The sequence below is a fragment of the Coleofasciculus sp. E2-BRE-01 genome (assembly GCF_040221695.1).
Taxonomy (GTDB): domain Bacteria; phylum Cyanobacteriota; class Cyanobacteriia; order Cyanobacteriales; family Coleofasciculaceae; genus Coleofasciculus.
Map to the genome: position 1 here is coordinate 173014 of NZ_JAVKEA010000200.1, position 55384 is coordinate 228397.

Consider the following 55384-nt stretch of genomic DNA (forward strand, 5'->3'; position numbering starts at 1 on the left):
ATTCCATTTCATCTTGGTAATCAACGGTGGTACAGGATCTGCCACTTCGCCATACCCCAATGCCCATTTCCCCGGAAAATTAAAGCGATACAGAAACTCAGCCAGAAAGATAAAGCTGGGTAAATCAATCGTCGCAGTGCCCGTACCATGAGCAGAAAACAGAACAATATAAGCATCATCAGGCGCCTTGGTCAAAATCTCCCCGATCGCCCGATCCATTTCCTGATACACTGCCAGCAGTGGGTCATGGGAGACACGGGATCTTAGAGATTCATACAACGGATGATCCGCTTGACTCAAGTGCCAAAACAGATGACCCCCAGAATGCGGGTCATTGAATACCGTCAAAAATAAATCCCAGTTTTCCCGTTCTAGCAAATCCTGGCAAATCGCCGATCGCCGTTCAATGCCAGTCTTTAATCGTTCCTCAACCTGAAACGCTTGTTTTAAGTCCAGACATACAGCATAGTCATTATGTAATGCTGGACTCGCACCGTGCTTATCTACCAGTTCTTGGTAAAGGGATTCCGGAAGCGAACCCGTCTCCACTTGGGGCGAATGCGCTCCCCAAGCCGCCACCTGTACCCCATTAATCTGATCCGTCAGCCGAACTTGAGGCACATCAAATGCCGCAACTCGATACTCCTCACCCAAGGCGTAAAAAGCGGGATACTCTTTAAAATCATACGCCGCACGGGTTTCAAAGTTGTATGTCCCTTCCCGCAACCCCATGTGCGCCCAAAACCCGGTTTTCTGGGGTGGATTCCCTGTGGCAAAGGTCGTCCAAGCCGTTTCCACATTCGAGTCCCGGAAATTTTCCAGACGCCCATAGATTCCTTGTTGCCGCAGACGGCTAATATTTTCCAGATACCCTTGCGCCATCCACTTTTCCAGTAGGGAGGGTTCAGCCGCATCTAGCCCGATGGCGATAACCGGATTTTTGCCCTCTACCATACAATCAGCCTCGGTTTAGTTTGTCGTACTTTGTTTTAATTTAGCAGAAAATACGGGTTCAGTAAATATACGATTGAGATCAAGTCTGGCTAGACAATGCGTCTATCGTCGGTTTTTCACGGCGTCTGTTGGCGACAGACAAAGTGAAGATGGAGAGGACAGAATCGCTTCCTCTTTTCCGCTTCTATCCTTTAGGCAACTATCTCAGTAATTATCTGATACATCCGTTCTCCCCATTTATCCCAATTCAAACGCTGATCATATTCTCGGCGAGACGAGTGAACTAATTGCTGATATGTACTGGGGTCTGAGATAGTCTGGGCGATTAAATCAGCATACTCTTCCCCTGACGCCGATCGCGATAACATATAGCCGTTGTTACCATTCTTAACAATCGTCGGTATGCCGCCCACTTCAGTCGTCAGTACAGGCAAACCAAAGGCGTTAGCCTCACAAATCACAATTGGTGAACATTCCGCACGAGTTGGGAAAATGAAAAAATGCGAGTCTAAAAATAGCTGATTGAGTTGCTGACGCTGCTGGGGTACATTTTTATTCAAATAGGGAATCACCGTCAGCTTTTCATGTTGAATCGGGGGTATAGTCCCCACCACAACTAACTCCGCATCGACTCCCATTCCCAGTAAAGCTACTAGCGTGTCAAAGGCAATTGTCCCCCCTTTTCTTTGCCAATCTTTGCCCACGAATAGAAGACGACAAGGTGAAGATAATTTTTCCCCGATAACATCCTCAGCCAATGGCGGATCGTCTAAATTCGCGCCAAAGGGAACAACTTCGACGTTTTCAGCATCCGCTTGATAATCATCAATCGCTGAATTGGCTGCCCATTCCGAAGAATAGATGACTTTTTTAGATTTCAATATAGCTGCTTTTTCTTGATTGTCTTTCCAGTTTATTTCTTCAGCGTCCAAAGCCAAAGGGTAATATTTTTTATATAAACGAAATGTCACGTCTGACAAATAAATTATCGGTTTATTGCTATAAAAAAAACTTAACTCTTCTGAAGCCACAGGCGCGACAATAACATCGCAGGGTGTCTTAAGAAGTTGTTTTTGTACCTGATAAGCAAATTTTGTATACTCAACGATATAATCTTGAGAGCCTAGTTTTAAAGAAGTCTTTTGGGGATAAAAGTAATGCCTGAGCTTGCGCCAAGGTGAAGGCATCTCGGCATTGCCCAGATTAAAAACTTGCAACGGTTGACTGATTAAGGATTGATGCATTGAATAAAGCGTTCCGGAAAACGCATTCCTATCTAGGTAATTTTGACGCGATAAAAATCCAACTCGCGGTTTTGGCATGGCAAGCGTACCTCAGTGTTATTGGCTCAAGGGTTAATCCAGTGATATTTTCGCACAGCTTTAAGAAAACTAAAAATTCCGGTGTCAGGTTCAGTTGACACGGATGACAGAGGTCAAAGTGCGCTCACCGATATGTGCCCAAGTTTTAGTCAGTGATGCGAGTGCTTATGGCGAAGACAGCGCAACTACGAACCTAGATTCACCATCCCAAAAAATACAAAGCTTAAATTTCTTCCTGGCTTCCCTGATCCTTGAGAGTCCCAACCAAGTGTTTCTTTTGATGCAAAGAACGCCTTGGTATCGATGAGCGAATACTTCTGCTGTTTCTAGTCTCGACCTCATTCAGCATCAACCCTGCTAGACCCCCATGAACTACCGTATACACTGGATTCGGCTGAGCATTCAAAAGACCATCCATCACGTACAGTGTTAAGACCACAGCTAGCACAGCTGACGGTGCGACTTTAGGGTTAGACCAGGAATGAGCCGGATAACGCAGACAAAAACAGGCAGGGGGAAGTAACCGAGCTGCCATGATACTGATGAGTCCAATAGAACCATTGGTACCAAAGGTGATAATCCAGAAACTATCTGTAATCGAGACATCCACCAGCTCACCTGCCCAGTTATAGTCATAGACACGACTTCTTCCCCATCCCCCCCAACCAAAAATCGGTCGCTGTCTGGCTTTATCCCCAAGCAACTCCTCGTTATCTAGTCTAAACTCCAATGATTCAGCTCGCTCTTGGGTTGTAACATCGGCTAAAAAGGAAACCAGTTGGTTCTTCATATCCCCCGTAAAGTTCCCCGTTGCTCCCAAAAAAAGGTAAGAAGAGATACTCACAACCAGCAATAATAACGGAAAGGTTGTGCGAAACCAGCGAGTGAGGAACAAAATGGCAACCCCAAAGAACAAATAAATGTAAGCACCTGTAGATTTAACTAAGACAAAGGTGATCAGTAACACCGCCACCAGCCAACTCATTGGGATACCCCAGAGTTTTTTAAGTAACCCACTTCGCCACAGCCAAATCCCAATCAGTGTCGCTGCCATCATCCACATCCCCAAGGTTAAGCCGTGTCTCATGAAGACTATGGGTCTATATCCACCGTAGCGGATTGTCATCAGAAAATTGGTGGGGGCAAAACCGTAAACCATGGCATGTAGTTGGGGACTCATGCGAATTTCATACAAGCATAGAGGCACATAAATCAATCCACCCAAGAAGATGCCAATTGCCAACTTCTGCAAACCAGCCCAATTATTCAGATATATCCGACCAATAAAATAAGGTATTCCCCACTGTACAATTTGACCAAACGAGGCTGAGAGTCCATCGTAAAGACCCAGATTATTACTGAGGGATGAGGCTAATGGGGAAAAACACCAAATCAACATGGGTACATCCAACCAGCCGAATTTAAAGCTCTGGAAGCGTCCCACATCGTATATTAACGTTGCCAGCAAGATGCCATAGCACGTTGCCGACATTTTGGTATAGTCAGGTAAACCGGGAAGGGGATAACTGGCTTGGGGAAGGAATTGCCATGCCAAAATGAAGCTGATCACAACTGCCCACTGGGCAGGGAATCGCTTAAATAAGTAGAGGACGGCTGGAATCCAGCCAAACATAACTAGGGGAACTAGAGGACTCATCAGGTTTGGGTATATTCCCTAAATTACGGCTTTTTACTGAGCGCATTCTTGACATCAATTAAAATTGGCGGCAGCAATTTCTTGAAGATTGTTTGTGCTGTTGTTTGAGTTTGCTTCTTCTTTAATTGTTCGGCGACATCAGCCTGAAATTGGGTGGTATGAGAATCAGAAATCTCTTCTGCTGGGCGTCCATTACTGTAGTAATAAAGGGCTAGGGATTTGCGCGTCCGGTCTTCTGGGCAATTCAACGGATGAGGATGTCCATGATAGGAAAAGTCCGTGGTGTTAAAAATAACACAGCGATTAAATAGGGGCAGAATCTGTTTTTCACAACGAGTCGCATCCCGGTTCCAAAGTTCTAGATGACCACCGTACTCGTCTTGCCAGTCTTTATTCAGATATAATAAAAGATTTAATCGCCGATCCAGGTTCAGTCGGGTATGACGATTAAAATCAACGTGAACCTTGAGATATCCCCCTGTTTCAATTTGATGAAGACCACCGCCGACAAAATGAGGGTCAGGGATGATCCCGGCAATCCCGGTCAGCTTCTCTAAAAAACTAATAAACGTAGAAGAATTCAATTGATAGAGAAGAATACGAGTCATCTCCCCCATTTGTAATTCCGTTTTTGAGGCTAGTTTTTTAGACCCTGCTCCATCAAACCTTTGCCAATCAATTTTCTTCGGATCAGGAAATTCACTCAATATACTATTGAGGACAGATTCTGGTAAAAAGTCATCGATAACAATGTGAGGAAAGGGTTGAGCTTGCTGATAGGTATCCTGATACTTAGTTGCTAACTCATCTAAATAGTCTGGATCAAAACAAAACTTTAAGGGGATATCCCGATGATTTTTCGGTGGATGGTTTTCGGTTTGTGTCATAATAAAGTCTCTTTTGTTTGTCAGCTAAAATAGGTGTTGATTGCTCTACTGAAGCCATTGGCTCAGGTCTTTATGAATCAGATCCTGAAGTTTGAGAATATCGGGTGTATAACTCTGGGTTAACTCCCAGCGTAATTTTGGGTCAAGTTGAGGCTTAAAGCTATTTTTAGCTGTAATCGCTTGCCATAGCTTTTTCCTAACGCCAGCCGGGATTATCCGCTTTGCTAGCAGTTTAGCTGGGTTTTGCTGGTTCGTCAATTCATGAATAAGCGGATTTTTCGCAAAAAAGCGTTCATTGTGCTTAGTTTTGACATCCGGTTGGAAATCCGGATCGACTCCTAGATAACTATACATATCTCGAATTATATCGAGAGGGTTAGCCTTTAAGTCATCAAATAAGTAGGTACGGACTTGTGACTCTCCAAATAAAGCCTGAAAACGTTTGATCTGTTCGGCGTAAAACCCTTGTTGTTTATAATGCCAACTGGGTCCCCAATTAGATTGTATCCGCTCACGTTCCTGAATCAGGGCATCGGAGAAACTCAGTGGCTCGTGACCCAGCCATTTGGTATGAAGATAATGGGAAAAAGCTCGCTCCGCTGGTTGCCTGAGAATTACGATCAGTTTGACTTTGGGGAAACGTTTGTAGATTCTCAGAGGAACCTCTTTATTATAAAGATAACTCGGTGTAGCTTCTCCCACAGCTATCTCATCTTTCGCGGACTCGAACAAAGCTCTATAGTCCCCAAATGTTTTGATAGACTTTTCGTATATTATCTGATCGTGGGGGTGAGAAAAACGCCTTGTTTCTCCATCCCACTGAAAAAACTTGGTTTCTTTGATGGGACTCATGTAAACTTGTGGATGCTGTTTTAAATAGTTATATACTGAAGTCGTACCCGCCTTGACTGCACCAATTACCATAAAGTTAATTAATTCCATGGTTTATAATCACAATTTATCAATATTTCTATTACCTAATGAGTTATACCATTTAGCTGTAAACTTTTTACCTTGACCAATGGGATAAGTCACGGTTGATAAACTCAGCTAATCTCTGATTTTGATCTCTAAACCGTTCCAAAAGCATCTGACGAGTTTCTGGAAGCATCGGCGGTGGCAGATAAGACTGTTTTTTGCCCCACTCGCCATAATAGGGTAATCCCTTTAAAACCTGATAAGCTGCATCGCGCATCCCTTGGGGGAATAATGCTGCAGTACGCTTAACCCCAGGAATTGCCTTGAGAGGAGCCGTCAGTTTTGACCGAACAAATCCTTCAGCCGCTTCCCGTGCTTGGTTTGCCACAACTGGAGTGTCCTGAATTAAATCTATGCTGTTGTCAACACCAATAAAGCAACAAACCTTATCGAGAATATCTCTTGGATTCTGAATTAAATCCTCCATTAATAGTAAAAGTAACGAGTCTCTGGTAAAATAATTAAGATACAGTTCAATATGCTGCATATAGTCGCCGCTTTCTACCAAATAGGAACGTTCTTTAATTGCAGATTCAAAGGTTGTACGAGGTTTTTGCTCACGGCATTTGATTTCATGGACATGGTGTGAATAAGCTCGATCCACTGGATGCCGCATGATATAAATTAACTTTACATCTGGGAGCGCCTGAGCGATTCGTTCAGCAGCGTGAGGAAATTTTGGCAACCTGGTGTAGGTTGTTGAAGCCTCGCCGCCCAGTTGGTGGGATTCAGCTTGATCAAAGAGTGAACCGTACCACGTCATTCCGTGCTCATAGATAGCATCAATCGCAAAGAAATCGGGTTCTTTGGGGATACTCATATAAACTTGTGGATGCCGAACTAAGTATCTATAGAGTGTTGTCGTTCCCGACTTTGCCGCTCCAATAATCAGAAAGCTGGGTTTTGTCATGGCATAGATTTTTTGGATATTTCCTTTATTATCGATTAATCGTCCTTCAATTGTCCACCTGGGAAAAGTCACCCCGTTTATGTCGTTCTATCGCTTTGTATAGTGCCGCCTCGAACAATTCAGTTGCTTCATCCCAAGTATAGTTGCTCGCCTTGGCATAAGCCGCATCGGACATGGCTTGCCATTCTGCATCAGAGAGACTACAGACTTTCACAATTGCCCCCGCCATATCTTCGGGATCTTCTGGTTGAACCAGTATCCCAGCACAATCACTGAGTAGTTCTGGCGCTGCACCCGCCGGAGTGCCGATAACGGGTGTGCGACAAGCCATGGCTTCTAAAATTGGCAGACCAAACCCTTCTGAACGACTACCGAACAGCCAAGCATCGCACCGACCATACATATCTTTTAGGGTATGTTGTAACGGTTGATGGACATACTCGCTACCGAGGGGTAAGGGGAACTCGGACGATGGTACGGAATGACCAAAAGCAACCAGGCGCAGATTGGGGATTTTTTGGGCAGCTAAGGAGAATGCCTTTAGACTGATATCGCATCCTTTCCAATAAACCGGAGAGTACACCATACCAACCGTTGGAATAGGCTGTTTACCACGAGGGGGTGTAGAAAACTGTTGTGTATCGACACTATTGGGGACTAAGGAGATATTCCCATCGCCATACTGAGTTTTCATTAGTTCAACCAACCACTTCGAGATGGCGATTTTATGCATAGGGAGTGAATAGGTGGCGTCCACTCTCCCCTTAGGCAAGTAATCAAATACCTCGTGATGTTGAATAAAGTAGACTTTTACGCCTTTGGCTGTAGATAGAGTCGCTATCCACTCAGCCGTTTCCCACCAAGTTGCTACGATTACATCAGCATCAGGCACATCTGACTCTGTAACTGGACCTAGGTGATCAAGTACCACATGAGGGACATCCAACTGATCGAAATATGATAACTGACGCTTTGGCACAGATATCCAGTCCTCACCTTTGAGAAGAGATTTCACCCGCCTCAATAAACTGGGTTGAGCTTTAGCGGTAGAGACAACCAACACCTCATGACCCCGCCTTTTCAACTGATCAGCGTAGATGGCAATGACGCGCATTCCACCTGCCAGACTAAAATAATCCGCAGTAACGAATGTAATTTTCATACATATACAAACCCACGTTTTTAAATGTTTTTACAGAAAATTACTACAGCTAAGACTCCAGCCAAGGGGACAAATCTCGATGAATTAAGTCTTGCAGTTTGATTATATCATCCCGATAGTCTTCAATCAGTTGTTTTCGTAGCTCTGGCGAAAGTTTCGGCTTGATCATATTTTTGGCTTGGAGATTAGTTTTAAGGCGATCACGCATACGTTTAGGAACGAAAGGCTTCAAAATCGTTTTCATGGGATTGGCTTGGGTGATCAACTTATGGAATCTCTTATTTTTGGGAATTTTGGATACATTAGATTTATTCTGAAGATTAGGGATAAATGAATCATCCACATTCAAAAAACTAAATATATCTTGTACTAAATTTAGGGGGTTTTCTTGCAAGTCTTCGTATAGATAAACTCGGATTTTATCTCCAGGAAACGCTGCAAAGAAACGTTGAAGTTGAACATAATAAAATCCCCTATGTTTATAGTGGAAAAGAGGACTCCAATTATTTTGTATCCGCCATTCCTCTTCTTCAAGCACCTGCAAGAAAGTAGAATTATAGGGTTCAAGTTCGCGCTGAACCCAATTGATAAAGTGCGAATAGGCTCTATCTACGGGGTGGCGAAGTATGGCAATTAATTTGGCTTCAGGTATATAATATTTGATACGTTCAACAGCTTTCGGGATATAGATGTATAATGGACTTGCCTCTCCTATCGCTTTTTCTTGAGAAACCTCTGTAAAGAGCTGACGATAGGTGTCAATGTCCCTGATTCCCTCAATCCGAGTTAGACCCCCTGATCCACGCCATTCAAACGTCTGGTTTTCCTGGTATCCAGGATACAGCTTTTCCCCTTCCAGGACAAAAAACTTGGGTTCTTTGACAGGACTCATGTAAATTTGTGGATGTTGTTTTAAATAATTAAAGAGCGAAGTCGTTCCAGATTTCATTGCGCCTATAATCAAAAAGTTAGGCATCGTCATAAGGTAGACCTCAATAGGTGATGTTGGTTGAAATTTTTGAAATTATAAATAAAATCCCCTTTTAGTTAACCGAATTAAAACCTCAACTAATCATTACGATATCTATAAGGTTTTTTGTATTACTTAGACCAATGAGATAAGTCTCGATTCAGAAACTCAGCTAGTCTTTGATTCGGTTGGCAAAATTTTTCCAATAACATCTGGCGCGTTTCTGGACGCATTGGTTGGGGTAAGTATTGTTTTTCGACCTGAGCATTATAATATGGCAATCTCTTGAGTAAATGATAAACTTGATCGCGTGTTCCTTGCGGTAACAACTTAGCAGTACGATAAATTCCTGGAATTTTCTTCAGGGGAGCCGTAATTCGTGACCGTAGGAACCAATTAGTATGGGTACGGGTTTGGTTGGCGGCAATGGGGTTATCCCTGATCACATCAAATTCATCATCAATTTCCAGGAATTTAAAGACTCTTTTTATTGAATCTGCTGGACTTTGAATTAAATCCTCCATGAGTAAAAATAGAAACGCTTCTCTAGGAAAGAATTGAAGATACTGTTCAATCTGCTGTATATAGTCACTGCCATCTAAATAAAGTCCAGGGCATTTAGGCAGGTGAGAATCAACAATCTTGGGATCAGGAACAGGGGGAGGCACAACTTGCATGACATCTGGCATGACATCTGGATTAATACTTTCTTCAAATGTTTTGATGATTTTTAATTGCCGCCGAGTATTTTGAGCATTTTTGATCAGTTGTACGTAGTAGGAATAGGCTCGATCTACGGGATGCCGCATCACATAGATCAACTTGACATGGGGTAACCATCGAGCAATCCTTGCCGCCGTTTCAGGGAAGTGGGGCCACAGAGTATAAATTGTTGATGCCTCGCCGCAGATTTGGTGGGGTTCAGCTTGGCTAAACAGGGAAGCATACCACTCAATTCCTTTAGCATAGCGATCATCTCTTGCAAAGAATTCAGGTTCTTTAGGAGTACTCATGTAAACCTGTGGATGCCGACATAAGTATTGGTACAGAGTTGTCGTTCCCGATTTAGCAGCACCAATAATGAGGAAATAGGGTAGTTTCATTAAGCAAACCCCTTTATTAGGCTTAGAGATTAACAACCTTTGAGCGAACTGTCTGACTTGGAAAAATTGCCATTTGATTTATCAGTTGGAACGTGTGATTCAGAATCTAATTTCATTAATGTTTCTTTAGCTCCCAAGTATCAATAAGTTTGACTAAATATTTATTCAAAAGCATAATTTGGATCAACCTATTTTTCCTTCCATTTATAAAATATTCTCTCTACCCCAGTTACAACCTTGCCATCAAATCGCACGAGACTCAGCCTTTTCAGGTTCCCAAAACCACTTCCTGATAACTCCCCGACTTAACCACTCTTCCCTTCTCCAACATATAGATGCGATCGCAGTTCTCAACGGTAGACAGTCGATGAGCAATAACAATTAGGGTTTTCGTCCCCGCCAGAGCATTAATCGCCGATGTTACCCGACTCTCTGTCTCATTATCCAATGCTGCCGTTGCTTCGTCCAGTACCAAAATTTCCCGTTCATGATAAATCGCCCTAGCAATCCCAATCCGTTGGCGTTGTCCCCCCGATAAACGCACCCCCCGTTCACCAACCCCCGTCTTTATCCCATCGGGTAACTGCTCAATCAATTCCTCAAGCTGCGCGGCTTGAATTGCCTTATACAACCGTCCCTGATCAATCTGGTTATCCGGAACACCAAAAGCAATATTCCGTTCGATTGTATCATCAGTCAGAAAAATAGACTGGGGAATATACCCAACCAGATTTTGCCAAGAGCGCAGATTCTCATAGATCGATACACCATCGACTTGAATATCTCCACTCTCTAGCTCCAAAAGTCCTAATATCACATCCACTAACGTCGTCTTTCCCGCTCCTGATTTACCAATTAAGGCAATCGATTCCCCTTTCTTAATCTTAAAAGAAATCTGGTCAAGCGAGAGTTCTGAAGCCGCCGGATAACGATAGGTTACATCAATCAGCTCGATTTGATTCGTAAAACTCAACAGGCTCCTATCTTTATTTTCCCGCTTAACTGGCTCTTTCGCTGTTGAACCGTTTAAACTCTCTAAACGATTGTGGACTTCTCGTTTCTCTATCTCCTTAAGATCCAAATAGAGCATATCCAGCGCATGGCTAGACGTTCGCATTTTCGCCATTGCACTAATAAACTGACTGGATGCTGGAATTAATCGCACTGCAGCCACAGCAAAAACTCCCATCACAGCGGTCAAATCTTGCCCACTCTCCGTAAAGAAAATATTGAACAAAGAAACAAAGAGGACGACAAATACAATTAAACAGGTTTTAATAAAAATGTTCGGTAATATATTTGAGGCTTGAGATAAAGTAGCCGCCCTAGCATATTTGCGAACTTGCTCATCCATTTTATTCTCGAAATAGGATTCACAGCCAATTACCCGAGTCTCTTTCAATCCACCTAAACCGTGATTGACCGTGCGAATCATTTCTCGCTGAGTTTCCGATTGGGTTCTTCCCCACTGTTTAAATCGATATCCAAATTTATTAAACAACAGAACGGTCGGTACTAAAATTACCAGAATCATCACCAACAGCAGGGGACTGCTATAAGCCATTAACCCCATTAAAACTCCGATAACAATACCGTTCGTTGCAAAAAGGAGTAAGGATAATAAACATGCATTAGTAAACACATTTGTTTCTGTAATAATATTTTTTATGATGCTCGCTGTATTTTGTTTTAAATAAAATGTATAAGGTGCTGTCAAATAAGCTTTAAGTAATCGGGCTATCAGTCGGCTCTTTTGCTGATGAGTGTATCGGTAGATATACGTTTGAGCAAGAAAATATAACAGCGCTTGAACACAAAAAATTGCAATAATAACAAATCCGACGATAGGAATGAATTGCTGAGGTGATTCAAATCCTGACTTTCGATAAACCCAGTCCAATACAGCAATACTTTTAATCGATTCTGGGTTAGACGCTAAGCTGATGAATGGTCCAACTAAGCCAATACCAAAGGCTTCAAGAATTGAGGTGAAGATAAATACCAATAAGAGGAAGATCAGACTTTTCCGGCTGCCCGTGAGAACGTATAAAACTTTGGAAAGATAGTCAATCATCTGGATAAATATTTTTTAGATTAGAGCCTATTTACATGAATTGCCCGGGATTGGGAAGGGCGCACGTCTGTGCGCCCCTACGGATGACCTTTTTTGATAAACGGGATTTTCTTTGATCGGCAATACACATAGAATGCTGAAGGTGGGTTGGGTTATGACCACACTGTTAGCTTTATGGTGGAAGGCTGTAGCTAAATTCACTGACAGTCGGGTAGGGTAGCCAATTTATCCTATACTCTCCTAATTTTAGAGGATAAATAGCTCAACTGTTAACCTTGTCGGGGAAACACTTTTTGTCACAGAGGGTTGAGGAGAGGGCGACCCGAACCCATTCAGTAGCTGGAGTTGTTAATTAGTGCAAGCGGGTCGCCCCTACCTTACTTTTCACAGTATGTGGTGCAACGAAGGGAGGTAAGTTTTGACCCTTCGCTTCCCTCGATGACATGACGCCTCTCGTGTGTAGGGGCGGGTTTCACGACTATCTTTTCGGTTCCATCCAGATGTGACTAAACCCGCCCCGAATCAGGGTTCTAGACTTTGTGAAAAGTCAGGTCGCCCCTACAGGTTCACCCCAGTTTTTGGGCGACTAAGGTTATCAAACCAATTCGATTTGCGAGTCATCGCCAATCATAAACCGCAACGCCTTCGGACGCCGTGGTGCTACACTCAACTGCGCCCGCTGTCCAATCACACTATCCACGATCCGCTGCTGTACCCCAATCACCTTCGCCCCCTCTAAAATAACACTATGCTCTAAATCGGTATCAACCAGCGTAACCTGGTCAGCTACACTACTATAAGGACCAATAAAACAATTTTCCAGATGACAATTGCTGCCAATGGTCACGGGTCCCCGAATCGTAGAGTTGACGACCTTTGAACCCGAACCTATCTTGACCCGCCCAATCACTTGGCTATTTTGATCAACCTCACCCTGAACAGCGGTTTCTAACAGGGTATCCAAAATAACCCGATTGGCTTCTAATAGGTCATCTTTTTTCCCAGTATCCAGCCACCAGCCCTGTAACTGAAAGGACTCCACTTTTTTCGGTTGGTCAATCAGATATTGAATCGCATCGGTAATTTCCAGTTCCCCTCTAGCCGAGGGTTGAATATTCGCGATCGCATGGTGAACTGTGTTAGAAAATAGATAAATCCCCACCAGTGCCAGATTCGAGGGTGGAACCTTGGGCTTTTCCAGCAACTGCAAGACTCGCCCCTCTTCATCCACCTTAGCCACCCCAAACGCGGTTGGGTTAGGGACGGTACACAGCAGGATTAAGGCATCTAGCTGTCGTTCGTGAAAGCGTTCGACAAATAGACTCAAGTCACTTTGCACCAGGTTATCACCCAGATACATTAAAAAGGGCGAATCACCTAGAAACGGCTGAGCAATCTTAACCGCATGTGCCAACCCTGCCGGCTGATCTTGCCGGATATAAGTAATCTTAGCCCCAAAGCGATCGCCTGCTCCGGTTTTGCTCTTAACTTCTTCTCCGGTTTCTGGACTAATAATAATTCCGATATCGGTAATCCCTGCTGCGACAATTGCCTCAATCCCGTACCATAAAATTGGTTTATTGGCAACGGGAACGAGTTGTTTTGCCCCTGTATAAGTTAGGGGTCGTAGGCGCGTCCCTTTACCGCCGGAAAGAATCAGTGCTTTCATTATGAGTTGCTGAGATTGGCTGGAGTATAGCTGGGAACTAAATCATTCCCCGACACCCGCCAAGAACTCAAGTTCTTGGCTTATAGCTTAAGTCGTCTCAAGACGACTATACTTTTTATCCAGTCAGCTTTAGCTGACTTTAGCTTTTGGTTCCTTGGGTTTAAACCCAAGGCTGTTTAATGCTTCTGATCATAAAGTTGTTTCAGCATTCGCCGCAACCCGGTGCGCCAATGGGAAGGATGATTCCCTAATACAGCCGATATCTTCTGAGTAGAGAGAACGGAATAAGCTGGACGCGCTGCTGGTGTCGGATATTCAGCCGTGGTAATTGGCACAACCTGCTTTACCTGCAACGGGAAGCCAATTTGTAGAGCTTCCTCAAATATAGCCACAGCAAAATCATACCAACTAATCGCGCCGCTATTGGTAAAGTGATAGATACCCGTCAGAGTATCTGATTTGAGAGATTGAGCCAACTGCGCGATCGCACTTGCCAAGTCTCTCGTCCACGTTGGTGTTCCCACTTGATCCACCACTACTCGCAGCTGATCCTGTTCCGCCCCTAGTCTGAGCATGGTTTTGACAAAATTGCCTTTCCCTTGCGCCCCATAAACCCAAGCGGTTCTGAGAATCAGGGCGCGATCGCACTGTTTTAGCACGCCCTCTTCTCCCAATAACTTTGATTGACCATAGGCATTGACCGGATTTGGAATCTCGTCTTCAGTATAAGGTGTATTTTTTTTACCGTCGAAGATATAATCGGTGGAAACGTGAATTAACGCCGCCCCCAACTGCTGCGCGGCTTCTGCCATAATAGTAGGAGCTTTACCATTAATGGCATTTGCCAGTTCAGTTTCGGTTTCCGCTTTATCCACGGCGGTATAAGCAGCGGCATTAACAATCAGATCGGGTTTAAATTCACCAATAACCTGGCGAATTTCATCCAGTTGAGTTAAATCTAACTTGTGACGGTCAACTCCCATCACCTCTCCCAGGGGGGCTAGGGTTTGTTGCAGTTCACTCCCCAGTTGTCCAGCCGTACCTGTGAGTAAAATTCGCGTCATGGATAAACTTCCGCCGTTTTCAAGGGTTGTCCGGCTTGGTCTTTTGCCGATAGGATAGGCTCTGTGGTCAAATTCCAATCAATGCCTAATTCGGGATCATTCCACAGCAATGTCCGTTCATGCTGCGGTGCATAATAATCCGTAGTTTTATATAAAACCTCAGCCACCTCGGAAACCACCAAAAAGCCGTGGGCAAATCCTGGCGGAACCCAAACCTGATGCTTATTTTCCGTACTCAATAGACAGCTTACCCATTGCCCAAACGTGGGAGAACTTTGGCGAATATCCACCGCCACATCTAATACTGTCCCCACGATAGCCCGTACCAATTTCCCCTGAGGTTGCTGAATTTGATAATGTAGCCCCCGGAGAACGTTTTTGACGGAACGGGAATGATTATCTTGGACAAAGGTAGCGCCGATATTCGCTTTCTCTGTAAACGCTTTCTGGTTGTAGCTTTCCAAGAAAAAACCACGCTCATCCCCAAAGACGCGAGGTTCTATAATGACAACATCTGGAATTTTAGTCGAAATAATTTTCATTTAGCCTTCTGGAGCTATATATCTTTGCCGAAAAGGAGTCGTGCCGGAATTGGTATCACACCTCTAGAATAGAAGTTAACTGAGTCAATTGAAAAGCTACTGAAGTTAAGAAGTATGACCCGCATTGGGGTAGTCACCATTGGCAGAAATGAAGGGGAACGACTAATTCGCTGTCTCAAATCCGCGATCGCACTCCTTCCCCAAGATACACCCATTATATACGTGGACTCTGGTTCCACCGATGGCAGCGTAGAAGCGGCTAAATCCCTGGGTGTTCAGGTGATCAACCTGGATATGTCACTCCCGTTTACCATGGCGCGGGGACGCAACACGGGATTTAGATACCTCATCGAACAGTTCCCCGATATCCAATATGTCCAGTTTATCGACGGCGACTGCGAACTCATCCCCGGCTGGATTGAACAAGCCATCGAAACCCTAGATAATGATGATAAATTAGCGATCGCCTGTGGACGACGGCGGGAACGATTCCCGGATGCCTCAATCTATAATCGCCTCGCTGATATGGAATGGAACACCCCTGTGGGTGAAGCCAAAGCCTGTGGTGGGGATGCCTTAATCCGCATTGATGCCATTCGAGAGGTGAACGGCTACAACGAAACCCTCATCGGCGGGGAAGAACCAGAAATGTGTATCCGCCTGCGTCAACGGGGCTGGAAAATTGTCCGCATTGATGCCGATATGACGTATCATGATGCGGCAATGCTCAAGTTTAGTCAATGGTGGAAACGCTCTATCAGAGGCGGTTGGGCAATGGCAGAAGGTGCGGCGATGCACGGCAAACCCCCTGAACGGTATATGATTCGGGAAAATTTGAGCGGTTGGTTGTGGGGATTTGTTCTACCTGTGACGGCTCTAAGTTTGGCTTGGGTTACATCGGGTCTGAGTCTATTATTATTTTTGGGATACCCGGTTTTGATGTGGCGAGTGTATCGGTATCGCTGCAGTTATGGTGATTTGCCGTCCCACGCCGGATTGTATGCTCTGTTTTGTGTATTATACAAGTTGCCACAAGTCATTGGGCAGATGAAATACTGGCTGAGCCGATGGCGGGGTCAGCAGGCAACACTGATTGAATATAAAACATCGGTATAATATCCTCCTGTTTCCTTTAAAAGGGGAAAGTTAGGGTTGATATGCTCTCTCTCAGATAGTCTGGGGGTGAGTGACGTTTATAGGCTAAAGCCCTACGAACACAAACCTACTGAAATAACTCGGCTAATTTTGACGCTTCTTTCGTTGCGTCATGCTGTTTCGCTACTCGTTCCGCCCCCGCCTTACCCATCTGTTCCAGCTTGTCTACCGGAAGCTGTAAGACAGTACGCATTACCTCCGTCAAAGCGGTAACTGATCCGGCGGGTACTAACCAACCACACACTCCGGGTTCAACCAGTTCGGGTATGCCTGCTACATAAGTGCTAATCACGGGACGAGAAAGAGCCAACGCCTCCATAATTACCACAGGCAAGCCTTCGGCAAAACTAGGGAGTACCACCGCCCGCGCTGCTAAAATCTGCTTCTGCACCTGATCATTACTCAGCCATCCGGTAATCTCAACCTTATCTTCTAACCCTAGCTGTGTGATCCTGTTTTCAATTTCAGGTCGTAGTTCCCCATCCCCAACCAGTACAATTTTAAAGGACAAGCCCTCTGCCGCTAACAAACCGGCTGCTTCTATTAACAGTAGATGTCCCTTCTGTTCGCTTAACCGCCCAATGCACACTAAATGCGGACAGTCTGGTACAGGGATAGGAGACTGACGCAAAAACTTTTCATCCACCCCACAATGAACGATATGAATTTTCGACCATTGTTCTGAAGGACACCAGCGATACAGTTGACTTTTGCCAAAGCTGCTAACGGCTACAACAAAAGCTGCCCGCCTAATTTTTTCAGCTAAGGAGATTGCTCCTACTTTATCAAATTCTTCCGGTCCGTGTACTGTAAAGCTATAGGGAGGTCCGCCCAAGACGTGACACAACATTGGCACAGTGGTAGAGTTGGTGCCAAAGTGAGCGTGGACATGGGCAATTTCCGCCTGAGAAAACCACCTGAGCAACACACAAGCTTCCGCCAGATAAACGAGATGACGTAAAACTCCCCGTTCTGATTTGAACCCCACCTGAATGGCTAGCCTTAATGCACTCAGAAACCGCATCGGTTGGGTTATGGCGACCCGGAGTAAGCCCAATAGTAAGCCCACTATACCAATATCTAATACAATCCGGGTCTTTTCCAGCTCTAACTTGTCCCCTTCGTCAACTAACTCAGACTCACAGGAACGGATAGCGAATCGAGCAACGGGAATCCCACAGACTTCTACTCCCAGAATTTCTCGTCGGATAAAGCTGTGACTAACTTTGGGATATTGATTAACTAAATAGGCAACTGTCATTGGTTATTAGTCATTGGTCATTTGTCCTTCGTCCTTCGCCATTTAAGCTGTTCGGCATTTAAACCTTAATGTCGATAATGGCGAAATCCTTGCCGTAGTGCGAGCATCTTGCTCGCTACATTGAGCATCTTGCTCGCTACCCATTCGCAATTTAAATGCATGACAGCTTATTAAGGGCGGGTGCAAGTTGTTGATTTATCGGTGGGAAAGGGCGGGTTTTGTTGTTCCGTTATCGGTAAATAGCGGAATTTAGTCCCTAAACCCGCCCCTACAAATGCTTGACCCTAGACGTTCCACCGGAAGACGTTCCACCGGAACGTCTCTACAACACAATCACGAAACGGAAACCGGGGTTTTTTCCCAACTATTATCCTGGGGCGCGGGCGGTAACCCCATAAACCCCGATCGCGCTTTGATATGATTGGCGATAATCCCTAGTGTGGGCAAGCCAAAGGCATCTAACTGAGTGATGGTTTGCTTGACTAAGGAATTCTTGGTTTTCTTAATTGCCGTCACCAGCAACAACCCATCCGTGTGCCTTGCCAGATAACTGATATCCATACAACTGGGAAATTCTGGCGTATCATAAACCACCAAATCAAATTTAGTCTGAAACTCCGCCATGAGCTCCTGCATCTGGGCTGAGGCAAACCGCCGTGTCAGATGAGGGCGGGGTTGACCTGCGGTTAGTACAAACAGATTATCAGAAATCGGCGATCGCTGGATAAAGTCATGGGGCATCAAATTATCTGCCAGCAAGTCACTTAACCCTTTGGCGTTCGATAAATTCAACTGCTGATGCATCTGAGGATACATCAAATTCGCATCCACCAACAGCACCCGTTGACCCATTTGGGCTGCGGTTTGGGCTAAGTGTAACGCCACCGTGGATTTCCCATCTCCCAACGCCGCCGATGTCACACTCAGGGAACGAATCGGGCGGTCTGAAAACAGAAACCGGATGCTGGTATAAATAGAATCAAAGGCTTCCAGAAATGTCGCATCCGGATAACTCTGATCCCCAGTTTCTGTATCCTGCTTCGGATTCTGATTTTGATAAGCCGGAACTTCACCCAATACGGGCAAATCCGTCGCATCCTTGAGGTCTTCTGTCGTATAAAAAATATCTCTAATTTTTTCCTGGAGAACGCCTAACCCTAGACCTAAGACGACTCCCCCCATCACTCCCATCAACAGCAGTTTGTCGGAGGATTCCGCCATATTTATCGGATTCCCGTATTGATCTCGTGCGATTTCCGGTTCCGATAGAATTTCCCAAGGCAGTTTATTTCCTGCTTCCTCAACTTGGAATGTTTCCCGCTGAGTTAACAGTTGATTGAGCGTCTGTGTCGCCACTTCCAACTGTCGCTGGAGTTCGGTATACTGGCGGATCACCTCAGGCATTTGCTGAGCTTGTTGGGCAAATGTCGCTCTCGTCTGGGCTAACTGCTGACTGCGTTCTTCCAACAGTTGAATTTGGTTCGTTGCTTCCACCAGTTGCTGAATCAGCCCCATGCGAACCGAATTTTGAAACGTCATCACATCCGAATTATTGGTGGTGGTTTTGAGGTTCTCGCCGATAATTCGCTGGGCTTCCTGATTCAGCAGCGCTTGTAAATTCTGTCGCTGTTCCTCTAGGGCTTGCATCCTGGGATTATCTGGCGCAAAGCGGGCAGATTCAATGGCAATCTGACTCTCGACTTCCTGAATTTTCCCCAACAACCCTTGATAACGCGGGTCTTGGCTTAAGGCGGATGAGGCAATCGCTTCCTCTGGAGATAATCCTAACTGTTGCCGCAAGTTAGTTGAGAGGGTTCTCAACTCCCGTAGTTCTTGTTGAGTTGCTCGCTGTTGATTTTCAAGATCCCGGACTTGACCGAGTAATTCTGCCCCTTTAGATTGAGGCTCAATCAGGTCATAGCGCTCCTGAATACTCTGAATCTGTTTCTGATAGTTATTGACGCGCTCCTGCAATTTCGGTAGTTGCTCATCGATAAATTTAATCCCTTCACTAATACTGCTCTGGCGTTCATCCAGGCTATACTTTAAATATTTATCAGCCGTTTCCTCTAAAACTAACTCAGCTAGTTTAGGATCAGAGCTTTGATAATTCACTGCCAGAATCTTAGTGCCCGAATCTCTCCCTTTTCCGACAGTGACCTGTTCAATAGTTAACCCTTGTCTTAAAGCACCGACACTAACTCTACCAGGATATTGCGCTTCAATTTCCTCCACCACTGGTCCCAGAACACCTACTCCCTTTAAAATTTCAATCTGAGTGGGGTAATCCAAGCGGAACATTTGCTCATTCGGCACACCACTGGTGCGAGCCAGGGCGCTAGGGTCACTTGCCCGTTCTTCAGTGGTTACGGGTTCCACTAACAGCCGAAATCCCCCCGCATAAATTGGAGGCTCCTTGGTACTTACATACCAAGCGGCTGCAGTCGTTAGGGTGGTCAAGCCCGCAATCAGCCAAGCTTTCCGCTTCGCGGTTCGCAACAAGGGACGCAAATTCAATCCACGTTGAGGAGTCGCTGTCACCTCATCCGTCAAATCTGCAGACAAGGGCGGATCATGTCTATCACCCTTGCCGTTTGATGAAAGTGGAGAATCCCGTTCTATTTCCATGTTGACCTCTGTCACGTTGACTGTACCGCACCCAAACCCTTCTTTTGCAACAGTTCCTGGCATGTCTATTATGCCAGACCATTTAGCCAACTGTCTCTATCCTTAGGTGTCTCACACAAGACTTTTCCCAAATGGGCTAGTCTTCTCAATCCATTTTAAATGAAACCCTAGATGACCATCAATAAAGGTTTGATAAAGTTTACTTCAAGAGGGGACGGGAAACGGCGAACGGAGAACAGGAACAATAAACCTTTGCCTCTTTCCAGAACTGAGTAGAGACGTTGCATGCAACGTCTCTACAACCCTTAGTGTTCGTCCCGAAGCAGACTTTATAATGGATGAATCTATCTTCTAAAAAGGAGCTTTGTAAAGTTTAAGTTTCTGCTTCAATATCAGCCACAAAAAACCGACATCATCAACAAAATATCGCTTCCACAATCGCCTCGGTTCAACTGAAAAACGATAAAACCATTCTAAGCCAATGTCACAGAGAAACTTCGGCGCTCTTTTGACGTTGCCAGCTTCAAAATCGATCGTTGCACCGATTCCCATAATTATTTTAATGTTGGGATTGAATTTCTGCTTATATTTACTGATAAATAATTCTTGTTTTGGTGCTCCAACTCCTACTCCCAACACTGTAGCACCTGAATCATTAATCAATTGCAAAATTTTGTAGCATTCTTGTTCATCGTTTTCAAATCCCCATGGGGGTGAATATTCGCCTACGACAATTTTTCGACCGATTCTAGCGTTGATTCTCTCTTGAGCTTTCTTGGCTACGCCCGGAGCGGCTCCCAATAAAAAGATGCGAATATCAGGATTGTCTTTGTGATAATGGCAAAACGCGGGAAAGATGTCTGATCCCGCTAGTTTTTCTTTGAAGGGAGTTCCCAAAAACTTAGAGGCGTAAACTAAAATCTGACTATCACATATTACATAATCAGCCGCTTTATAAGCCTGCAAAAGCTGCCGATTGCTTTGTAATTGCATGAGGTGATCGACATTCGGGGTAAATACAATACCCTGCTTTAATTTCTTTAAAAACTCATCTTTAGAAAAATTATCAATATATAAATTAAGAATTTTAACTTTTTTGCGAACCGAAAGACCGTTATCTTCACTAGCTAGCGGTATCGGCATAACCTCGGGTTCCGGTGTAAACTGGTTATCCTGTTGGTCTTTCATTGAGCGTGGAACTGATGATGAGTTCATAGTAGAGACAACCTAACTAACACTAATTTTAGCTTATACTCCCATTGAATAGCTGTTGTTTCAACTTAAACAGTCTCGGCAGAAAATTAAATCTATCAGCCGACTGATGTTCACAGGTTTGGCTAGTGTTGACGGATACCATGTCGATGATGGTCTACCTGTCTTTCCCTTTCCTCAAAAAGATTGATAGATTCTGTTACGATACATTGGGTGTGAATCTTAGCGGAAATACGCCACCCGTGCATCTAAGCCCTGCGATCGCAGTCGATGGGAAATCGCTTCAGCACCGTCACGATCCACAAAGGAGCCAGCATTGACAAATTTGCCTCGTCCAGAGTCAGCAGTAAACGCCCCTGACACATATCGTTGTACTCGGGTGAGTGTATCTCCGTTATAAATGGGGACAACGACCACATAACGATTTTGCTCAAGTGTCGGAATTAACCCCAGCGCCTGAAGCGTGTCTTGACTCGCTACACCATCGGGAAATAGATTATTTGCTTCCTGAAACTGCTCAACGGCGTTTTGAGTTTGGAACCCATAAATGCCATCAACAGGACCGGGATCAAAACCTGCCTGTCTTAACTTTAGCTGAAGTTCAAGTACATCTTGACCGCGATCGCCGGGACGCAATTCTCGGATATTAAACGGTTGAGTCTCAATGGGAGGCGGCGGTGTAAATTGTCCTCTGCTAGGAGATAGAATGTTTCCTATAGTCGGAGGAGGTGGCAAGGTGCCAATTGTTGTACTGGGGGGAGGTAAAGTGCTGGAGGCAAAGGTCGAATCTAAGGGTGAAATGCGGCTCAAGTTATCGAACAACACAGATTGGGTGCGTTGACCGACGATTCCATCCGGAATCAGCCCATTGCGGCGCTGAAATTGCTGGACAGCATCTGCGGTGATCGGACCAAAATACCCCGTGGGTTGCTGATCAAAATAGCCTAATTCTCGCAAACGCCTTTGAATCTCAATGACTTGAGAGCCACGACTTCCCGGCTGTAGTGTTTGGGCTACAGCTTTGTCTGTAAGTCCTAAGCTGCTGAGAATGACGGCGAATAATAGCCAGTGAAATGGTACAGGGGAAGGCTTTGGCGATCGCCACTCATCCCCATTGACACTTTCTAAACCCACCTCGGCTGGCTTTTCCGACGCCCAGATAAGATGGCTATAGGCAAGGGTTTCCATAGGTCTCTCAGATAACTTTTATTGCTAGTTTATCAACCTATGTGGAAAGATAGTAAGTCGGCGGGAAAAATTCAAGTTAAGGGATTGTCATTTGTCTTATGTCATTCGTCATTCGTTGATTAGGAACTCTCTTCCCCAGCTCCCAGACGTGCCATGGCACGTCTCTACAACTCCTGCTCCCCCTGCTCTCTAACCCCACCACAAAACTTATTCAGCAGACCCTATATTAATCCCGATCGCTCGATCAGAACAGCAGACAACGCGGCTATGCCTGTAATTGTCAAGGCTAATAGAGGGTGTTGACCCTGACTCACGGCAAAGGAGGTGACGATTCCAGCACCCAACCCGGCGGTAACTAAGGCAGTCCAGATATCTTTATTCGTGTTTTTGTGGTACATGCGTATTTTTCGTTAAAGAATTTTACAACTATTCAGACAGGTTTTCTCACCGTACCACTCTCTTTTATTGAACTGAAGTCTCTACTCAATTATTGCAATCAAGATTTAAATTTAGCTACGTTTCTTAATATAATCTCGATGTTGCACGATTTTGATGGATGATGGTGATGACTTCTATCAAATCCGGTTAATCACTGCCGATATATTCTTGCCCAGGCAATCCAGCAATTGCCAGCCATTGAATTTGCCTGTAATGATGTGTATTCAATTAGACATGATACTTAATCAGATGAGGAGTGACCCAAATGAGCCAAATTAGCCAGTGGAGCAAGTCAGCCGCACTTTTGGTGTTAGGATTTACTGTAGCAAAAGGTTTAACAGCAACGGCTAGTGTAGCCGTTGGCAGTGAACCAACTCCGTTGGTGACCACTTGGGTTCATGCCATGGAGAATGTAGAAGGTAATACTTATAGAAACCTTTTAAACTATCAACCTAGAACATTCCCGTCAACCCTACCTTCCCCGACAAATTCTTTTCTCCTTACTCAAGGATTGATCGGGCAATGTCGGGCGGCGGCGCGGTCAATTTTTATCTACGCGGAACGTTCAACCGCTAATCCGATTCGCGCTTTACAAGCCGATGAACAAGTCACTCTCGCTGAAGCTAGTGGTAGGAATGGTTGGATCGCGATTGGTTCTCCAATTAGTGGATTTGTTCAGGCGAAAGATCTCAAGCCTTGCACTGGAAATCCTGCGCCTACGCCCTCACCCACACCACCTAACCGTTGTCGCCGAGTCATTTATGAAGAAGATGAAGGATTAGCGATTCGGGAAAGTCCCAACACGAATTCCGCCAGAGTGGGTGGCGTCTTCTTTGGCGATCGCGTCACTCTTTCTGATCCACCCCAATTTAGATTAGATGACGCTGGACGTGAATGGGTAAGGATTACCTCCCCAACTTCTGGTTGGCTATCCAATGGATTTCCGCAATTGGGCGATATTAATCTGAAGGCGTGTTTCTAGTTATTTGTCATTTGTCATTTGTCATTCGTCATTCGTCATTTGGTCGGGGCGGGTGTAGGGTGAGTTAGCGTTCGCGAAGCGTTCCCGTTCGCGCAGCGTTCCCGAAGGGTAGGGTAGCGTAACGCACCATTTCAAACAATAGTTGTAAAACCCGCCCCTACAAACCAGGTTCCATTGAGGGAAACACAGGGTCAAAACTTATTCCACTCGCTCAACATTTCCCGCCTTGACCCAACCTTCTTGTTCACTACCCGATAAGCGTACTCTCTGCCATTTTTGATCATCGCTTTCTTTGAGGATGATAATTTCCTTATTGTAGGCTACGCCACCAATGCGATTGGCATTGAGACTGGGAGAATCGCGCAGGCTTAATCCTTCGGGCCACGTCACCCTTGCCTCATACGCACCAGGGGGTAATTCTTCTGGTTCTGGGGATTCACTGGGAGTGGGGCTAGGACTCGGACTGGGTTTTGGCTTCTGGGCAGATTGAGCGGGTTTCTTTGCCGAATCAGGGGATTTAACGGGCTTCGTTGGTTGTTCTTCGGCAAAAATGGGTTTAGCTGGATTGACTGATAATTTTGTGAAAAAGTAATAGGCGACGGCACCACCCCCTGCCAATAATATGGAAATACCTAGAATAAATCCGATAAAAAACTTGGCAATACCTGATAAGCTCATAGCGTTTATTGTTAGTTATTTGTCATTGTCAAATAGTTATCGTACTCAAAGGTTAGTCAGGGCGGGTTTTGTACAAACGCTACTATCAAAATAAAAAAGAAAGTTCCTAAACCCGCCCCTACAGACGCGCCAGGTTATTTGAGCGAAGCGAAGGATCAAAACCATGCTCTCGAAGGTGATGAAGGCTCAAAATTCAAAACTAAAAACCTCTACTGCAGTTGACGCTGAATTCGACTACTTAAACGATTATCTCTTGACGCCATCCGTGCTTTTCCCGCCGCCGCCCAGTCTTTGAGAAATTGAATTTGTTCTTGGGCGGTACGGGCAAGGGGGACAATTTGGCTGGCGGCTTCTAATATATCATCGGTGGTAAAGTCTCGATTTTGACTAAAGCCAATGTGCATGGCTTCGATCAGGGTTTGTTCAATTTCTGCGCCGGAAAAGTCAGGGGTTTCGTAAGCGAGTCGTTCTAGATCATAGTTCTTGAGGTTATGAGGGCGCAGTCGCCCTAAGTGTAGTTCAAAAATCGCTTGGCGTTCTTCTTGAGAGGGTAAGCCAACAAAGAAGATTTCATCAAATCGCCCTTTCCGCAGCATTTCCGGTGGGAGGGCTTGGATATTATTGGCGGTAGCGACAACAAATACGGGGGATTTTTTCTCGGCTAACCAGTTGATGAATGTCCCAAACACCCGACTGGCGGTACCGGAATCGCCTTTGGACTCTACTCCCGCAAAGGCTTTGTCGATTTCATCAATCCAGAGAATACAGGGGGCTAAGGCTTCGGCGAGTTGAATCATCTGGCGGGTACGGGATTCGGATTCTCCGACTAAGCCGCCAAATAAACGCCCTACATCTAAGCGTAATAGAGGAAGATGCCAATGATGTGCGATCGCCTTAGCGGTTAGCGATTTTCCGGTTCCTTGTATTCCGACTAACAGCAAGCCACGGGGATGGGGTAATCCATATTGTCGGGCGCGTTCGGTAAACGCACCGCCTCGGCGCAGCAGCCAGTCTTTGAGGTTATCTAAGCCGCCAATGTCGGAAATTCGTTCGCTGGTGGGGTAATAGTCTAAGATTTGGGTTTGACGAATCGATTGGCGTTTTTCTTCTAACACCATTTCCACGTCATCGGGTTGGATTTGCCCCTGCGCCGCGATCGCTCTGGCTAATACTCGGCGTATCCGTTCTAAGGATAACCCTTGACAAGAACGCACCAGTTCATCTAAAACTTTGTCGCTGAGGGATTGGCTGGTGGCGGCGACTAAGCGACTAATTTCGGCTTTAATTTCTGAGACATCCGGGAGGGGAAACTCTTGTACCGTCAATACTTCGGTTAAGTCTGGGGGGATGGCGACTTGGGGGGTAACAATGACGAGGTTTTTCGGCTGGGATTTTAGGAGTCGCGCCAGGTTTTTCAGTTTGCGAGAAACGGAGATATCTTCTAGAAAGCGGTGAAAGTCTCTGAGGATAAATATAGAAGGGGCGTTGGCGGGGATTTTTTCGACAAACTCTAAAGCCTGTAAGGGATTGCGGCGTCCAAACCCTTGATCATTGGGGTTCCCTTGATAGCCATCGACAAAATCCCACAGATAAACCGCCCGTTCACCCAACCGTTGAGCCGCCTGTGCGATCGCGACTTCGGCTCGTTCTTCTTCCAGGGTGGGAATATAAATTAGGGGATAGCGGGCGCGTAGCAGCAGCTCAAACTCATCATTAAAACTCATGGGGTTTTGGCGGAGAATGCAACAACTTCAAACCGAATCAGTCACCACACCTCATTTTACCTGGATTGAATGAAATGAGAGGAGGGCGGGTTTTGTATCCCAGTTAGGGAAAATAATCAATAATTATCCCTAAACCCGCCCCTACCTGGATCTAGGTAAATGACATAAGACGTAGCTTGCTTCTTTTGGGGAAGCGAGTATGACAAATGACAAATGACAAATGACGAATGACGAATGACCATTAATTACCCTGGCAATTTTCCCTTCAAAATTTCCAGAGCATCCCAACGGCGATCAGTTGGCTTAGTGCTATCATTCTCATCCATGACAATTCCTGGACAGTTGGCGTCACATAACTGTCGGGGTGGAATTTCTAGACACAATTGCTCATAAAGCCAACTATTGGGATCAAAATACCCTTGGGGATGTAAGGTTTCCACTAACTCCTCCAAGGGCGTTTCTCGTTCCAAGATACCCAGCTCCTGTTGATCGGCAGCTTCATCTAACCAAACCAGTTCCGATACATCCGCGCTTAACCGATGATTGTACTGCTGCAAACAACGGTTACAGGCTAGGGTAATAATCGTTTCGGCTTGCGCCGAGACTTCTAAATAATTCCCTTGATGCTTAACTTGCAAGCCTCCTCGCACAGGCGTTAGCGTTTCTAAATCGGGCAGGAATTCATTGACCTGAATCACCTCGGTTTGCTCTGGTAATTTAAGCAATCCAGGAATATAAATTACTTCCATGATGCCACTCCTTTGCTGCCAACAAGCCACCCTTACCCCCGATTTTAAACCCTAATTGTTAGTTAAGGACGCAGACGCACCACCAAGTGACGGTTTGGTTCTTGACCCTGACTGTGGGTTTCTAAATCTTCGCATTCCTGGAGCAACGTATGCACTTGACGGCGTTCTGCGGCGGAGAGCGATCGCAATTCATAATCTTGACCCGTCTCCCGTACTTTCTGTGCCGCCTGATCTGCTAGTATCCGGAGTTCCTCTTGACGCTGTAGACGGTAACCATTGAGTTCAACGGTATACGCCGCCTGATCCGCTAATGGCTTACCGAGGTTAAGCGTTGCATTTGCCAGATACTGTAGCGCATCAAGTACCTTACCATTAACGCCAATCAGGGTTTGAATCTCTGCCTCAGTCAATTGGCTTTGATCAATGGTTAACCAGTAGTTGGCTTTACTATCTTGGTTCTCATCAGTGACTTGCACTGTCGCCGACACATTGGATAAGCGTAGCAACTCTTCTAGCCACTGTTGACCCCGCTGCTGATTACTCATAGCTAACTTGACGCTTTTTTCTTGGAACGTTTCGGTTCAAATGGCAGTGATTCTCGCCCTTCGCCGGACTTGTCCTTGGATTGGGTTTTCTGTTCCGCTTTTTCTTGCTCCTCAACCATTTTTTGGATATTGTCCGGTAGGGGTTCTCGCATCAAAATGAAGGATTGCAGCGTCTGAAAAACGTTAGCAATCACCATATACATCAACACCCCGGCGGGTAAGGGGAAGAAGAAGAACATCCCGGAGAATAAAACTGGCGTAATCTTATTCACCGTATTTTGCTGCGATGAACCACTAGGAGCATTTTGACCCGTGAGAACCTGGTTTACATACAAACTCACGCCAAAAAATAGAATCATGCCCACAATATCCAAGTGGATTTCGCCATCATCTCCAAAGGCACCCACTCGCCCTAAGGCATTAATAAATAGGAATCCTCGCTCCGCCGCCAGTCCGGGAATTGTCGCCTTTAGGGTTACATCACCTGGTTCTAAGGCTTCCAGGGTGCCATCTTCGGCAAAATGTACCTTGTCTTCGCCTTTGGTGATTTCCCATTTAGGCACAATTTTGGTGTCTGGATATTCCTTCTCCAGGGTGCTTAGGGATTTTCCTTCAACGGATTGAAAGTCGATTGGAGTTTTCTCCCCCACTACTAACCGATTACCACTGGGTAATACGGCGGCGACGGGTGAATGAACCCCATCGGCAAAGTAAATATTTTGGGGTTTAGTGGCAAAGGCTTGGGGCTGGATGAACTCCATTTTCTCCCGGGGAAAGATTTGTACATCCACCGTGTAGTTCACATTGGAAAACGGTGATCCCCGCAATGTGGCAAATAGGGCAAACAAGACAGGCATTTGCAGCAGCACAGGGAAACACCCGGCTAGGGGATTACCAAACTCCTGGAAGAGTTTGCTCATCTCCTCTTGTTGTTTTACCTTGTCATCGCCATAGCGTTGCTGAATTTCCTCTTGCCGCTTTTTCATTAAGGGTTGGGTAATTCGCATGCGCCTCATGTTGCGAATGGAGCCTGCGTTCAGGGGATAGAGAGCAAAGCGAATTACCAGGGTCAGTGCCACGATGGCAAGACCGTAGCTAGGCACAATCCCGTAAAAGAAATCCAGGATTGGCAGCATGACGTTGTTGGAAAGAAACCCGATACCAAAATCCATTCGTATAAAGTCAACCTAGGCGCTGTAACGTTTTCTGAATCTAATTTATCGAATATTGGCGGCAATGGGAGGCAATGTCCCGCAATTGCCCCGGCGATTCTCCACGCTTTCACCCCAGGGGGAGGCTTTCAGGCGATCGCCGGCTTGGGCAGCCCAAAGAAATTCAATGGGGAAATGTATCCAAAAATACAGAAATTTATGCCAAATTTCTGATCAGGTTGGCGCTCCTTCAACTTAGAGTTGTCTGAACGAGGTGAGGAGTTCAATTATTCCCCACACCCGACACCCGACACCCGACACCCACAAACATTGCTCCCTTGCTCACTGCCGCTATACTTTAAGCCTTAACGGAATCTAGAGGTTTACCCGTTTTGGCAGAAACTTTTTCACCGATATAATCGTAAATTTCGCGAAACTGAGGCATAGCCCGCAGTTCTAAACGGCTACCATCTTTCAGGATAACCACAATATCGCCCCACAGACCGATACCACGGGGAACTTTCCGCAGTTGGGCAATTTCAGAGTAGATAATATCCGTGCGATCGCGCCCTTGCCATCCCCCTGTCACCGAAATGCGGCGATTTGTCACCCGATAGCGCAACCACAACGCTCGCACAACCGCCCCAATGGTTAAGGGCAGGGCGATAACCGTGAACCCCAACAAAATGTTTATAATCAAATCACCGATATGGGGACCCCCCTCATAATAGGTTTCTTCTTTAATGCCCATTTATTACCTCAGCATCTACCAATAACTGCTCTAATTCTTGCAAAAATTGAGCATAATCGCACTCCAAGGCGCTGGGGCGCACTCCAACTATGACATGCCAACCGGGTGTCAGTCGCGGCAATAATTGGCGCAAAGTCGCTCGTATCTGACGTTTCAGCCGATTACGAACGACGGCTTTTTTACTAACTTTTTGGCTGACGGAGATACCGATGCGAGTGGGAGGTAAATCGGGAGGATTGAGCTGTAACTTGTCTGAACAGAGACCCTTCTCATGGCTAACCTTAGGCAAATGCAAACCTCGCACGGTTAAATGACGTCCATAGCGACGAATTCCTTTTTGGTATACTGCCTTAAAATCTCGCCAATGCTTGAGTCGATTCGCCTGGGGCAACAATTGTTATTTGTCCTTGGTCATTCGTCATTCGTCATTTGTTCGGCAACAGGGAACAGGGCAAGATAGAGTTATGAGTTAACTCATAACTTCCCCATCTTCCCTCTCAACCCTGTTTCAAGACTTACGCTGAAAAGCTAGGAGCCTTAACCCAGTAACACTACACCGCTAGACGATAACGTCCTTTACTGCGGCGGGCTTTAATGACCGTTCGACCGTTTTTGGTTCGCATGCGGGCGCGAAATCCGGATTTGCGTTTTTGCTTGCGGTTACTACCGCCTAATGTGCGTTTTGTCATTGTTTATTGTTTATCGTGCTACCAAACCCCATCGGGATACAGGAAAAAAGTTAAACGATTTATACGATTTTCCCCTTTGACCCAAGAGTCACAATCTACCAGTTTAACATTCCCATAGCCTAACTCACTGTAACAATCCAAACTCCCAGAGGACGGGGTAGGGGAATATCACCGGGAGTCCACACCAGACATTCAAAGTAGAACGTACCGCCAAACCGGGGATTTTTCAAATTAGACAAGACGATTTCTACCTTCTCTTGGGCGGGAATTGGCTGTTGCATATAAATCTGAAGCTGGTAATTGTCTTTATCCCAGTTCACCTCAGCAATGGGTAGGGATTCACCCTTAACCCTGACTTCAATCCGATCCGGATCAAATTTGCCCGTGTAATAGTCTGGATAACGCAGGTCAATCTGCTGCACCGCCAATTCCATCTTTTTGCTGGGAATCCTCAGTTTCAATCGATCCCAACCATCAGCCTGACCACCATAGTCAAAATGATACCTGAGAATATTTTCCCGTTGCACACCGCTAAATATAGTGAGTCCGGGATTACTCTGAGCTAATGTCTGAACGGCTACACCAGTGAATAAACAGCCTGTTAAGGCAACGGCTGAAACGAAGCGTCCTAGAGGAGATTTGCGGATAAACATAAATGGGGAACCTTTCGCTGTAAAAAAAACTAAGATTTTTACTAAACTTTACAGTCTTTGACTGTAACAGATTTTAGTCCTACCGTAGTCGGGCGATGGTGCAGACGCTCAAGAGGTGGGAAAAGTGCCTGGGGGAGCTGAGAGAGTTGAGGGAGCAATGTAGAGACGTAGCATGCTACGTCTGGAAGCTGAGGGAGTTGGAGTTAGAGAGAAGTGAGTATGACCTGCTTGACTCTCGGCTTTGACTCCGCTAAAGTGTCTGGCAGCTTATAGTCACTCTCTGTCTAGTTCGTCATATCTGTAGTTAAATATACACAAATTTCGGAAAAACCTGCTCATACTTCTGATTATTACCAAAAAATGGCGATCTATAGCTATCCAGATTATCAAATTAATCGACATTGAGCTAGGTGTATTGAGTGCGCTAAAGCTGTCACACTTTTAATTTGATATAACTTTCAGAGAAATTCCACTAGCCAGTTCGGATGAAAGCTTTAACCAATAGAGTATGGATGAAAAACTCCACTGAATTGCCCTCAAGACAGACAAATTTTTCCAGGCACAGATCGCTTAGATAGTGTTGATGCAAAAGGAAGGCACAAGGGCTATCATGACATAAAAATACGACCTTCGTCTGTATGGCATTAGCCTAACGACCAAGTCATAGTTTTTTCGGTTAGTCTATAAGGAGTTTTCATGAAAATAGCACTGGTTAAAGAAATTGAAGTGGGCGAAAATCGGGTCGCCCTGATTCCGGATACGGTTGCCCGTTTGGTCAAACAGGGCTTAGAGATTTGGGTGGAAAATGGTGCGGGAGAGGCATCGTTTTTTAGCGATCGCGCCTATGAGGAGGCGGGAGCTACTCTAGTCTCAGATCCAGGTAAACTCTGGGCTGAAGCTGATGTCATCGTCAAAGTGGGCATCCCAAAAGATGATGAAATCAACCAAATGCGGGAAGGCTCAACACTCATTAGCTTCCTGAGTCCCTTGGGGAAACCAGAGGTTGCCCAGAAACTGGCAAATCGCCAAGTGACTGCCTTCAGTATGGAGCTGATTCCCCGTACCAGTCGCGCCCAGAGTATGGATGCGCTATCGTCCCAAGCTGGGGTAGCCGGGTACAAAGCGGTACTGATTGCCGCCGCCGCGTTACCGAAATTCTTCCCCATGTTAACTACAGCAGCGGGAACAATCAAACCCTCAAAAGTGTTTATCCTGGGTGCAGGCGTAGCTGGACTGCAAGCGATCGCGACTGCCCGACGCTTGGGTGCTATGGTAGAAGCCTTTGATATTCGTCCGGCGGTTAAGGAGGAAGTACAAAGTCTGGGAGCCAAGTTTGTTGAGGTCGATCTCCAAGAAGATACCGTGGCTGAAGGTGGGTATGCCAAGGAAGTCTCTGACACCGCTAAACAGCGCACCCAAGAGGTAATCGCTGAACACGTCAAGCAGTCGGATGTGGTGATTACTACCGCCCAAGTTCCGGGCAAAAAAGCCCCCTTACTGGTGACGGAGGAGATGGTTCAGCAAATGAGTCCGGGTTCAGTTATCGTGGATCTCGCCGCTGAACAAGGTGGAAACTGTGCCGTTACCGAAGCGGGGAAAGATATTGTCCGTCATGGCGTGACTGTTATTGGTCCAATTAATGTCCCCGCATCCATGCCCACCCACGCCAGCCAGATGTATGCCAAGAATATCTCAACGTTATTACAGTACCTGGTCAAAGAAGGACAGTTACAACTCAATTTTGAGGATGATATTGTAGACAGCACCTGTATTACCCACGCGGGTGAAATTCGCAATCAGCGGGTGAAAGATGCTCTGTCTCAAATGAGTACAACCGTCTAAATGTAGATATAGGTTAGGTTCAGGTTGATCATGGGGTTTTTCCTCATAAATCATGAACAATGAACCATGAACCCCGAAAAAGGAGAAAAAGATGACTACCACATTCATTGCCAGTTTATTTGTCTTTGTCTTAGCCGCCTTTGTTGGTTTTGAAGTGATCAACAAAGTGCCACCCACCCTACATACTCCCTTGATGTCTGGGGCAAATGCAATTTCCGGGATTGCCGTCATCGGCGCATTGCTCATCTCCGGATCGAAGGAATGGAATGTCACCGTCATTTTGGGTTTAGTGGCTGTCGTGCTAGCCACGGTTAACGTGGTGGGCGGTTTCCTGGTTACGGATCGCATGTTGCAAATGTTTAAGAAATAAGAGAGGTGAGCGCATGACCGACTTTCTACCGACTGGGATTGAACTGACGTATTTAGTCGCAACCGGATTATTTATCTTTGGGCTGAAAAAGCTGGGATCACCAGCGACAGCACGCCAAGGAAATGTTTGGGCTTCGGTAGGGATGCTGCTAGCTGTGGTGGCAACTCTGCTGAACCAACAGGTCTTAAATTATCAAATGATTTTGGTGGGGATCGCCATCGGTGCTGTCATTGGTGTGACGGCAGCCTATAAGGTGGCGATGACTGCTATGCCTCAGATGGTAGGCTTGCTGAATGGGTTGGGTGGTGCCGCCTCAGCGTTAGTCGCGATCGGGGAATTTTGGCGCTTGCTGAACGCGGGTCAAGGTGTACCTTTAGGGTCTACGATTACCGTGATTCTGGGTGTGCTAATTGGTGGGGTTACGCTCACCGGGAGCTTTGTGGCATTTGGTAAGTTACAGGGGTTGATTACGGGTAAACCGGTAAAGTTTCCCTTGCAGCAAGTCTTTAATGCCTTACTCCTAATTAGCTTTTTGGTCTGTAGTGGTTACCTACTCGTGACACCGGACAATACGACCATCTTTCTGGCGATGGTGGGTATCTCCTCAGTGTTAGGGATTTTCTTTGTCCTCCCCATTGGCGGCGGCGATATGCCTGTGGTGATCTCACTGCTGAACTCGTTTTCCGGGTTAGCGGCGAGCGCGGCGGGTTTTGTCGTGATGAACGATATGCTGATTGTGGCTGGGGCGTTAGTTGGGGCTTCCGGTTTAATCCTGACCAATATTATGTGTAAGGCGATGAACCGTTCCTTACCTAACGTGCTATTTAGTGCTTTTGGTAGCGGTGAAGTCAAAGGCGGTGCAGGTGGTGCCGGTGGCGTCGGTGACAAAGTTGTCCATAGTATTGATGCCGAAGAAGGGGCAATGATGTTGGGCTATGCCCGCTCCGTGGTCGTTGTTCCAGGGTATGGGATGGCAGTGGCTCAGGCACAACATACAGTGCGCGAATTAGCCGATCAGCTTGAAAAACTGGGCGTTGAGGTCAAATACGCCATTCACCCAGTTGCGGGTCGGATGCCGGGACACATGAACGTCCTTTTAGCCGAAGCGAATGTCTCTTATGACTATCTCTACGACATGGATGACATCAATCCTCAGTTTGATAATACGGATGTTGCCCTCGTCATTGGTGCCAATGATGTGGTAAATCCAGCCGCTCGTACCAATAGCGGTAGTCCGATTTATGGGATGCCGATTCTCGATGTCGATAAGGCAAAGCACGCGATCGTGATTAAGCGAAGTATGAGTACGGGCTTTGCTGGTATTGAAAATGAGCTGTTCTACGGCGATAAGACCATGATGCTATTTGGTAGCGCCAAGGATGTTGTGGGGCAGCTTGTGGCTGAGGTGAAGCAGCTTTAATTAACCTAGGGGCGGGTTTGACGATGATCATTTTTGCCATCCGAATGTGACTCAACCCGCCCCGACAATCGAATCATGGCAGGTGTTGTTGAGAGGTTATTGGTGGGAAAGGGCGGGTTTTGTGGAACGGTTATCGGTGAACAGCGAAATTTAGTTCCTAAACCCGCCCCTACAGAACATTAAATCCTATCCAGAAATGTCGGTGGGGTAATCGGTGTGAACGGCTTCTAGCTTCATCACAATTTTCGGCTTAAGTTTCTCAAGCTCTTGCTTGAGAATTCGTTTACTCAGCTGAGGTTGAGTGCTGGGCATCGCTGCATGGCTGGCATTTGCCCAATCCAGGAGTAGTTTTCGCTGAGTTGAGGCAATGGTGGCGGTCATCACGTTGGCGCAGCGTTGGGGTTCAGTCAGGGCAAAAAATAAAATCCGATAGTTTCCTGATTCTCCTAAAATGCGGATCACTTTTTGACCCATGGCTGTTTTCAGATCCAAATAGCAGGTTAGCCAACGAGCGCCATGTTGCCGATTGTGTAGGGCTGTAATCCATAACACCATGGGATGGGGAGACATCAGAAATAGGAATTGGTTATAGCGAGTGCTAATTCGGCGGTTTTCAATATCGTCCTTGGTTAGCATCACCCAAAGGGTGGCTAATAGTTCCTGACTGGTACGAATAATATGCGGAAAAACAATCGAGGCTTGGGGTTTGTTTTTGGGCCACGACGTTTGTAAGCAGAGGTCTTCAATAGAACGAGCGGGAGGTTTCTGGGGGGGTTCTTCGGCTCGGGGTATTTTCGAGAGTACAGCACCAATCCGCTGACCGAGTTGTCGTCCTTGACCAAAACGCTGTTCTAAGGGTTCTAATGTCTGAATGACTTCCTCAATGGTTTGCGGGCGATCGCTTGCCTCTTTTGCCAGACAACTCATCACCAGCTTTTCCAGGGCTTTGGGTAATTTTAAATCCGGTTTTGCAGCTTCAAAGCGGCGCGGTGGGCTGAAGTGATGAGCTTTGTACCACCCGCCAAAGGAATTCGATTCGCCCACAATGGGCATTTCGCCGGTGAGCATCTCAAACATCATCACGCCCAGACTGTAAATGTCAGAGCGGTTATCGAGTTCCCGTCCCTCCATTTGCTCGGGGGAACAATAGGCTAATGTCCCCATAAACGAGTGGGTTTGCTCGCTATTGGACTGGATCAGCTTGGCAATGCCAAAGTCAAGAATTTTTACCAGTTCTCCAAAGGAGGCGTCTTCAACCACCAGGATATTGCTGGGTTTAATATCGCGATGAATAATTGGGCTAAGTTCACCTTCGATCACGATTCCCTTATGAGCGCATTGCAGTCCTAAACTAATCTGACGGCTAACATTGAGAAAGCGAGGTAAGGGGAGGGGTTGCTCGCGAATGATTTCACTTAAGCCACTGCCTTCCAGGAACTCCATGACGTAAAACGAAATGTCATTTTCATCCACGCCATAGTCCCGGACGCGCACGATATGATTACTTTTTTCCCCAAGTAGCGCACAGATTGTTGCTTCTCGCTCAAAGCGATCGCGCATTTTTTGGTTGAGCAAGGTTTGGGATATGAATTTGACAGCGACAATCACGCCGCCAAGTAACATATCTTTAGCTTTATAAACTTGACCCATAGCGCCCTGACCTATCAACCCAACGAGTTGATAGCGGTTGGCGAGTATGCGACCATGATTAGGGTCTTTTGTCATGATTGGTTTAGTGAGAGCTTGGAGCAGTTGTGAACGATACCTATTTACCAGTTTGACCCAAGCGCAATTCGGCAAGTAGCATTCAATTGAACTAGACCCAATAACTCACTCGGTTACTCGTTCCATTGTGCCATTATGACCAGCTATAGTTCATCGCTTTATTGAGCGCTCAACGGGAGCCACACCTGTGGTAAACTGAAATCCATTAACTCAATAAGTTTAATAAGTCAAGGATAACGTAGAATTTATCAGTCTATCCCGGACTATATCTTGCTACGCTAACACACCAAAAGCAGGTAAAAAGTCACAGATTTTTAGGACGGTCAAATCCCAGTGAGTGATTTCATGAACCGGAAAGGAATACAAGCAGAACAGTTGCTAACCAAAGTGGAGGCTCGAAGCCCCATTACTTCAGTGCGGAGTGCTGAGTGTTGATACTTCACACTTTATACTTCTGATTATAGGCTTGTGCTATCCAGGCTGTCGTTCTAGCGTTGCTTCCATTGTGCTGGTCAGATAGTGACCCGCCATGATGCTACTGGAGAGGTAGTAGGTATTATCATCAAGTTGGTGTCGGGTTTCAAAACCACTACGTCTTTGGCGATCGCTTAAAACCCAATAGCGTTGCACAATTGATTCTGGAGCGATCCAACCCTCGCCCTCAACACGACCCAAAACACTATGCTGTAAGACGAAGGTATACTGCCGTTCTCCGGCATCAAGACGCCCCCGATATTGGAAAGAAATATCCTCGCGCTCATCGTCGGGAAACACCAGCTTGGTTACCATCGTAAACCAGTTTTCTCGACCCCAAGCAACAATTGTTTTCCCTCTCACGCTAAGAAGCGATCCATTACGCTCCAGCCAATTTCCCTGGAGTGTCCAGCGTCCTGCCTCCATTAAAAAGGTGTGAGCCACAGCGTTACCCTTTGCCTCTAATTGAATAGTGCTGGTTGAATTTGTCCTCCACTATGGCACAATGCCTGACCAAGCAGATTGCCAAAATCGTAGTCATTAGGATAAAAAAATAGGCAATTGTGTTTCAGTATTCAGTGTAGTCCCAAGTGGACAAGAAATGCTTAATTCTGAGTTAATTAGTTAGGATGGCGCGATATTACCCAAACGTACCGCCTGCTTCGCCCCCGTAACTGGCGGAAGATTCCCGCAAATGCCCAAGTCTCGCCAATAGGCTAAAACGGCAAAGGCGATCGCTTCTTTGAAATCTCCACTCACCCCAGCCTGATCCGTTGTTTGTATCTGTACGGATTGTAACCGGGAATGCATGCGCTGTTTGAGATAACGATTGCGGCTACCCCCACCACATAAGAATATCTGATCAGGCTTCTTCGGTAAAAAGCGACGATAGCTGTCCTCTATAGAGGCGACGGTGAGTTCTGTCAGGGTTGCCAATAGATCAGCCGGACTCAGAGAATAGGCTTGACTCTCGGCAATACATTGGTGTAAATAATCCCAGCCAAATAATTCTCGCCCAGTGGATTTAGGCGGGGGTTGCTGGAAAAAGTCGTGGGTTAACCATTGCTTGAGTAGGGGTTGACAAACAGTTCCCTGTCGTGACCAGTTTCCATCGTGGTCATAGGTTTGATGTCCCTGGGTAAAATGCTGTACAGCTAAATCCAACAGCGTATTTCCGGGTCCTGTATCCCAACCACTGACCAAATCTAACCAATTTCCTTGACAGGGAGGGAGGTAAGTAACATTACCTATGCCGCCGATATTTTGGATACATCGGTGCTGAGTCGGGGAAGAGAGCAAACAAGCATCAATTTTGGAGACTAAGGGCGCTCCTTGACCCCCAACCGCAATATCAGCGACACGGAAATTACTGACTGTTTTAATCCCTGTGGCGTGAGCAATAACCTCTCCCCGTCCTAACTGAAGACTATAGCCTAAAGGGGTGCAGGGGGGCGGAGGGGCTGAGGGGTGGAGAGGTGGGGGAGCAGGGGGACGATGGTAAACGGTTTGACCGTGGGAACCGATCAGCGTAGCGGCGGGTGGGTGGTGTTTTTGGATGGCTTGGGCAGCTTGAGCAAATTGTCGCGCGATCGCATCATCTAATCCAGCGAATTCTGCCATCGATATAGAACCACCCGCACAGAGATTAAGGATTTGCGATCGCAGTTTTTCGGGGTAGGGATACGTCGCTCCCGCCAATAACTCCACAGTTAAATCGGACTCGGAACCTGCAATCTTCACGAAAGCTGCATCAATTCCATCAACTGACGTACCACTGATTAATCCAACGACGCGAGTCATAGTTTTTGCTGAGGGAGTAGAGACGCGCCATGGCGCGTCTGGGGAGCAGAGGAAGCGGGGGGAGATGGGGAAGCTGGGGAAGTTAACTCAAAACTCTTACAGATTCTACCAAGATCTGGCATTTTCTCGAAAAAAAACCTCAGCCTCGCGGCTGAGGTTTATAACCAGGGTGCATCTACCGTTTTTTCCTACCGCATGAACTTGATCCGATCAGGAAAAATCCTCAGTTTGGCAAACTAATTTCCATATTGCCTCGCCAACGCTACCGGAGGTAAAAAATTGTAACGGTTCATCGTCGTTCAACTGAGTACGAGTGATCAATTCACCTTGGACATTGAAGCGAGCGATCGCCACAGGACGCCAAGCCCGCAGTGGACAAATCATCGCACTGTAAGTCTTTCGCGCTAATATTCCTTGTTCATCCGCTTCTGGAAAGACAGACATCTGCCAAAACCAGACTGTATTAGGGCGACGTTCGACAAATTCTGGGTCAACGTAGTAGTCAATGTCATTGTGATCACGGGCAACAAATACCCACTGGTCAGCCGCAGCAGGTAAGGTGGTGAGAATGGTGGTGATGCTAGCTAGAATTAGAGGTTCGAGCTTCATTAAGCTTCCTCACTCATCGCGATCGCACCCTAACCCTTGCAGTCGTTTTGCTCGTCTCACCCGTACCTGGGTATCGTCACTACCACTGGCGATCAGGATATTTTGCTTCAACACATTAATATCAACCGTATTAAATTTTTGGTTTCTCAATGACTCACCCACTTCAATCCCATTTAAATAGTTATCCGCTCGTTTACCCCGATTTGTCAGGGGCCAAAGCATCATTCGTCCATCATCGCCGCCACTAGCTAAGTAACAACCCCCATTACTCAACGCCACAGATCGTACCGCTTGACCGCCATGACCATTCGACCATTGGTCAATAATTTCACAGGACGGTTGACCCTCAACTAAACAGGATTCCATATTCCACAAAGTAATATACCCCTGATTGTCAGCCGTCGCCATCAGATAAGGTTTCATATCGGCAACATCGATACTGAGAATATACTCATCCTGACCCCCTTCACGATAGGGTATAGGAATTGCCACATTATCTGGGTTGGGTAAATTCCAAATGGCTAAGGTGTTAAACCGTCCAGCAACCACTAAATTTTGATTACCTTGCCCCACAAATTTTAAGGCATATATGGCGAATTCAAATCGTCCGCTACGTAGGGGTTCAACATTGCCATTCACTCCAGCATCGGCTTCGCCTAAATTTTGTTGAATGTCCCACCCAAGTACCAAACCACTGCCGTGACCACTAAACAGGTAACGGGAGTCATCTGTAAACTCTAAAGCCAACACTCGATCATCTTTTTCTTGGGAAAAAGACATCATTAATTTTGGAGTTTCTGCCAATAAATTCAACAGTTGGATCTCACCATTTTCTAACCCAGCAGCCACCACGTTATTATTGACTGGTTTATAACGAATAACCCGCACAGCTTTATCTGTATCAGCAATCTTCTCCACTTCGGGATTAGCAAAGGGATTAAAAAAGCCATCGACTCGCCATTTAATTAAAGTTTCGTCATTAGACCCACTAACCACATTCTGGCTCATGCCATTAAATTGCACCGAATTCACCGCCGCTTGATGCCCAAAAAACTTATTATCGGGATTGAGCCAAGATAGCCACCAAATGAAATATAAAAGCAGGAGTCCACCACCCAGAAGTAACCAGGTTGGAATGATTGGATAAACATCCAGTTTCAAAAATTGGCTCGTGGGATTAGTATTTCCTAAACGTTGATCCGATAACGTCGCCATTGCTTCTAAAGAAAGTTCCTTTTTCCGACCCCATAAATGGCGTCTGGCTTGAACTCTCAGCGGCGCTTGAGCCGTTTGACCCGGATTTAATTCGGCGGGTTTATCCGGCAATTCTAAGGTACATTCCTGTTGATCTTCACCCTGAATATTAACAGTAACCTGTTGTTGAAGATTGCTATGATTTTCAAATTCCAAGGTGTAGGGAACGGGTGAATTCCGCCAGTTGGGTATCCAAGCGCGTTTGGTGGGAATTTGCTGCTGTTTGGGAGTGGCGCTAAACTCAACCAACCCCATAGGTAAAACTTCTAGCGTACCTTCCACTTGGGCGGGGGAACCATGGCGATGAGTCGCCGCGATCGCAAAGGGATAAATCCGGCTGGGGGCTTGGGAAATATCAGGAATTTGGCAAATAAATGTTTCAGTGACTTGTCCGTTTGGAGGTAGATATAACTGGCGTTCGGTTCCATCGACAATCCAGGTCGAATCTAAGCCCGAAAGTTTCAACGTAACATGGGTTTCCAGTTGACTGGGATTATAAACTCGTACTGGAATTTCATCTTCATTTGCCGGATATTCTTGAAACTCCCGTACTGGCAGATCCAATTTCAACGGAATTGAACCCGTACCCTGTTCTAGAATTAACCGCAATACTTCTCGGTCTTCATCCGGGAATTCCATGGAGAAGACACGCACCGTTAGGTTCATCAATCCGACAAACCCGGGTACAGGATTATCGACAATCGCCACCTGAAAATGGGTGACATCACCTGGAGGCTTTTTAGTCCCCACTTCTGGGGAGATCGTGTACCAATTCCGAAGCCGCTCAGCATCAACCCCAGCTGCCGTTACTTCCACCTGAAAACTGGCAAAGCGCTCGCTATCATTAACGACTTTAACTTCAAATGAAGCAGGTAGACCTCCTGGCTTAAATCGAAGTTGTTTTGGGGAAACTGTTATATCAATTAAATTATCTACCATTATTGTCCTTCCTTACTCCCGAACCTCCCCCAGTTTCCCTGTGACACACCGAGCGAAGTCGAGGTGTTCCCTGTTCCCTGTTCAACACCCTACATTAACTTATCAAACAGCTCATCGCGAGGCGATCGATCTGACGGTTGTGATGGCTGAGAGGGCTGGGATGGGCGTGACATCGTAACTGTTGGTGGTGGTTGTTGTCCACGGGTTAGTTGTCGGCGACGCCAAGCTAAATGTAAGATATTAATCCCTATTTCCTGAGCTGTACGGATCGCTTCACGGGAAAGAACTTGCTTTTCATTGATTCCCCAAGCCTCCGATAAGTTACCGATCGCGACAATAATCCCCCCACCCCTTAAAATTTGAATCGGCTTTCTATTGATACGAGGTGTCGTGGCGAAGAGAAAGGGTTGAGTCCGCAGTAAGTCGTGACGGTCTAATTTTTCCAGGGGCGTTAACTGGGTTCCCATACTTTGAGCAAACTCTTGGAATCGACCCGCGATCGAATTCTTGCGTCTGGCTAACTCTGTAGCAATCATCTCTCGTTCACTGACAATATCTTGTCGGCATTGCTTTAATCTTGTATCCGTATCAATATTGGGGTTATCATCGATTTGGGTTAGCGCCTGTTCGAGTTCTTGGTAAACCTTGCTTAGGTCTTTAATCGCATTGCCTTGAATCCAATGTTTCAATCCTGCCGACGCTTCGACTAAAAGTGTACCTCCTGCCTTTAAATACTGTCGCAGCACCTCAAATTCTGATTCTCCTAATACCTGAACTTGGCGAGCGGTCATGAAAAATAAATCATACTCTAAAATAGCTTGTAGCTCTGCCGATTGTAAACTAAATTGTCCAATCGGGTCACTTCCCTGGAGGGTAGGGTAAAGTCCAGTGGTTGATTGCAAAAGATAGGAAAGATTCGATAAAATACGCTCATGTTCAGAGTCATCCACAGCTAACCCTTTGTACATGGCAACGTGAACGATCGCCTGAGGTCGAGCTTGGGGCTGAAGACGGTGGCGCAAGTCCAACTGGTTATAGCTAGGGGAGAAACTATTGACGGGCGCTTCCAGTTTAACTTTTCCAGCTTTGAGTAGAATCCGACAGAGTTCAACATCCCCTTCCGTAGGTGGACTTGCCTTTTCATCAATCCGAAATGTTTCGACGATTCTATCGGTAACTCTACGGGTGCGTAATTCGGCGGGATCTCTAAATTTAACCACCAAATACACCATCAAAGGTTCTTCTGAAGTGGCTTCTGAAGAAATCCGATAGGACATGGGTTCTGGCACTACGATAAAATTGCCAAATAAATCAATAGCAAGTCCCGGTTGAATTTCGACCCAACGTTCATCTCGATATTTCGCCACCACATCAGCGGGGGCGGGAACAACATAGACGCCCAACCCGAAGACAATTCCGGGCTGATATAGAGATTGGTAAAAGGTACTATGATACTGGCGGTGATAGTGGTGAGCTAACTGCCAACGTTGGGCATCAATTAGTAAGCCGTCTGTGACATGGAGACGTTCAAATTGTTGGAGAGATGGGGGAGGGAAGTGGTTAGTCATTGGTCATTTGTTATTTGTCATTCGTCATACTCGCTTCGCGAGAAGCCAGCTACGTCCTTCGTCATACTCGCTTCCCTTGAGAAGCCAGCTACGTCCTTCGTCATTCAATATAGAGTTCATAAGTACAAAAGGCGGGTTTTTCTTGGCGGATAATTTGATGCACTAATAATTCGTCAATTTTAGTCGGGGGTTCAGGGCGCAGTCGGACAATGAAATGATACGGTTGTCCGCCACCAATCAGGGAGTCTTGATTTAGGCGGGTGTTCCCCATCATAAATCCCTGACCAAACACTTCTTGAATACAAATATGCTTTTGATGTTCGGGAAGATGGTCATCTAAGGGTAAGTCCGTAAATAGATGCAGGTAAAATCGTAATCCCCGACGTGTACCCCGCCAGCGATAAATCTCCATCGCCTGACGAATCAGATAGCGCTGTCGCTGTAGGCTTAAAGCGGGGTTGAGTTGCCAACCTACCCAATGTGCCAGAAAGGGTAGAAGGGTTTCTGGTGTCATTAAGGGGTCGAGATACGCCCATAAAGCCTCCAGGGATTGTAAGGTAGGTTCAAAGGCTTGCTCGAAAATTTTCAGAAAGCGACCGATAAAATCGACTTCTTGATAAATTTCGGGTACAAAGTTTAGATATAAGCTACGAGGGCGAACATAGAGATTAAAGCTCGCCGATTCAACATGTTTGCTCCCCGTTCCCGATTGGCTGGAATAGACATAAATCTGACCGCGATAATCAAGACGGTGAGAGGGTTTAGTATCCCAATCCTGATTAGACTCAAAGAAATCGGTTGGCATATAAAAGCGAATCACCGCTTCCATGCGCCCCCCAGCACGAAGTTCTCGCCCTTCCATACCCAAACGATACCATTGGGAGGGAAAATCTCCCTGGATTTGAATATCTAAGTGTAAGGTTTGGTTGCTGAGGTTTTCCAGTTCTAGCAGCAGTTCACTCGGTTCTCCTGGATAGAGAGTGAGGTAGCAACCACGACGTTCTGTATCCCGCGATGCTTGGTTGAGTAAAGGTGCGGCTGACTCGCTTGACCCCGCAATCGGCTGAGGGGTAACCTCTGGCAACTGCATGGAGGTTAGTTGTAGGCGTAAGGGTAGTATATCGCGAGCTTGAGTCATACTAAATCCAGGTTAACTCCCCCTGTTTTGGTAAGTCGGTGGGGACAATTAACGTTAACGGTGGGGATCGTCATTTGTAATTCGTCATTCGTCATTTGGTCAGGGCGGGTTTTGTACAAACGTTGTCATCAATAGCGAAACTGGATTCCCTAAACCCGCCCCTACACATTCAAATTAGGTATTCTCCCCTACTTCATCCGAGCAACTCTACATCGTTCGGTCAGTGTATCTAATTGCATATACCATGGAGTGATTATAGCAGTGAATAACGACGGTTCCACTCAGGAGGTTAGTGAAAATAAACTCAACCCTATTAAGTTGTGTAAATACCTCTCAAACCCTTACATAAGACGTAGCTGGCTACTCAGAGGAAGTAAATATGACTCCCTCTACTGTTAACTTTTATTGTGCCTACCGACTTATCATTTCTGTCCCTTGCAAGTGCCGGTATTGATCGGTTGATCAACTTCCTTAAAAATCAGGATAAAGCTGATAAAACCTGACCGCCGCTAACTATAGCTTGATCCTTCGGGTGCAACTGAAGAATGGGCAACTGCAATTCTGCTCACTCTATAGCACTACGCACTAAGGTTAGGACAAATGAAGAAAAATTCAAATCGCTTGACCCTGAGCGAAGTCGAAGGGTCAATCCCTTGTAAGGTAAGCTTGTGTCTTCACTATTGCCTATGACACACCGAGCGAAGCCGAGGTGTTGCCTATTGCCTATTCCCTGGCGCGTAGCGCTATAACACTGATTCAACAAGTCCTCTTGAGTTTTCTGTGTCAATCTGTGTCCCTCACGATTTACTATTCTGTCTGTGCCATTTCCTTATCTGTAACCTCTGTGTTTTTGTCAAGAGCTTGTAATGATTTTTATCGTAAGTTTAACAAAATACTTCTGTCCAAGGGAACGTTGGGCGTGAGCTGAAAACCAGAACTTATACAATGTTTTACCAAGATTCAAGGGGTTTAGCTAGCTCGGAATTATTTTTATCCATAAAATATCCACCATAGATAATATACCTGGAAACCGCACATCGTTCTCACAATGGCTGAATCCCCTGAAAATTCGTAGATTATTCCGGAATACAGAGTAAAAAACGAACAATTATGATGTTGTGTTAAGACATCAAACAGATTTAAATATTTAACCCTTTATTGGGGAAAGAATAGTTTGAATTATTAGAACTTGACAAGTGTAGCCCAAACAACCTTAAGGAAAGCCAAAACTATGTCTGTTCTTCCGGTTATTTTGTTGTCGGTAAGAAGTAGAGATGTTACCGGGAGCCTGTCAGAGTTGCATATAATACCAAATCGGGGTTAGCTACCCCCGTTATAACCCAGTCCGCGCAGGCGGACTTTGTTTGTGTAGCAGCGATTTCAATCGCCTCTACTTGCTCACCCTTAGCGAAAATAGAGATATATTTTTTATAGAAAAAAAGGAGTGAATCCATGAGTCAAGTTAAAACCGTATCAGGACGAGGCGTTCCCGTTGTGGGGAATGATATTGATACCGACAGAATTATCCCCGCTCGCTATTTGCGCTGTGTTACCTTTGAGGGATTAGGAGACAAAGCCTTTGCCGATGACCGCACCCAAGCGAAAGGGCAACATCCGTTTGACCGTCCCCAGTATCAAGGGGCAGATATTTTAGTGGTTAATGGCAACTTTGGCTGTGGTTCTTCGCGGGAACATGCGCCCCAAGCACTAAAAAAATGGGGCATACAAGCTATTGTCGGTGAAAGTTTTGCGGAAATTTTCTTTGGTAACTGTTTAGCAATGGGGGTTCCTTGTGTTACGGCTGAACCGGAAACGGTGAAGCAGTTACAGAGAATCCTGGAAGAGAATCCGCAAGCGCCGGTAACGGTAGATTTGGAAGCTATGGATGTTCGCAGTGGTGACTTCCAAGCCTCTGTGTCAATGCCTGAAGGGGTTCGGCAAACCCTGATTGCAGGAACTTGGGATAGTTGCGGACAACTGGTGAAGCAAGTTGACCAGGTTCGGGAGACAGCGGCGAAGTTGCCTTATCTGAAGTGGGATACAGCGACAGTATAAGATGGGCGTTGTCTCATCTGGAATAGTAGGCTTGTAGTAGGGAACTTTAGCCCTACATGCTGCCCTGGTAACATGCGCGAATCCAACCTACTGGACTGACACAGCTAAAATTGTGGATTAGATTTGACCATTGAATCGGGCGCAAGTCTTTGCGCCCCTACGCTTTCTGGGTTTAAGCCGCTTTTTTGAGCGAATTATTTAGCAGCACAGTACCGCTAACATCAACACTCAAGTCTTTTCCTGGCACGTATCCTTTCTGCACCAACTGTTTATAGATAGTAAATGAAGTAATTCTGTGAATTTCCTGCATTATATCAGCAGGAATAAGATTCTCAACCGCCCAAATAATGGAGTCTGGCTCAAACCACATCACACGTTCAATACTGACAACCAACACCGCCGCAATATATTCAAGAGTCAGTTTGGTTGTTAAATCGGTAATCAGGGCTGACCCAATTTGGCTGTTGCGAGTCATGATTGCTCTCGCCATCCGGTCAGTTTCTCGGTCGAATTCCAAAGAGTTCATGCTGGGCTTTTGCTGTTTCTGCCTAGGATTTACGGGTCTGGAGTCTCCACCAGAATGTTTCTGTTTCGCCAAGTATACCCAAAGATAGATGTCAGTCGGTATAAAATGTGTATAAAAATAACATAATTTCACTCTTGAACGGCTGCCAACGCCACCTCTAGCGCCCGTTCTTTTTGCGGATCAGCGCCTTGGGCATATTCTGGGGAGAAGGGAACCAGGATATCGGGTGTTACTCCTTTCCCTTCTAGTCGTTCGTCTCCATTCACGTAGACATCAGCGACGGCGACGTAAAGCAAGCTACCATCGGACATGAGAAATGGACGCCCCGCTACCACAGCGCCAGGGGTTGGTGTACCGATAACGGGTCCAATATTGAATTGCTGAAAACCATAAGCCAGAATTTCTTTAGCGCTGCGGCTTCCGCCGTTTACAATCATAACGACGGGTTTATGCCAGCCTGCGTAGTGAGTATATTTTGTACCATCCCGGAAAATCGTGGTTAAGCTTAAGTTTGGAGCGGTGTAGATGTTCAGGGCGGTGAGTGGTGAACCTCCCCATCCATCTCTTAAGTCTACGACTAGAGTGTCTGCTTGTTTGAGACGACCATAGATGAGTTCTTCTTCAAGCTGTTCTTGATAGTCATCACTGGCATAAGACCAGATATGAATATACCCGATTTTTTTACCTTGTTGTTCAATTATCTCAGTGCTGGCGTCCATGGCGTCGAGATACATGGTGGTTGTATCCAGCAATTTAGGGGTGACGGTGATTTCTTGCTGACTGTTGGGATTTGGCGATCGCTGAATTAGGATTGGTACAGGTGTACCAGCTTGATCGGCAAAGGATTCAATGGCTTGGAAGGGGCGATTATCCACACTCAGAATGCGATCGCCTACCTTTAATCCGGCTTCAGCGGCTGGACTTCCTTCGAGAATAGCGCTGATAAAGGTTTGGGTGTCGATCGTTTTGGTGACGATACCAATGCCACTATACTCTATTTTGCCATTGGGAAAGAAGGGTTTGAGTTCTTGGCGTAAATCGCGGTTTCTGGGTGCAAAGATTCCTAAGACTTGGTAGTAGGCGGGTTGGTTGGGGATGTAGAGGTGGGTGTGAGAGGTATTGAGTTCAGACAGCATTTGATTGATCAGGGTAGCGGCGGCTTCCCTGGATTGGGTTTGGCGGATTTTGGGTTCATAGTCGTCTTTGATGGTTTGCCAGTTGACGCCGTTAAAGTTGGGGTCATAAAAGTTATCGTTGACGGTTTGCCAAACTTGGTTAAAGAGTTCCGTTTGAGGGTTGGTTGGTGTGGAATGGAGGGGGGAGTTGAGCCAGCTAAATAGGATTAGGCAAAGGCTAATTAGGGTGGTGATAATTAGGCGGTGATTTCGGGGAAGGGGAAATAGTTTCATAGTGGGAGAGAGATATAAGCCTAGAACTAAAGTTCTGGCTTAAAGCTTAAACCCGTTAAAACGGGTTCACAGGTTTATCCAGTAAGTTCGATCCTTACTTTAGCTTGAAGATGATAAGTTTATTGGCTGGCGTCCAAGTTGGCGTAAATATTGGGGTGAGAAGTTCTCGCGATCGCGCCGATTTTTTTTGTCTCAAGGCTTCACCCTCTTTCAACTGGAGTTATAAGCATTCACTCGTTTTTCGGCATCGTCAGATATAGCTGGATAAATTCTTCAGCCGCATCGGGATTAATTTGTCCTAGTGCTGTGCGAATTTCTAGGATGGTTTCACCACCAGGATCTCTGACTTCATTAACCCAACGGCTAACGTTGGCGTGTCCGACTCCCATCGCCGCCGCTAACTGATTTTGGCTGATGCCAAAAATTGATAGTGTCTGTTTGAGGGCTTTACCTGCTCTTCCCATATTTTTAATTATGTCAGAGAGTACCCTTAGCCCACAACATTATAGTCAAGTAGGAAGCTAGGTTAGTGCTGTTTAGATTGATTATACAATTGGCTGGCGATCGCGCTTTGTTTCTAGGGTTGTTTTGGCTAAGGTGGAATTGTGGTGATCAGGGGTGATTTCGGGTTTAGGGTTGAGAGGTGGAAAGGTTGGCTTTTTTAACGCAGAGGTTCGCAGAGGGAAAGCGCAGAGGTTCGCAGAGGGGTTGGCGGTGAGGGAAGTTTCTGATATCAATGTAGGGGCGGGTTTTACTGTTATCGTTTGTTTTCACCCGAATGTTAGTAAACCCGCCCTTTGCCAAGGTTTTATTGAGTCAACAGCTAGGTTAGTGCTGTTTAGATTGATTATACAATTTGCTGGCGATCACGCTTTGTTTTTAGGGTTGTTTTGGCTGAAGATTATTGGGGTTTAGGGTTGAGAGGTGGGAGGGTGTTTTTTTTAACGCAGAGGTTCGCAGAGGGAAAGCGCAGAGGTTCGCAGAGGGGTTGGCGGTGAGGGAAGTTTCTGATATCAATGTAGGGGCGGGTTTTACTGTTATCGTCTTTTTTCACCCGGATGTTAGTAAACCCGCCCTTTTACAAGGTGTTATTGAGTTAACGCAGTAGTTGGGCGGAGTGGTTACAGTATCAGATTTGTGAGTTGTTCAGGACTAAGATGTATCGCTGTCTCCAATTTGCACTTTAAGTGAAGCTTTTTATATCCCTACCCTCAAGAATTGTTCCTTGAAGATTGGCTCCATTAAGATTTACTTCTGAAAAGATTACACCATCCAAAATTGCATTGTGTAGATTCGCTCCGCTAAGATTTACTTCTCGCAAGGTTGCCTTTTCAAAATTTACTCTACTAAGATTGGCTCCACTAAGATTTACTTGTTGAAGATTGGCTTTGCTCAGATGTGCATTTTGAAGATTGGCTTCACTAAGATTTACTTGCTGAAGATTAGCCCCCTCAAGATCTGCCTTTTCGAGAGTTGTTTTGTAAAAGTTTACCTTATGAATAGTAGCACCCCAAAGAACGGCTATTTTTAAGCTTGTATTATGAAAATCTGCTTCAAAAAGTTGTGTATAAAAAAGAAAGCATTTGTTCAAATTTAAAAAACTCAGGCATTTCGTTGCAAGGACATTTTCTAAAGACAATCTATTGAGTTGTAGCCTTGATATCCATATTGCAAAAGAACCTGGCAAAAGCCAATTAATATCTGATATTTCCCTTGTCGCTCTCGCGCAAGCATTTAAGACAGCCAATAACGCTTCCTCTGCATTTCGTGCCTGTCGCATTTCTTCCTGAAAATTCGGTCTAGGATTCAAACCCTCCATTGGCATTCCATGAAGCAGCATAAACTCAATCAAACGACATAATGTTTTCTGCCAATCGCGAACCTCTGATAAATCCTGTAAACGCATTTCATCACAGACGAATTGAAACAGGTATTCATCCATCGCTGATAAACCGCAGAGAGTCGCCCACCTGACTAAGGCATCCCGTTCATCACAACCTTTGCGAAAGTTTTTATTACGTTCTTCTAAATCTTCATGGATAAGCCGAACTCCTTCAACAATACGTTTCGCTGTCAGATATTCCCCGAAACTCTTGTGGGTAAACTCAAAGGTTTTTTCTCGATCTCGTACCTCTCCACTTTCGCGAAAGTAAAAAGCAGTCAGCAAACGAGTGATACTCGCTCTTGAATCTTCTTGTAAGGTGGCTTGAAAGCGATCTAAAATCAGCCTGAGTCCACTATTATCGCAATGAGCCTCAATTTCTTTGACACTGGTTGTCCTACCATCTCCATGCCAGCAAGCGAGGGCAATTTCTTCAAGAATCGCGATAAACTCGTATTTTTCAATCCCCTCAGTCAAACGATAGCCATGCTTTTCATACCCTCGCTCGTAAACAGCATCCAGCAAATCAGCATAGATTTCATTCAGATTCGTATCTTTCGAGAATCGCAGCTTATCCCGTTCAAAGCTTAATGCTACTAAATAATTTAATAAGGGCTGTGCTGTAATTTCAACCAAATTATCTTTATCTAATTCTGGCGGTAAACCATCATAATGCTTACCTTTTGCCTTAGCATAAGACTGCCACCAAACCTGGCGTTGGTCTTTCTCCAGGAAATTTTTATCATCAATATATTTTGGGCGATCTCTTTCTTTTTTTGTTACAAAATATGGCAGAATATACAGCAGTTGACGCGGTTGGCGAAACTTGCTGCGGTTCGCCTGTACCACGACTTCCCGTCCTGTAATCAAAACCTGTAAGCGAAGATGCTGATAATTAAATCGGTCAACTTCGCGCCGGACTTCTTCGACAAACTCTTTAGCCGTTTGTTCGGCAATTTTGCCCTGCATTGATAGCTCATCTAAGCCATCAAAGATAACCAGTAATCGCGATTCCCCATTTTCTCTGTCCAAGGGATTGTGAGACAAGAACCCTTCAATCTGGACAAACTCCCCTACCGCTTTTACCAAGTCATCCGATAGTCTAAATAAGTGGAGGGGAATAAACAGAACTAGAATTTCTCCCTTTTCCGCCTGTTGTGCGGCAAAGATTTTAGCAAAGGATGACTTACCACTTCCGGGTCCTCCACTGATTAAGCGAATCGCATCATCGGCTTCAGCATTTTGTAACCAGGTTTCTAGTTCACTATTGAGATCTACGATAACTCGTTCATAGTCTTTACTTTCTATAATCCCTCGTTCTAATTTTCGCTCCGATTGTCCCGCCACCTCTCGCTCATAATAGGCTCGTAATGACACATAAACTTGTTTTAGACTAAACGCTTCCCAAAATATCGGTTCATCCACCCGCTTTTGCAGCCGTGCGCGATACCTTAGCCATCCCTGTTCTCGTCTTGTGGCTGGAGTGAAGGGTGTATCCAGAACTTCTTTTAGGGCAATATAATCTTGGGAACGCTCAACCCATTGGTCATTTAAGGCAAAAACAAAGTAAGCGGGAAGACGACTACTGATCATTTCAGCTTCAACCTTTTTCTCCACATACGCCTCTAACCACTGAGCAAACCCCGTCTTCGCTTCTTGCACAATCGGCAAGTTTTGGGGACGCTGGAAAAAGTCGGGGTTAAGGATTAACTCGTTACTGGTTAACGATGCATTGAGATGGTTGTATAATTCAGTCAGATTATCGGGTTTATGGATTAAGAGTTCCCTATTTTCATGTAACAAGTCTTGTATCGCTTGCATCAGGGAACGCACAATCAGCAATCCAGCAATTTCTCCTGGTTTTGCTTCTAATCCCAGATTTTCGAGAACCTCAACGCCACTCTCGGCGAAGTCATCCCATTTCAGAAACGCGCCGTTAATGGCGGCTTTACCCAGTGAGGCGAATAAACGCTTGGGATTGGCTTTTATCTCTTTTTTCCAGACTGAAACAGACTGTTCGACTTTAATTCCTGGTTCCCTTGCCATAAAATTAATGGATGAAAGATTGTGCTGTTTCTAGCCTAACTAACTTTTTCAGTGATTCGCTGTTGATGGGGAAGGTTAGATTAATAATGATTGGAACCGAGGCACAAATATTAGGGTAGCAGTGTAGCGCTTATCCCATAACAGCCCTCACCCCCAACCCCTCTCCCAAGCTTGGGAGAGGGGAGTCTCATGTCGTCGATTTGCTTAGATTTTCTGGGCGCAAGCCTTGCGCCCCTACAAGCTGTTGGCACAAACTATCACACCCTGCTCAAACCTCTGTCCCCTAAAGCGTTAACCTCTGCGTTCTCTGTTTGCTAAACTCAACCGTTAACTTTAATTTTCGTCCGACTACTGACAGCAAAGATTACTGACAAGGTGTTAACTGAGCCAAGCGCAAGGCAATTTCATCAATCGCCCCCACTAAAACCTGTCCCGATTGAGACGGTTGATTCACCATAATGCTAAACAAAATTTTCCCATAATAGGGATGATCTAAATACCCAGACAGACTTCTTACTCCTCGTAATGTCCCCGTTTTTGCCCGAATTATGCCTTGAGTTTCAGGTAATCGCAAGCGATTTCTCAGGGTTCCATTTACCCCGGAAACGGGTAAGGAACGATAAAATAAATCATTTCCTTTGGCATACATCATCGCTTTTAATGTCGAGATTAATGCTTGCGGTGTGGCTACATTCTGTCGGGATAAACCTGAACCATCAACTTGACGAAAACTATTGGGGTCAACACCTAAAGGTGCTAACGTCTGCTTCACAGCCGAGGGTCCACCAATGTAACGCAGTAGGCTATCCGCATAGCTGTTACTGCTTCTTTGGTTGGTGACTGTCACCCATTCATCTAACGATTTCGATTGAATTAAGGCTCGCGAATCCAGCCGTTGTAAAGCGGCGGCGGTGGTAAAGAGTTTGTTATTGGAGGCGGGGATGAGAAATTGATTGGCGTTGTGGCTGTAGGAAATCGCCGGATTCGATACCGATTCCACCACAATCCCCCATTTGCCCCCCGCTAAATTGGGACGATTAATGATTGAGTCGATATACAGTCCCAAAAAATCGGGACAAACGCCACTTGTTCGACGTTCTGGAGGCGGAACAAAAATTTCAATCGAGTCGGCGCTTTTGGTTAAATTAGCCGCCGTTGTCGCCCTGGCGATGCTGGGAGTCATGACATTACCCATCGCCATCACACCGACGGTGAGCATGGCTAGGGATTGCTTCTGCCAAGGATTCATTGGTTTCATCGTTTGCAAGTCTTTACAATCTGGGCATCGTTTTGGGAGCATGAGCAAAGCGCGATCGCTAATTGAGCAAGATAACATGATGCGGCTCATTGCGGCGCGATAAGTCTGCTCTCTCTGGTGAGAATGCACGGACGTAGCATACTACGTCTCTACACCACTCCATCAATTGCCAGGAATTATCCCTGAACACTGAACACCTTAGATCAACAGGGACAGGGATTATGTTCCCGTCATTTTGATTTATGTCGTGGTTTTACTGGCTCAAACCTTTGTCCTCAGGACAGTTTGCCGTTTTTCCAGGAAACTTTCTTTTTCCGCCAATCTCCCCATCCCCCCATCACCTTAAGTTCGACACCCATGGTTGTGCCGATAACCCTACCTTATCCAGTTCCCTGTCTGAAGATGACGCCGAACGGTTTCTACACAAAAATCAACATTCTTGAAAGTAGCCGATTAAAAATTAAACATTATTTAAAGAAGAACAATTGACAAACCCGCAAAAATGTGAATTTAAAATAATCTTGTCAATAAATTAAACCTGTATTATAGTTAGGAGTCCTGGCATTATTAGTGCTTGATTTGACTAATCGGTTGGAGAGCCAAACAGAATGGCAAAGTATTTCTTAATCGAATCAAGGAGTTCCTTTGATTCAACCCAAGTGACTCAAAATTATCAGTTGGCATCAGATTTAGCTAATGCCGGAAATGAAACCACCTTGTTTCTGGTGGAAAATGGCGTATTAGCGGCTCGTGCAGCGGCAGCGAATGGTTTAGCAAGTCTCAACGCGGTCAATGTATTAGCAGATGATTTTTCCCTGAGAGAACGCGGTATCTCAGAGACAGAACTAGGCAATGGTGTGCAAGTGGCTAGCATTGCGGCTGTGGTTGATGCCATGGCAGAAGGACAAAAAACGATTTGGCTGTAACTGAAGATAAGTGAAAAAATGAGTACCAAAACCTTAACCTTTTCAATTATGGATGGTCCTTTTGAACAAGCAAGGACAACCACAGCGTTTCGGATGATTCATGAAGCAATTGAACGTGGGTATAATGTGAATGTTTTTGCTTACGAAGGGGCAGTTTCTTTAGCCTTTGCTCATCAAAAACCCCACGCGAATGCGGTTCATGGGAGAAGTGTGGAGGAAGAAGATCATCCTTTAACTAAAGATTGGATTGCGGCACTCCAGGAAAAAGCCAAAGCAAAGGGGTGTCAATTAGATTGGATTAATTGTGGGCTTTGTGTAGATGAGCGAGGGGTAAACGAGGCGATTGATGGCTGTCGTCGTGGTGCGCCGAGTGATTTATGGAAATGGGCGAGTGAGTCGGATGGAACGTTAATTATTGGCACGAAATAGAAAGGATTGGAGATATTAAGATGAAAGCGCTACAAATCATTGAATCTGCCTATCGCTGTACGATTGAAGAACAAGATGATCCGTCTGTTTGGATTTCTCAAGCGATGAAAGGCGCTGGTGCGGATTTAGATATTTTGCTGAGAGGGAATGCGGTGAATTATGCCGTAAGTGGACAGGATGCGTCTGGACTGGTGTTTGGGAATAAGGCACAAACCCAGCCGCCTAAACTGGATCAAGATTTGCAGCGGGCAATAGAGAAGGGAATTACGGTTTATATTGTGGCAGATGATGTCAAATCTCGTGGGATTCCTGAAGGGAAAATGATTAACGGTGTGACTCAAGTGGCGGGTCAGGATTTGCCAGGATTATTTGGGAATTACGATCAAATTTGGCATTGGTAAAAGTTAGCGGTTATGTAGAGACATTCCAGCGAAACGTCTTTATACATTCGTTAGTAGGGGCAGGTTTAGCCCATTTAGCTGAAGTTCCCCTTTGACAAATCGCTACACCGTATGCGTATCTTGGCTTAGGGCGATTTGGCTTTGGGCGTCACTGGGTACAAATCAGGCTGACGCCCAATAAATCTAAAGCCTTTCTTTGTACAGGAGTTGGTTCGGT

Annotated in this window: 50 protein-coding genes (1 of these 50 cut by a window edge); 10 read left to right on the top strand and 40 right to left on the bottom strand. The window is 45.7% G+C overall.

What is annotated here, in order from left to right; genetic code table 11:
- From RIG66_RS26015 to rfbC, 13 genes are all read right to left on the bottom strand, one after another.
- Positions 1-954, bottom strand: the 5' portion of a protein-coding gene (locus RIG66_RS26015) for an alkaline phosphatase family protein (RefSeq protein ID WP_446381777.1). Its footprint begins 735 nt before the window's first position; 954 of the gene's 1689 nt are visible here — the first part of the coding sequence; it begins with the start codon at positions 952-954; its stop codon lies beyond the left edge, outside the window.
- Positions 955-1145: 191 nt separating this feature from the next.
- Positions 1146-2276, bottom strand: coding sequence for a glycosyltransferase family 4 protein (locus RIG66_RS26020; protein ID WP_446381779.1), 1131 nt, complete (start codon positions 2274-2276; stop codon positions 1146-1148).
- Positions 2277-2499: 223 nt separating this feature from the next.
- Positions 2500-3933: an O-antigen ligase domain-containing protein gene (locus RIG66_RS26025; protein WP_446381781.1), complete on the bottom strand. Its 1434-nt coding sequence runs from the start codon at positions 3931-3933 to the stop codon at positions 2500-2502.
- Positions 3934-3956: 23 nt separating this feature from the next.
- Complete coding sequence (locus RIG66_RS26030; protein ID WP_446381783.1) at positions 3957-4820, bottom strand: 2OG-Fe(II) oxygenase; 864 nt, start codon at positions 4818-4820, stop codon at positions 3957-3959.
- Between the two features lie 45 nt (positions 4821-4865).
- A complete protein-coding gene (locus tag RIG66_RS26035) occupies positions 4866-5762 on the bottom strand; it encodes a sulfotransferase family protein (RefSeq protein WP_446381785.1) in 897 nt (298 codons plus the stop codon).
- Positions 5763-5829: 67 nt separating this feature from the next.
- A complete protein-coding gene (locus RIG66_RS26040) occupies positions 5830-6780 on the bottom strand; it encodes a sulfotransferase family protein (RefSeq protein ID WP_446381787.1) in 951 nt (316 codons plus the stop codon).
- Positions 6755-7870, bottom strand: a complete 1116-nt coding sequence (locus RIG66_RS26045; protein WP_446381790.1) for a glycosyltransferase family 4 protein — start codon at positions 7868-7870, stop codon at positions 6755-6757. Before RIG66_RS26045 ends, RIG66_RS26040 begins: the two co-directional genes overlap by 26 nt.
- Before the next feature lie 49 nt (positions 7871-7919).
- Positions 7920-8852: a sulfotransferase family protein gene (locus RIG66_RS26050; RefSeq protein ID WP_446381792.1), complete on the bottom strand. Its 933-nt coding sequence runs from the start codon at positions 8850-8852 to the stop codon at positions 7920-7922.
- Positions 8853-8971: 119 nt separating this feature from the next.
- Positions 8972-9943, bottom strand: coding sequence for a sulfotransferase domain-containing protein (locus tag RIG66_RS26055; RefSeq protein ID WP_446381794.1), 972 nt, complete (start codon positions 9941-9943; stop codon positions 8972-8974).
- A 268-nt stretch (positions 9944-10211) separates the two neighbouring features.
- Positions 10212-12017, bottom strand: a complete 1806-nt coding sequence (locus RIG66_RS26060; RefSeq protein ID WP_446381796.1) for an ABC transporter ATP-binding protein — start codon at positions 12015-12017, stop codon at positions 10212-10214.
- 595 nt (positions 12018-12612) lie between these two features.
- Entirely contained in the window at positions 12613-13686 is a 1074-nt protein-coding gene (locus RIG66_RS26065) for a glucose-1-phosphate thymidylyltransferase (protein ID WP_446381798.1), read from the bottom strand.
- Positions 13687-13862: 176 nt separating this feature from the next.
- Positions 13863-14750: a dTDP-4-dehydrorhamnose reductase gene (rfbD, locus tag RIG66_RS26070; protein WP_446381800.1), complete on the bottom strand. Its 888-nt coding sequence runs from the start codon at positions 14748-14750 to the stop codon at positions 13863-13865.
- Entirely contained in the window at positions 14747-15292 is a 546-nt protein-coding gene (gene rfbC / locus RIG66_RS26075) for a dTDP-4-dehydrorhamnose 3,5-epimerase (RefSeq protein ID WP_446381802.1), read from the bottom strand. The genes rfbD and rfbC overlap by 4 nt, the downstream gene beginning before the upstream one ends.
- Positions 15293-15406: 114 nt before the next feature.
- Here rfbC and RIG66_RS26080 point away from each other — a divergent pair, with 114 nt between their 5' ends.
- The gene (locus tag RIG66_RS26080) at positions 15407-16408 is read left to right on the top strand and encodes a glycosyltransferase family 2 protein (protein WP_446381804.1); all 1002 of its coding nucleotides are present in this window, start codon (positions 15407-15409) and stop codon (positions 16406-16408) included.
- 106 nt (positions 16409-16514) lie between these two features.
- Here the strand turns inward: RIG66_RS26080 and RIG66_RS26085 are convergent, their stop codons facing one another.
- From RIG66_RS26085 to RIG66_RS26105, 5 genes are all read right to left on the bottom strand, one after another.
- Positions 16515-17708 carry a glycosyltransferase gene (locus RIG66_RS26085; RefSeq protein WP_446381806.1) on the bottom strand — a complete coding sequence of 398 codons (1194 nt, stop codon included), beginning with the start codon at positions 17706-17708 and terminating at the stop codon, positions 16515-16517.
- A 333-nt stretch (positions 17709-18041) separates the two neighbouring features.
- Positions 18042-20399 carry a GumC family protein gene (locus RIG66_RS26090; RefSeq protein WP_446381808.1) on the bottom strand — a complete coding sequence of 786 codons (2358 nt, stop codon included), beginning with the start codon at positions 20397-20399 and terminating at the stop codon, positions 18042-18044.
- A gap of 288 nt (positions 20400-20687) precedes the next feature.
- The gene (locus tag RIG66_RS26095; RefSeq protein ID WP_446381876.1) at positions 20688-21479 is read right to left on the bottom strand and encodes a WecB/TagA/CpsF family glycosyltransferase; all 792 of its coding nucleotides are present in this window, start codon (positions 21477-21479) and stop codon (positions 20688-20690) included.
- A 291-nt stretch (positions 21480-21770) separates the two neighbouring features.
- Positions 21771-22736 (bottom strand): peptidoglycan-binding domain-containing protein, encoded by a 966-nt coding sequence (locus RIG66_RS26100; protein WP_446381810.1) that lies wholly within the window; start codon positions 22734-22736, stop codon positions 21771-21773.
- A gap of 221 nt (positions 22737-22957) precedes the next feature.
- Positions 22958-23134 (bottom strand): hypothetical protein, encoded by a 177-nt coding sequence (locus RIG66_RS26105; RefSeq protein WP_446381812.1) that lies wholly within the window; start codon positions 23132-23134, stop codon positions 22958-22960.
- 305 nt (positions 23135-23439) lie between these two features.
- Here RIG66_RS26105 and RIG66_RS26110 point away from each other — a divergent pair, with 305 nt between their 5' ends.
- The gene (locus tag RIG66_RS26110) at positions 23440-24156 is read left to right on the top strand and encodes an SH3 domain-containing protein (RefSeq protein WP_446381814.1); all 717 of its coding nucleotides are present in this window, start codon (positions 23440-23442) and stop codon (positions 24154-24156) included.
- 198 nt (positions 24157-24354) lie between these two features.
- Here RIG66_RS26110 and RIG66_RS26115 read toward each other — a convergent pair whose 3' ends face one another.
- The 9 genes from RIG66_RS26115 to RIG66_RS26155 all read right to left on the bottom strand — a co-directional run bounded on the left by RIG66_RS26115 (position 24355) and on the right by RIG66_RS26155 (position 31096).
- Complete coding sequence (locus RIG66_RS26115; RefSeq protein ID WP_446381816.1) at positions 24355-24834, bottom strand: SH3 domain-containing protein; 480 nt, start codon at positions 24832-24834, stop codon at positions 24355-24357.
- A gap of 209 nt (positions 24835-25043) precedes the next feature.
- Positions 25044-26558 carry an AAA family ATPase gene (locus RIG66_RS26120; RefSeq protein WP_446381817.1) on the bottom strand — a complete coding sequence of 505 codons (1515 nt, stop codon included), beginning with the start codon at positions 26556-26558 and terminating at the stop codon, positions 25044-25046.
- Positions 26559-26803: 245 nt separating this feature from the next.
- On the bottom strand, positions 26804-27307 hold the full coding sequence (locus tag RIG66_RS26125; RefSeq protein ID WP_446381818.1) for a YceD family protein: 504 nt from the start codon (positions 27305-27307) through the stop codon (positions 26804-26806).
- Between the two features lie 62 nt (positions 27308-27369).
- Positions 27370-27852 (bottom strand): Jag family protein, encoded by a 483-nt coding sequence (locus RIG66_RS26130; RefSeq protein WP_446381820.1) that lies wholly within the window; start codon positions 27850-27852, stop codon positions 27370-27372.
- Positions 27853-27854: 2 nt separating this feature from the next.
- Positions 27855-29024 carry a membrane protein insertase YidC gene (yidC, locus tag RIG66_RS26135; RefSeq protein ID WP_446344292.1) on the bottom strand — a complete coding sequence of 390 codons (1170 nt, stop codon included), beginning with the start codon at positions 29022-29024 and terminating at the stop codon, positions 27855-27857.
- A 337-nt stretch (positions 29025-29361) separates the two neighbouring features.
- Entirely contained in the window at positions 29362-29754 is a 393-nt protein-coding gene (locus tag RIG66_RS26140; protein WP_044210391.1) for a PH domain-containing protein, read from the bottom strand.
- Positions 29744-30148 carry a ribonuclease P protein component gene (gene rnpA / locus RIG66_RS26145; RefSeq protein WP_446381823.1) on the bottom strand — a complete coding sequence of 135 codons (405 nt, stop codon included), beginning with the start codon at positions 30146-30148 and terminating at the stop codon, positions 29744-29746. Before rnpA ends, RIG66_RS26140 begins: the two co-directional genes overlap by 11 nt.
- Before the next feature lie 157 nt (positions 30149-30305).
- Positions 30306-30443: a 50S ribosomal protein L34 gene (gene rpmH / locus RIG66_RS26150; protein WP_446375296.1), complete on the bottom strand. Its 138-nt coding sequence runs from the start codon at positions 30441-30443 to the stop codon at positions 30306-30308.
- 119 nt (positions 30444-30562) lie between these two features.
- The gene (locus tag RIG66_RS26155; RefSeq protein WP_446381825.1) at positions 30563-31096 is read right to left on the bottom strand and encodes a DUF2808 domain-containing protein; all 534 of its coding nucleotides are present in this window, start codon (positions 31094-31096) and stop codon (positions 30563-30565) included.
- A gap of 696 nt (positions 31097-31792) precedes the next feature.
- Here RIG66_RS26155 and RIG66_RS26160 point away from each other — a divergent pair.
- From RIG66_RS26160 to RIG66_RS26170, 3 genes are all read left to right on the top strand, one after another.
- Positions 31793-32938 (top strand): Re/Si-specific NAD(P)(+) transhydrogenase subunit alpha, encoded by a 1146-nt coding sequence (locus RIG66_RS26160; protein ID WP_446381827.1) that lies wholly within the window; start codon positions 31793-31795, stop codon positions 32936-32938.
- 91 nt (positions 32939-33029) lie between these two features.
- Entirely contained in the window at positions 33030-33308 is a 279-nt protein-coding gene (locus RIG66_RS26165; RefSeq protein WP_006105018.1) for an NAD(P) transhydrogenase subunit alpha, read from the top strand.
- Positions 33309-33321: 13 nt separating this feature from the next.
- Positions 33322-34728 (top strand): NAD(P)(+) transhydrogenase (Re/Si-specific) subunit beta, encoded by a 1407-nt coding sequence (locus tag RIG66_RS26170; RefSeq protein ID WP_446381829.1) that lies wholly within the window; start codon positions 33322-33324, stop codon positions 34726-34728.
- A gap of 186 nt (positions 34729-34914) precedes the next feature.
- Here the strand turns inward: RIG66_RS26170 and RIG66_RS26175 are convergent, their stop codons facing one another.
- The 7 genes from RIG66_RS26175 to RIG66_RS26205 form a co-directional block, all read right to left on the bottom strand.
- Positions 34915-36453: a serine/threonine protein kinase gene (locus tag RIG66_RS26175; protein ID WP_446381831.1), complete on the bottom strand. Its 1539-nt coding sequence runs from the start codon at positions 36451-36453 to the stop codon at positions 34915-34917.
- Between the two features lie 471 nt (positions 36454-36924).
- Entirely contained in the window at positions 36925-37371 is a 447-nt protein-coding gene (locus tag RIG66_RS26180; protein WP_446344309.1) for a hypothetical protein, read from the bottom strand.
- Positions 37372-37551: 180 nt separating this feature from the next.
- Positions 37552-38727 (bottom strand): anhydro-N-acetylmuramic acid kinase, encoded by a 1176-nt coding sequence (locus RIG66_RS26185; protein ID WP_446381833.1) that lies wholly within the window; start codon positions 38725-38727, stop codon positions 37552-37554.
- 210 nt (positions 38728-38937) lie between these two features.
- Positions 38938-39336, bottom strand: coding sequence for a surface-adhesin E family protein (locus RIG66_RS26190; RefSeq protein WP_446381835.1), 399 nt, complete (start codon positions 39334-39336; stop codon positions 38938-38940).
- Positions 39337-39345: 9 nt separating this feature from the next.
- Positions 39346-41529: a hypothetical protein gene (locus tag RIG66_RS26195; RefSeq protein WP_446381837.1), complete on the bottom strand. Its 2184-nt coding sequence runs from the start codon at positions 41527-41529 to the stop codon at positions 39346-39348.
- A gap of 89 nt (positions 41530-41618) precedes the next feature.
- Positions 41619-43097, bottom strand: a complete 1479-nt coding sequence (locus tag RIG66_RS26200; protein WP_446381839.1) for a DUF4159 domain-containing protein — start codon at positions 43095-43097, stop codon at positions 41619-41621.
- Between the two features lie 100 nt (positions 43098-43197).
- Complete coding sequence (locus RIG66_RS26205) at positions 43198-44235, bottom strand: phage tail protein (protein WP_446381841.1); 1038 nt, start codon at positions 44233-44235, stop codon at positions 43198-43200.
- Between the two features lie 1452 nt (positions 44236-45687).
- Here RIG66_RS26205 and leuD point away from each other — a divergent pair.
- Positions 45688-46290 carry a 3-isopropylmalate dehydratase small subunit gene (gene leuD, locus RIG66_RS26210; protein ID WP_446381843.1) on the top strand — a complete coding sequence of 201 codons (603 nt, stop codon included), beginning with the start codon at positions 45688-45690 and terminating at the stop codon, positions 46288-46290.
- 172 nt (positions 46291-46462) lie between these two features.
- On the opposite strand, the gene RIG66_RS26215 is transcribed toward leuD, so the two are convergent.
- From RIG66_RS26215 to RIG66_RS26240, 6 genes are all read right to left on the bottom strand, one after another.
- Positions 46463-46816 carry a hypothetical protein gene (locus tag RIG66_RS26215; protein WP_446381845.1) on the bottom strand — a complete coding sequence of 118 codons (354 nt, stop codon included), beginning with the start codon at positions 46814-46816 and terminating at the stop codon, positions 46463-46465.
- Positions 46817-46944: 128 nt separating this feature from the next.
- Positions 46945-48225, bottom strand: a complete 1281-nt coding sequence (locus tag RIG66_RS26220; RefSeq protein ID WP_446381847.1) for a S41 family peptidase — start codon at positions 48223-48225, stop codon at positions 46945-46947.
- A 230-nt stretch (positions 48226-48455) separates the two neighbouring features.
- Positions 48456-48689, bottom strand: a complete 234-nt coding sequence (locus tag RIG66_RS26225) for a helix-turn-helix domain-containing protein (protein ID WP_446381849.1) — start codon at positions 48687-48689, stop codon at positions 48456-48458.
- Between the two features lie 81 nt (positions 48690-48770).
- On the bottom strand, positions 48771-48962 hold the full coding sequence (locus RIG66_RS26230) for a hypothetical protein (RefSeq protein WP_446381851.1): 192 nt from the start codon (positions 48960-48962) through the stop codon (positions 48771-48773).
- Positions 48963-49408: 446 nt separating this feature from the next.
- Positions 49409-52153, bottom strand: a complete 2745-nt coding sequence (locus RIG66_RS26235; RefSeq protein ID WP_446381853.1) for a pentapeptide repeat-containing protein — start codon at positions 52151-52153, stop codon at positions 49409-49411.
- A gap of 364 nt (positions 52154-52517) precedes the next feature.
- Positions 52518-53489, bottom strand: a complete 972-nt coding sequence (locus RIG66_RS26240) for a D-alanyl-D-alanine carboxypeptidase (protein WP_446381855.1) — start codon at positions 53487-53489, stop codon at positions 52518-52520.
- Positions 53490-53653: 164 nt separating this feature from the next.
- On the opposite strand from RIG66_RS26240, the gene RIG66_RS26245 reads away from it, so the two are divergent.
- The 4 genes from RIG66_RS26245 to RIG66_RS26260 all read left to right on the top strand — a co-directional run bounded on the left by RIG66_RS26245 (position 53654) and on the right by RIG66_RS26260 (position 55167).
- Positions 53654-53854, top strand: coding sequence for a hypothetical protein (locus RIG66_RS26245; protein WP_446381857.1), 201 nt, complete (start codon positions 53654-53656; stop codon positions 53852-53854).
- Positions 53855-54019: 165 nt separating this feature from the next.
- A complete protein-coding gene (locus RIG66_RS26250; RefSeq protein ID WP_446372217.1) occupies positions 54020-54337 on the top strand; it encodes a DsrE family protein in 318 nt (105 codons plus the stop codon).
- Between the two features lie 18 nt (positions 54338-54355).
- Positions 54356-54766, top strand: coding sequence for a DsrE/DsrF/TusD sulfur relay family protein (locus tag RIG66_RS26255; protein ID WP_446381859.1), 411 nt, complete (start codon positions 54356-54358; stop codon positions 54764-54766).
- A 20-nt stretch (positions 54767-54786) separates the two neighbouring features.
- A complete protein-coding gene (locus RIG66_RS26260; protein ID WP_446381861.1) occupies positions 54787-55167 on the top strand; it encodes a hypothetical protein in 381 nt (126 codons plus the stop codon).
- Positions 55168-55384: the final 217 nt, after the last annotated feature.

Coding starts and splice junctions, on each gene's coding strand:
- RIG66_RS26200 (WP_446381839.1), bottom strand. CDS start 43,097: ATGACTAACCACTTCCCTCCCCCATCTCTCCAACAATTTGAACGTCTC.
- RIG66_RS26030 (WP_446381783.1), bottom strand. CDS start 4,820: ATGACACAAACCGAAAACCATCCACCGAAAAATCATCGGGATATCCCC.
- RIG66_RS26020 (WP_446381779.1), bottom strand. CDS start 2,276: ATGCCAAAACCGCGAGTTGGATTTTTATCGCGTCAAAATTACCTAGAT.
- RIG66_RS26220 (WP_446381847.1), bottom strand. CDS start 48,225: ATGAAACTATTTCCCCTTCCCCGAAATCACCGCCTAATTATCACCACC.
- RIG66_RS26255 (WP_446381859.1), top strand. CDS start 54,356: ATGAGTACCAAAACCTTAACCTTTTCAATTATGGATGGTCCTTTTGAA.
- RIG66_RS26155 (WP_446381825.1), bottom strand. CDS start 31,096: ATGTTTATCCGCAAATCTCCTCTAGGACGCTTCGTTTCAGCCGTTGCC.
- RIG66_RS26240 (WP_446381855.1), bottom strand. CDS start 53,489: ATGTTATCTTGCTCAATTAGCGATCGCGCTTTGCTCATGCTCCCAAAA.
- RIG66_RS26165 (WP_006105018.1), top strand. CDS start 33,030: ATGACTACCACATTCATTGCCAGTTTATTTGTCTTTGTCTTAGCCGCC.
- RIG66_RS26125 (WP_446381818.1), bottom strand. CDS start 27,307: ATGGAAGTAATTTATATTCCTGGATTGCTTAAATTACCAGAGCAAACC.
- RIG66_RS26190 (WP_446381835.1), bottom strand. CDS start 39,336: ATGAAGCTCGAACCTCTAATTCTAGCTAGCATCACCACCATTCTCACC.
- RIG66_RS26115 (WP_446381816.1), bottom strand. CDS start 24,834: ATGAGCTTATCAGGTATTGCCAAGTTTTTTATCGGATTTATTCTAGGT.
- RIG66_RS26110 (WP_446381814.1), top strand. CDS start 23,440: ATGAGCCAAATTAGCCAGTGGAGCAAGTCAGCCGCACTTTTGGTGTTA.
- RIG66_RS26215 (WP_446381845.1), bottom strand. CDS start 46,816: ATGAACTCTTTGGAATTCGACCGAGAAACTGACCGGATGGCGAGAGCA.
- RIG66_RS26195 (WP_446381837.1), bottom strand. CDS start 41,529: ATGGTAGATAATTTAATTGATATAACAGTTTCCCCAAAACAACTTCGA.
- RIG66_RS26250 (WP_446372217.1), top strand. CDS start 54,020: ATGGCAAAGTATTTCTTAATCGAATCAAGGAGTTCCTTTGATTCAACC.
- RIG66_RS26245 (WP_446381857.1), top strand. CDS start 53,654: ATGTCGTGGTTTTACTGGCTCAAACCTTTGTCCTCAGGACAGTTTGCC.
- leuD (WP_446381843.1), top strand. CDS start 45,688: ATGAGTCAAGTTAAAACCGTATCAGGACGAGGCGTTCCCGTTGTGGGG.
- RIG66_RS26120 (WP_446381817.1), bottom strand. CDS start 26,558: ATGAGTTTTAATGATGAGTTTGAGCTGCTGCTACGCGCCCGCTATCCC.
- RIG66_RS26055 (WP_446381794.1), bottom strand. CDS start 9,943: ATGAAACTACCCTATTTCCTCATTATTGGTGCTGCTAAATCGGGAACG.
- RIG66_RS26060 (WP_446381796.1), bottom strand. CDS start 12,017: ATGATTGACTATCTTTCCAAAGTTTTATACGTTCTCACGGGCAGCCGG.
- RIG66_RS26095 (WP_446381876.1), bottom strand. CDS start 21,479: ATGCCGATACCGCTAGCTAGTGAAGATAACGGTCTTTCGGTTCGCAAA.
- RIG66_RS26175 (WP_446381831.1), bottom strand. CDS start 36,453: ATGACAAAAGACCCTAATCATGGTCGCATACTCGCCAACCGCTATCAA.
- RIG66_RS26205 (WP_446381841.1), bottom strand. CDS start 44,235: ATGACTCAAGCTCGCGATATACTACCCTTACGCCTACAACTAACCTCC.
- RIG66_RS26260 (WP_446381861.1), top strand. CDS start 54,787: ATGAAAGCGCTACAAATCATTGAATCTGCCTATCGCTGTACGATTGAA.
- RIG66_RS26085 (WP_446381806.1), bottom strand. CDS start 17,708: ATGACAGTTGCCTATTTAGTTAATCAATATCCCAAAGTTAGTCACAGC.
- rfbC (WP_446381802.1), bottom strand. CDS start 15,292: ATGAAAATTATTTCGACTAAAATTCCAGATGTTGTCATTATAGAACCT.
- RIG66_RS26170 (WP_446381829.1), top strand. CDS start 33,322: ATGACCGACTTTCTACCGACTGGGATTGAACTGACGTATTTAGTCGCA.
- RIG66_RS26185 (WP_446381833.1), bottom strand. CDS start 38,727: ATGACTCGCGTCGTTGGATTAATCAGTGGTACGTCAGTTGATGGAATT.
- yidC (WP_446344292.1), bottom strand. CDS start 29,024: ATGGATTTTGGTATCGGGTTTCTTTCCAACAACGTCATGCTGCCAATC.
- RIG66_RS26050 (WP_446381792.1), bottom strand. CDS start 8,852: ATGACGATGCCTAACTTTTTGATTATAGGCGCAATGAAATCTGGAACG.
- RIG66_RS26160 (WP_446381827.1), top strand. CDS start 31,793: ATGAAAATAGCACTGGTTAAAGAAATTGAAGTGGGCGAAAATCGGGTC.
- RIG66_RS26065 (WP_446381798.1), bottom strand. CDS start 13,686: ATGAAAGCACTGATTCTTTCCGGCGGTAAAGGGACGCGCCTACGACCC.
- RIG66_RS26025 (WP_446381781.1), bottom strand. CDS start 3,933: ATGAGTCCTCTAGTTCCCCTAGTTATGTTTGGCTGGATTCCAGCCGTC.
- rpmH (WP_446375296.1), bottom strand. CDS start 30,443: ATGACAAAACGCACATTAGGCGGTAGTAACCGCAAGCAAAAACGCAAA.
- RIG66_RS26100 (WP_446381810.1), bottom strand. CDS start 22,736: ATGGAAACCCTTGCCTATAGCCATCTTATCTGGGCGTCGGAAAAGCCA.
- RIG66_RS26130 (WP_446381820.1), bottom strand. CDS start 27,852: ATGAGTAATCAGCAGCGGGGTCAACAGTGGCTAGAAGAGTTGCTACGC.
- RIG66_RS26235 (WP_446381853.1), bottom strand. CDS start 52,153: ATGGCAAGGGAACCAGGAATTAAAGTCGAACAGTCTGTTTCAGTCTGG.
- RIG66_RS26140 (WP_044210391.1), bottom strand. CDS start 29,754: ATGGGCATTAAAGAAGAAACCTATTATGAGGGGGGTCCCCATATCGGT.
- RIG66_RS26080 (WP_446381804.1), top strand. CDS start 15,407: ATGACCCGCATTGGGGTAGTCACCATTGGCAGAAATGAAGGGGAACGA.
- RIG66_RS26035 (WP_446381785.1), bottom strand. CDS start 5,762: ATGGAATTAATTAACTTTATGGTAATTGGTGCAGTCAAGGCGGGTACG.
- RIG66_RS26045 (WP_446381790.1), bottom strand. CDS start 7,870: ATGAAAATTACATTCGTTACTGCGGATTATTTTAGTCTGGCAGGTGGA.
- rfbD (WP_446381800.1), bottom strand. CDS start 14,750: ATGACGCGAATTTTACTCACAGGTACGGCTGGACAACTGGGGAGTGAA.
- RIG66_RS26090 (WP_446381808.1), bottom strand. CDS start 20,399: ATGCCAGGAACTGTTGCAAAAGAAGGGTTTGGGTGCGGTACAGTCAAC.
- RIG66_RS26225 (WP_446381849.1), bottom strand. CDS start 48,689: ATGGGAAGAGCAGGTAAAGCCCTCAAACAGACACTATCAATTTTTGGC.
- RIG66_RS26105 (WP_446381812.1), bottom strand. CDS start 23,134: ATGTACCACAAAAACACGAATAAAGATATCTGGACTGCCTTAGTTACC.